Here is a 57,671-nt window from a genome sequence, read left to right as displayed (position 1 = left end):
AGGCGCAATATACTGAAGTGGTGCTGAATCACTTGCTGTAGATGCAACGACTATCGTGTAGTCCATGGCATCATATTTGTTCAGGTTATTTACAACCTTGGCTATTGTTGAAGCCTTCTGGCCTATAGCCACATATACACAGATGACATCCTTGCCCTTCTGATTCAGAATGGTATCTATCGCTATGGATGTCTTACCTGTCTGTCTGTCTCCTATGATCAGCTCTCTCTGTCCTCTTCCGATTGGGAACATGGCATCTATCGAGAGGATTCCTGTCTGAAGCGGCTGGTTGACCGACTTACGATCAACTATGCTTGGAGCCGGATTCTCTATTGGACGATAATCCGTTGACTCTATGCTGCCCTTTCCATCTATAGGTGCTCCAAGGGCATCAACTATACGTCCGATAAATGCATCGCCTACAGGGATGCCTGCACGCTTTCCCGTTCTGCTGACCTTTGTTCCTTCTTTGATTCCTGTATCACGACCGAACAGAATACATCCTATCTCTGTTCTTCTGATATCCTGAACCATACCTTTGACACCATTCTCAAAAACAACGATCTCGCCGTACATGGCATTGTCTATACCGTATACGGTCACGATTCCATCACCTACATAGATGACCTTACCGACTTCTTTGTCCCTGGAGTCAAAATCATAATTCTCTATCTCTTCTTTGAGTATAGAAATAATATCCTCTGAACTAATTGAACTCAATTTATCACCTCATAACCAGTTTCTGTCTAAGGGATTTGTACCTGCCCAGAATGCTTCTGTCGTACTCGCGGTCTCCCGTTCTTATGACAAATCCACCTATCAATTCTTTTTTCTCCACCATAGAAAGCTGTACCGCCTTGCTTCCATACTCTTTCATAAGGAAGTTCTCGATACCTGCCTTCTGCTTATCAGTTGGCGGTGTGACATAATAGAGAGTTGCCGAAAGGATATCCTGCTGCTCTCTGGCATACTTCTCATACTCGTCAAATATGTCATGTATCATGTCAAATCCATCGTTGTCACACAGGGTCTTCATGAAATTTACCAGATCCTTATTGCCAAATCTGTCAAATACCCTGTCAACGACCTTGCGCTTGTCCGCGTGGCTGACCACCGGATCTGCCAGTGCATATACCAGCTCTGGACTACCATCCACAAGCGCCTTTATCTCCTCCACCATGTCCTGACTGATTCCAAGCTGATAGAGGACAATTCCGTAATTAATTGCCTTCTGTGTCACCTGAATCACCTACTTCATTCAAAAACTCGTCATACATGGCAGCTCCTGCTGATTCCGCATCACCTTCACCGCCCACGATCTTGCCGGCTGCTGCCATTGCAAGCTCTGCGATCTGTGACTGCATATCAGAAAGTGCCTTGTTCTGCTTGATCTCTATGGTCTTCTCCGCATCCTTTATCATCTTGACTGACTTTGCATCAGCCTGATCTATGATACGGCTGTACTCATTCTGGGCCTCCACACGGGATTTCTCACGGAGATCCCTGCACTCAGCATCAACCCCTGCAAGGGTATCCTCATACTGAGACTTGAGTTTCATTGCTTCAGCCTTCTGATTGTTGGCATCCGATATGGTGCCAGCGATCATATCTTCTCTCTTCTTGATGACATCGTTGAGCGGTCCTATCAAGAACTTCTTCAAAAGAAGAAACAGAACTATTAAGTTGATAATGGTGAATGCTATTGTAGAAAATTCTATATCAATCATATAGCCACTCCTATCTTTCTGTTTCTATTATCCGCATCTCTTCTGCAATTCCAGATTTCTATTAGATATTTCTATTAAAATATCCATCTGACCAAAAATCTGATTACTTAAGAAGAATGATTGCAAGAAGTCCGATTACGAAACCGTAGATAGCTGTTGCCTCTGCAAGGGTACAACCGATGATAAGAAGCTTTGTGATCTTTCCGTCTGCCTCCGGCTGTCTAGCTACAGCCTCAACTGCCTTTGATGTTGCAAGACCGATTCCAAGTCCTGCGCCAAGTCCTACTAATGCTGCTATACCTGCTCCAATTGCTAATAATCCGTTCATATCATTTTCTCCTTCTTATTTTCATTTTTAAAATCAGATAATCTTTACTCCATCGCTTCCTGCATGTAAAGCGTAGTCAGGAAAGTAAATACAAATGCCTGTAAAAATCCATCAAAGAAATCAAAGTACAGGCTGAGTGGGATAGGGACAATGAGTGGAACTACTGCCTCTATCAGCTTCATGATGACGAATGCTCCGAGAACATTACCAAAAAGTCGCATACACAGCGACAGCGGCTTGATGACAAGCTCAAGTACATTGAGCGGTGCAACTATTGCTACCGGCTCTGCAAAACTCTTGACCCAGCCTTTTGTCCCCTTTCCTCGTATTCCTGCCACCTGTACGAGTATGATACTCATGATGGCCAGTGAGGCTGTCACATTCAGATCCTTTGTCGGTGGTTTAAAGCCAAATACACCCATGATGTTGGCCATGCCGATGTACAGAATAACCGTTATCAGATACGGAACATACTTCATGCCCGCCTCTCCGATAACACCTTTGAACAGGTTGTTAAAAGTAGTTATTATGGTCTCCAGCACAAGCTGTTTCTTACCCGGATTCTCAACTTTGAGATTCCTTACAAGGATAATCGACAACAGCACAAGCACTGCCATAATGATCCATGTTACCACCACAGATTCCGTTACCGGTATTCCACCAAATATTGGTATTGTAAATACTGTTTTGCATTGGAGTTCATTGGATAACTCTTCTGCCAGATCCGTAAGACATCACTTCCTTTCACACTGTTTTATTGTATGTCAAAATGCTATTTCAGTTTATTATTGGTTTATTATAGAAATAGCATTCATGGCATCTGCCTCAGACAGCCCCACAAGTACGTTCTCTGTGTTGATCCAGTGAGAATCGAGTTCATGAGCCTCCCAGTCCATATCCATGTCATCAAATATGACATATCCCTCTACGGAATTCGCAACCACATAATCCTTGACTGCACATGCTCTGGTATAATCCCCATACTTGTTTCTGAGCTCATCCCCTGAAGAAGTTGCCCCATATACTTCCATTCCAGCATCCGCAAGTCTGTCTATCAGTTCCCTTACGTGTGCCTTACTGATATCCTTATCAATCACCTGTTTTCTCCAGTCACTTGTCATGACCAGCTTCGCTCCTGTGGCATCCACAACCATCTTGAGGTTAGCCACATTCTTAGGATTGATAAACTCCCCATGCTTCTCACACAGGAATTTCTCCGAATTCAGTACGCCGTCTACATCAAAAAATACTACATTCATACGGTCATACTCCCCTATCTTTTTTTCTAAAAAGCTGCTCTCGCTCCTTGCTTGCGTATTTTATCACCATTCAAAACAAATTTAAAGTCATATATTTGCCCTTATAGTCAAATTTTAATCATTTTTTATTTTTGTATTATTTTTCGTAACAAAAACAGTTTTTTGTCACAGTTTTCTCAAGAAACCCGCATAAAATCTAACGTATCGCCAGTTTATACTTTTTTTATAATTTTAACATTTCGTTTATAATTAGCTTTTCTTCCAAATCATCAAAGTAAAATTCGCCACTCCCATCACCCTTCCGCCAGAAACAGGCTGGGTATTCTTCCGCGGCTGTATATCATCTGCTATATATGTGGTATCGGTAGCGAATACGACTGAGCTTCGGTGCTTCTTGCCGAGTTGGAAGCCGCATCGCCCTTATCGCGGCCGGAAACGAGTGCATATAGAAGCTAAGCCGAAGCGAAGGAAGTAGAGCGTGATACCACATATATAGCAGATGATATACCCGCCCCGCGGAAGAATACCCAGCCGTCCGTCCTTCGCCCCCCACGAAAAAAGGCTATCTCGTGTTCGACGCCCTAACGCTCGACACGTGATAGCCTTGTTCCCTCTGCCGTAATCCGTCACCCCCATTGTGACAGACTATTGTAGAAAATGACCCCCTTGTCATCTCTCGATGTAACAGATAAATTCATTATATCATATTTAATTTCATATTAAAGAGCAGTTCATACACTTTCCTGCGCATACACAAATCGCAAAAGTGTATATTCTTACACTTTTCAACTGGACAAGCCTGTTTCTTCTATTATATAATGTTACTGAGGTGAATTACATGCAGCAACAATACGATATAGGGAAAAGACTCAGGGAAGTCATGGCTGAACGCGGGGTTACGATCAGTCAGTTAGCTGAGTTGACAGATGTCTCTGAGGATACGATAAAAGCCATCAGGAGCGGCAAGACCAAGAGCCCGGGAATACAGCTTATGATATCCATCGCAGACGCACTTGGATGTACCATGGATGGATTTCTCCATAGGCGCAGCCTTACGGACGAGGAATTGTATCTCCTGCAAAAATACAGAACACTCAACATCCACGGCAAGCGGATGGTCATGCTAATGGCGGACTCTGAAGATCACATGCAGAAGAAGCTTCCTTCAGCGGATGCGTACCGCGCCAAAACGCGCAGGATTCCGTGTATTTCCTCAACTCACACGCTTGCTTCCAATTCAGACTACTCAACACACGCGACAGAATTTATAGAGATACCCGCCGATTATTTTCCAAATGCAGATTATTGTCTGAGGCTCACGACCAATATGCTCCATCCTATCTATATTAAGGATGATATTATAGCCGTGGAACAAAACTTTCCTCATTTCGGAGATATTGCGTTATTCCTGAACGAGAATGGAGTCGAGATGATCAGAAAATATACAGAAAAGGATGGCTCACCATACCTTGAAGCTGTCAGCAGATGTGATAGATCCCTGTATCTCACAAGTGATATCATTTGTCTGGGAACGATCCTCGGAATCGTCCGTCTGGAAGACACAAGAAAACCGCCTATTACATAAAGGCGGTTTTTCTTATATATAAATATTATGATGTCGATTACTCTGCTCCACCGGTGATAAGCCATGGTGACGGCTGGGTAACGAACATGTTGTCCTTGTTGGTTTTGGATACAGATATCTGAATGGCCTCCATATTCTTTATTCCGAGCTTGTCAAATATGAGCTTTGCCTGTGCAAGTATTCCAAGATCAAGTGTGTATATGACAAACTGCATATTCGGATTGATCTTGAGCAGTCTCTCCATATCTGACTCCAGATAATGATTTGCAACTATGAATGCCAGTCTCGGAACAGGTATGGCTGCCAGAGTCTCCTCGCTCATGTCTGGGATTATCTGTACATTATGTACTCCGAACTTGTCAACATTCTCCTCCATGGATCTTCTCGAACCCTCGTCCGGCTCAACGGCTATAATGTTGCCCTCGCTTGCCACGATCGCAGCCTCAATGACTATACTCTCGGCCTGGAGTGCCAAGATGGTGTCATGCGTATCCACATCCAGCAGACTCATGATGACTGCTCTTATCTCCTTGCCGACATAGTGTACTGTTCCAGCCGAGAAGAAATCATTTGCAATTCCGTATCTGACGGATTCCCTTGTCTTCTCATTCATGATGAATATAACTGTTGGCCCTGTTATCTTCCTGTTCAGCACCTTCTCCAGCTTGTCATGATGAACCTCGCCGCCGGGCTCCACACCCTCTGCATACCACATGTCATACTCGCCAAAGCCCTTCTCCCAAAGCGTATACAACAGATCCTCATGACTCTGATCTGCAAATATAAGAACTCTCTTGTGTGTGTCTATAGTCGGAACAACGTTCTTCTGCTTTCCGCATATATTCAGCATCTTTATCTTCTCAGGACTGACCTTCATCATGTCTGCAAAATAGCCAAGCCAACTGAGCATATCCTTGTTCTCGTACATAACCATAACCCTCCTTTAGTTGTCCGTCCAATCTTTTATATAGCACATTTATTATACTATTTTATCGATCTTCTGTACACCCAAAGAGAGGCAAACAGACACTTTTTTGACTGTCATCAACTTACCACGTTCAGCTTGTGATCTCTATACATATTGTATACGGACTCCGGAAGCTTATCGTCGGTTATGATGGTGAATTCCGGCTGGAGATCACTGAGCTTGAAATCTCCCTTTGTCTCGAATTTCGTGCTGTCCGCCAGCAGAAATACCTCGCTAGCATGGCCTATCAGCATGCACTGATTCTCATAGGTCTCCCTTATAAAATCATGTGCGCCATCCTCGACCGAAAGTGCCGAAGGTACTACAAATGCCTTTGAAAAATAAAGTTTCTGCATCGCCTCATGTGTCAGGAAGCCATAAAACAACTTCTCCTTCGGGAGATATTCACCGCCCAGCAGGGTTATCCTGTAATTTCCACATTCCGATAATATGGAGAACACCTCCGAGGAATAGGTTATGACGGATAGTGAGTCAAAATTGTGCGCCTTCAATGCCATGGCGAACAACGACGCCGTGCTGCCTGAATCTATCGCTATGGTGTCTCCATCCTTCACATACTCAAGCGCTTTCCTGGCTATCTGCTCCTTGAGTTCCATATTGGATGTGCCCCTGACATCCATATCCTCAAACCGGTATCTCTTCTTCACAGAAACCGCACCGCCGTGTACCCTCGTGAGCATGTTGTTATTTTCAAGATCCTCAAGATCACGTCTCACCGTCTCGGTCGACACGCCCAGCAGCTCAACCAGTCTGGCAACAGTAACCGAATGATTAAGATTTACCTGATCTAATATTATCTGTTTACGCTGATCTGCTAACATCTGTCCCCTCCCTTACTTCCTTATAAACTGAGCCCTATGTTTTCTGACCTGCAACATGATTGTATCAAAATAAGCGGTGCCGTGTAAACCTTTATTCCGGCATATCCAGTCCATACAGCCTGCAGAGAACCGCAGTATATCCCTCTATACAGTCGAGGATCCTGTCGATCTCCACATGCTCCTGTGCCTGATGCGCCTGACTCATCATCGCACCCGAATATCCTATAGTCGGTATGTTGTATTTGCCGCATATAACGCTTCCGTCGGTTCCAAACTGCCAGTATATCTTCTCAACATCCTGACCAAGCTTCTTAAGCGTCCTGTATGTCAGCTCGACATACTCATTATCCTTGCCGGTCACCCACGCCGGATGCTGCTTTGCCGCCTCCGCCTCATAACCGGTGTAACACGTCCTCTTATTCATTCTCGGATGAACGACAGCTCTGAGCTCAGGATCCTTTTTCTTCTGCTCATCCAGGAATTTCTGAACCCTGCTCACCGTATCCTCTATGGTCATAGGTGGCACATATCTCTGATCCACTGTGATCTCACAATAGTCCGGCACACAGGAATACTTCTGTCCCGGTGTTACCACCACATCAGTGATGACCATGGACGTCTTACCCATCTCATGTACGAGCGGTTCACTGCCAAAGTTATGCATGATCGCATCCATTATAGGGAGCGCTTTCTCAACAGCATTTATGCCCTCCTGCGGAGCGGACGAGTGCGCCACCTTACCGTACACCTCTATGACAAGCTCGATCTTGCCTCGCTGTCCGATGGCAAGATTGCCGTCGGACGGCTCCCCCAGATAGCACAGGTCAACATCAAGGCCGTGCTCCGGAAGAGTGTGCTCCATAAGATAAATCGTTCCGATACTCTCCGCCGGCTCCTCATAGACGACTGCAGCAAATATAAGATTGCCCGATATCTTCGCCCCGGCATCCACCAGCTTTTTGATCTCCATAAATGCAAAGAATTCCGAAGTCAGGCCAGCAAGCATATCGCTTATGCCTCTGCCGTATAACTTTCCATCCTCCACCTTCGGCTCAAATGGCGAATACGGACTCCATGCATCTATGCTTCCCTCAGGCACAACATCCATATGTCCAGTCAGAAGCACGTTTGGACCGTCACCCTCTCCGCGGATGACTCCGACCACGTTGCCGCACTCATCGCGGAAATGCTCAATACCAAGCTCATCCATGGCCTGCATAAACACCTCCGAGGTGGCTTTCTCCTCCCCGGAATATGCCTGTGCGCGTATATTCTTACTGACAAATTCTACCCATGAATCTTCCATATTCTTATAATAATCCTTCATGCTATACATCTCCCTTTCCTGAACCGGTTTCATAATACGATCTGCTGATCATCAACTGATACGGGTACTCTTCTCCCTCGCAACGTCGAGCCAGTAATCCAGCCTTGAATCGAGCCAGAAATGCTGCAGTCTCGCCATCTTCTGTCCATACCAGTTCATGTAATCAAACTCCACGTTGGAGCTGGCCGCCTGATACAGTGCCCAATACGCCCACTTGATATCGCAGGCTATCTTGTTCAGCTTCATTCTAGCAAATGCTCTCTCATCAACCTTGCCTCCGCCGTATATCTTCATCATCTCCACATCCATATCCTCGGTGAAATAGTTCACAGCAGATATCAGACCCAGATCCACATAAGGATCATTCATGGACGCATACTCATAATCTATGATCTTCAGATCATTTGTCTCCTCGTTGTACATCAGGTTGTTTGTCCAGAAATCATTGTGGCACGGACACAGCTCCTCACTGCCCGCCAGCGCCTTCTCAATAGCAGAGAGCAGATACTCCATCTTGTCATTAAACGGTGATATATAGCCGCCCTTCTTCGCCCTTGCGTTCATATCCCACGCCTGTTCAAATATGCTCTGCTTCAGGTTCAGCGGCTTTGTCTCGAGATGGTGGAAGTCCCTGATCCTCTCGAATATTGACTGGAATATATCTTTGTCATACACATCGCCAAATGTCACCTGGCGGTAGCCGTCAAGCCACTGGAATATCTCAACACCTGTATCCTCGAAATAATAATAGACTCTTGGGCCTGCCTTGCTCTCGTCCGCGATCACATTTGCCTCGTGGCATACTTCACGGTTTATGTAATCCGTGCCGGCTCCCGGTATCTTGAGGAAGAAATGCTCTCCCTCCACATCCACTTTGAAATTCGGATTCGTTATTCCTCCTGAAACGGGCTTGTAACTGATCTCCTTGCCCTTCCAGTCATCAACCCTTGCGATCGCCTCATCAATTGTTGTCTTGCGCATAAAAAAGCCTCCTCTCCTACTTGCTCTCATCAATCAATGCTTCTCTTCCAACCTCTCCGGTTCTAACCTTCACAACATTTTTCACATCGTATACGAATATCTTGCCATCGCCATAGTTGCCCGAGTACAGCACCTTCTCCGCAGTTTTCACAACCCTGGACACAGGTACAGTGCTGACTATGACCTCGACCTTCACCTTAGGAAGCAGGTTCAGATCCGCATCCGAGCTGCGGTAATATTTGTCATTATTTCCCTTCTGTATACCATATCCGGTCACATCCGTGATCGTAACTCCAGTTACATTTATGTCATTCATGGCGTGAAGCAGTGCGTCAAGCTTATTCTTTCTCGCTATGATGACCACCTTGGATATGTTAAGATTCTCCGCATTTTCTGGGCTGTCAAATGCCTTGCCATCGATCTTAGGCACATTCATCATAGGCGCGCTTATTCCGTCTGAGGACAGCACCTCTGTGTAAGTATTTGAAAATCCGTGCTCACTGATATCCAGTCCATCCATCTCATCCTCAGCCGATACACGAAGGCCGATGGTCTTCTGAACGATCTTGAACAGTAGTGCCGAAGCTGCAAATACATACAGGAACACAACTATTCCGCCAAGGATCTGGATTCCGCACTGGTAGCCACCACCGCCGAGCAGCAGGCCCTTTGTCCTTGTAGCGGTTCCATCTGAGAACAATCCAACCGCTACAGTTCCCCACAGGCCACCGAATCCGTGTGCCGCGATGGCTCCCACAGGATCATCTATCTTTACCACGTTCTCTATGAAATGCATTCCCCCAACTACTATCGCTCCGGCCACGATTCCGACCAACACCGCAAGTGGTGTACTTATAACGTCGGCTCCCGCAGTGATAGAAACCAGGCCTGCCAGAGCGCCGTTGAGTGTCATGGCGATATCTGGCTTCTTCTTCCACGCCCAGCTTATACACATCGCTGTGACTGCTCCAGCCGCAGCGGATAGATTGGTGTTACAGAACACCTTGCCAACTAGCGACACCGTATCTCCTGTCAGTGGCAGAACCGAGCTTCCGTTGAAGCCGAACCAGCCAAACCACAGGATAAATATTCCAAGCACTGACAGCGGCATGCTGTGTCCCGGTATCTTCTTCGACTTTCCGCTTCTTGAATACTTTCCGATACGCGGGCCGAGCATCCACGCTCCTGCAAATGCAGCGGCACCGCCCACCATATGTACAACTGTGGATCCGGCAAGATCATGGAATCCGAGCTGTGCCAGCCAGCCGTCTCCCCATATCCAGTGTCCCGATATAGGATAGATCACCAGACTTATCATCAGACTGTAGATACAATATGCTGCAAATTTAGTTCTCGCCGCCATGGCACCCGACACGATGGTCGCCGCCGTCGCAGCGAATACTGTCTGAAATATCAGGAATGCCCAGAATGGGATCCCGTCAGGAAGCATGCCGCCTCCATATACCGATTCCATTGCCACACCTTTGATCTTACCCAGTACAGCTCCGTCGCCGCCATACATAATTCCGAATCCTATCAACCAGAACGTCACCGAACCGATACAATAGTCAACCAGATTCTTCATGGCGATATTTCCCGCATTTTTTACCCTCGTCATGCCGGTCTCAAGCATCGCAAAGCCCGCCTGCATGAAGAAAATGAGTACCGTTCCTACCATAATCCATATCGTACTGACTGCACTATATTCCATCACGATTCCTCCTTAATCTCTGTTATATCTGTCCTGCCTTGTGACAGCGAACCGTATGTCCCGGTGATACCTCTGTCTCCTCCGGGCGCTCCTTCATGCAACGTTCATCCGCATATATACAGCGTGTACAGAACGGACATCCCGGCATCGGCTTTGCCGGATCAGGTATATCACCTGGCTTAAGGTCTATGTCAAAGCCCGCATCCTCAAGTCCCTTGCTTATACTCGGAGCCGCCTTGAGCAGAACCTTTGTATATGGGTGCTGCGCATTCTTGTATATCTCGCTGCTCGGTGCACTCTCGACTATCTCTCCGAAATACATGATCTTTATCTGATCCGCGATCTGTCTCACCACAGCCAGATCGTGGGCGATCAGCAGCATGGACAACTTATATTTGTCCTGCAGATCCATCAGCATATTTATGACCTGTGCCTGCAATGACACGTCCAGTGCCGATATAGGCTCATCGGCAAATATGATCTTCGGTGTGACGACCAGACATCGCGCTATGATTATCCTCTGTCTCTGTCCACCGGATAACTGATGCGGATATCTGTCAAGGAACATCGGTGCCATTCCGACCTGTGAAAGTGTGTCCAGAATGATCTTCTCCCTCTCCTCCTTGTCCTTCACTCCATTCAGGATCAATGGCTCCTCAAGTGATTCACGGATACTCATTCTCGGATGCAGCGATCCCAGAGTGTCCTGAAAGATCATCTGTATCTTTGCCTTCATATCGCTCTTTTCCTGGGGCGTCATATCGTCCACGGATTTTCCTTCAAATACTATACTTCCGTCCGTCTTGTCCTCAATTCCCAGCATGACTCTCGTCAGCACCGTCTTGCCACAGCCCGACTCTCCGACGATCGCAAGTGTCTTGCCCTTTTCCAGCTCCAGCGAGACATGGTCGACTACGTTCTTCTGTCCGACAACCTTGTTGAACATTCCCTTTTTCACCGGATACTGCTTCAGCAGATTATCGCAAGATAATACTATATCCTTCATATGATCACCCCAATTCTGTATCTTCGTTAATGTCATAATCCAGTGGGAAATGGCAGGCACACATATGTCCCTCTCCAACCGGTTTCAGTGCCGGCACCTCTTTATGACATATATCTTTCGCATATTCACAACGGGAAGCAAATGGACATCCCTCCGGGACATTTGACATATCCGGCGGGAATCCCGGAATGGATTTCAGTCTCTTCGTCTTACGAGCCTCGAGAAGCGGAACAGAACGGATAAGTCCAACCGTATAAGGATGCTTTGGATTTCTGAGCAGATCCTTCTTGGATGCCGACTCCACGCATCTTCCCGCATACATGACAAATATGTCGTCTGAGAACTGGGACACCACGCCAAAGTCGTGGGTGATTATCATGATGGAGATGCCGGTCTGCTTCTGCACCTCACTGAGGGCTTCGATGATCTCCGCCTGAATGGTGATTCCAAGACTTGTTGTAGGCTCGTCCGCTATGAGCAGATCCGGGTACAATATCATTGACATCGCTATGAATATCCTCTGTCTGAAACCCGCTGAGAACTCACACGGGTATTTCTTTATGACCTCCTCGCCGTTGGTTATTCCGACAAGCTTGAGGACTCTCATTATCTCCTGTTTTGCCTTTTCTGAACCCGATGGGGTATGTGCGTTATAGGCCTCGGCAAGCTGTGCTCCAATTGTCATGTAGGGATTGAACGATGTAGTAGGATCCTGGAATATCATGGAGATCTCATTTCCACGGATGCTCTTCATCTCCTTCTCCGGGAGCTTCAGTATATCCTGACCTTTGAACCTGATCTCGCCGCCTGCTATGTAACCCGGAGATTCCACGATCCTCAGTATCGATCTCGCCGTCACGCTCTTGCCGGAACCACTCTCTCCTATTATTCCAAGCACCTTGCCCTTCCGCAGTGAGAAGTTGACTCCCTCAACTGCTTTCACGACTTTGTGCGGACCGGTCTTGAAATAGGTCTTTAAATCCTTTACCTCAAGGATCACATCTGTATCTTTTTCTGTATTATTATCCATACTGTTATCCTCCTATTTGCGAAGCTTTGGATCGAAATGAACCTGAAGATTGTCACCGATAAAATTCAGTCCGAGAACCATGATGATAAGAACGATGCCGGGGATCATGATATACCATGCATCAGATGCAATATAGCCACGGGCATCGGACATTATGTTTCCAAGGGATATCTTTGGCGGATTTATACCGAGTGACATGTAGCTGAGCAAGCTCTCATTGATGATCATTCCGGCGATATCAAGCGGTATGAGAGGAAGCATGGCAGGGATCAGATTCTTGCCGATATACTTCGTGGATATCCTCCATGAGCTCGCCCCCATGAGCTTTGCCGCTGCGATATAATCTGTGCTCTTCTGGGGTATTACATTTGACCGCACCGTTCTCGCATAGGCCGGCCACAGTGCCAGACTCAGCACTATGGTTACCGACACCTCATTCGGTGCGAACAGTGTGAGTGCGATCATGGCAAGTACGATAAATGGGAATCCCATCTGTACATCGGTGATTCTCATCAGCACTGAATCCAGAGGTCCCGGACTTGTGAGACCGGATATGATTCCGACTATCAGTCCTATGAGGGCGGCCAGCAGAACGCTGCAGAAACCAATTATGACTGAGGTACGGATTCCATACAAAAGTCTCGAGAACAGATCACGTCCTATGGCATCAGTTCCCAGCCAGTGTGCCGGATCCTGAAATGGTTTCAATAATCTGATGGATGGATTTGCCTTGCCCGGGTCCGACGGCGCGATGAGCGGCGCAAAGATTCCGGCAAGGAGATAGATTCCTACAATAATGATTCCAAGTGTAAATAATTTGTTTTTACCAATCCACTGAAGGACTGATCTAAATTTACTTTTTTTCTTCATAATTACAGTCCTCCCTGTGCTTTTCTCATTCGTGGATCAAGACGGATACTTCCAAGATCAATGGCAATATTCAAAACAATAAAGAATACGGAAAACAGAATGATAATTCCCTGGACCAGGTTGTAGTCTCTTCGAAGGATCGCATTTAACACCGTGTATCCGATTCCCGGGAAGTTAAATACATACTCGACAACAACGATACTTCCTACCAGAAAGCCAAGCTGTGTTCCTAGGGATATCAGTACAGGGATAAGTGAATTCCTGAGTGCGTATTTGAAATATATCGCCACTGTCGATATTCCTCTCGCATATGCAACCTTGACAAATTCCTGATTGTAACTGTCGATCAGTGAGGAACGCACCACCTTGGTGAGCACCGCCGTGAGCGGAAGTGCCAGTGCAACTGTCGGGAGCACGCAGGATGCAGGTCCCGAATAATCCATTGACGGCAGCAGTCCAAATCTGACTGAGAAAATAATGATCAACACGGAGGATACCCAGTAGTTAGGCATTGACTGGAACAGTACCGCAATACTCGAGATGAGACGATCCTCCCATTTATTTCCATTTAGTCCTGCGATGGTTCCCAGGATCAGGGATAATATGATCGATATGACCACTGAAGATATCAGCAGTATCAATGATAAAGGTGTGGCCTGCTCCATAACATTCAGGACTGTATCGCTCTTGAAATATGACTCTCCAAGATCTCCGTGGAACAGATTCACCATGTACATTTTAAACTGCTCCGGGATGGACTTTTCCAGTCCCATACTGTCTCTGATCGCCTGCTGCTGTTCTACTGTTGCTGTCGGAGCCATGACCTTCGCCGGATCTCCCGGTATCATTCGAAGTATTACAAAGCTGATAAATATAACGCAAAAGGTAACAAAAATGCCCTGTGCAAGTCTTTTTAAAACGGTTCCCAGCACTTTGATTTCCTCCCTTCTTAAAAAGGGCCACATGCTGTATCCTTACACATGCAGCCCCTTTTTGTGAATCTAATATATTGCTATGCGCTTACTCTTTTGTGACATTTGTGAAGATATAATCTGCACCACTTGTGTACTCAAGACCCTTGACATTTGATCTTACTCCGAAGATAGTCATGGACTTGATGATAGGGATATCAGGCATCTCCTCTGCCAGGGCCGGAAGGTACTCGTCCTGAAGGATCTGCTTTCTCTTATCTGGGTCTGTCTCAGTTGCGAATCTGTCCATGATGTCCTGAAGCTCTGCCGTAGGCTCATAGTGGCTGATTCGACCTGCTGCATACCATGAATTCAGCTTCAGCTCAGGCTCGATACCTGATGGCTGCCATCCACAGTCGATCATGTAGCAAGGAGTTTCTTCATATAACACATCGCCCCATGATGAAGTATCAAGTGGAACGACCTTACAGTTGATACCGACAGCCTGTAAACAAGCTGCAATGTACTCGTAATATTCCTTTGTCTTAGGGTAAAAACCAACGGATGTGTAGATGTTGAGCTCTGGAAGGCCCTCGCCATTCTCATAGCCGGCTTCCTTCAGGCACTCTGCAGCCTTCTCAGGATCGTACTCGCCGACACCACCTACAGCCTTGTAGCCCCATATAGTTGAGGAGATAAAGCTGTCTGCCTTCTCTGCATATCCGCCAAATATATCATTTACGATTCCGTCATAATCAATCGCGTAGGCTATCGCCTTTCTGACGAGCTTCTCATTCATAGGCGGCATCTTGAACTTTGGAATAAGGTGCTTACACTCTGTGGTGAGGAACTTGTCAACCACGATATTGCTGTCTGACTCAAGCACAGACACCGCATCGGAATCAACACGCTCGATGACATCGGCCTCACCTGACTGCAATGCTGACAGACGTGTTGTGGCATCCGCAACGTACTTGTACTCGATCTTCTTTATCTTAGGAAGAGTTCCCCAGTAATCGTCGAACAGCTCATATATCGCTGTATCGTTCTCAAAGCTTACCATCTTGTATGGGCCGGTTCCGTTGTATCTCTTATCCAGAGTGTTCTCAGGATCTGCAAGATCGTCAGCGGACATTATCGGAGTTGAACAAAGCATGTTGACCAGAGAGCCAAGAGGCTTTCCCGATGCCGGAGTTATGGTAAATGTATAATCGTCTATGACCTTACACTTTAACTCATCTGCCCACCATGAACCGGATACGTTCTGTGAGCTTGAATATGCCTCACATGATGCTGCGGCATCCTCTGCGGTAAAGTCTGAACCGTCGTGGAACTTTACGCCCTCACGAAGCTTGACCGTCAAGACTGTCTGACTGTCGTCATATGACCACTCAGTAGCAAGATTAGGCTGTGGCTCCTGTGTCTTCTCATCCATGACCAGTAGATGTTCCAGAGCTATGGCCTCTGCGTGAAGCATCATCGTGGAAGTGTGCTTCAGAGGGCTGAGTGATGCCTGCCAGTTCTCTGCTCCCAGGATCACCAGTGTGTCCTTGTCCGTCTTGGACTCAGAGCTTGTTGTCACTGCCTGTGTGCTCCCATCTGTACTTCCTCCAGAGCTTCCACATGCAGTCACCGTAAGTGCCAGTGCGGCTGCCAAAAGTATTGAGCAAATCTTCTTTTTCATAATTCTTCCTCCTTTTCGTGTGTTATCTATGACTCAAGCTGATGCAGACATTTATCGAGGGTTGATGCTATCCAGTCGATATCGCACTTCTGGAATGCCATAGGCGGACGAAGCTTTAAGACATTTCCATAAGGGCCTGCAACAGAAGTCAGTACATTGTTGTCTCGCAGAAGTTCGATGGCATCCAGTGCCTTCTGCTGATCCGGAGTCTTCTTGCCGTCATTCTTCGCAAGCTCAAATCCAATGAACAGGCCTGCGCCTCTGACGTCTCCCACAGAATCAGGATGTCTGTCCTTTACCTCCTGCAATGCTTTCAGAAGCTTTGCACCGACCACCTTGCAATGATCCTGCAGATTTTCTTCTTTTATGACATTAAGCACAGCCTGTGCGGCTGCGATAGCCACTGGATTTCCTCCAAATGTATTGAAATATGGAAGTTTGTCGCTGAATGCGGCGAGTACCTCATGCTTGGCGGCAAGTCCTGATATCGGGATTCCGTTACCCATAGGCTTTCCTGTTGTCACCATGTCAGGTATGATCCCATGTCTGGCGAATCCCCAGAACGCATCTCCCGTTCTTGCAAATCCCGGCTGCACCTCATCAGCTATGAATACACCGCCATTCTTATGTACCACATCGATGGCCGCCTTCAGGAAACCGACCGGATTCGGATGTACTCCATCTGATGAGAATATAGAATCTGCAAGGAAGCATGAGAACTTATATCCTGCTGCCTCCAGCTCATTGATCTTCTTCTGCATCTCTCCTGAATACCATGCGGTGAACTCCTCAGGTGTACCGCCATGTCTGTAATAGTCAGGTGTCTCAATGAGTCTTACATTCGGAAGCAGTGGCTGCTCGCTTCCAAGGGCTGGTGAACATCCAGATGTCAGAGCACTTGTTCCGTGGTACGCCTCCCTTGAAACTATGATTCCGGTGCCGCCCGTGTATTCCTGTGCCACTCGGAGTGCCAGGTCATTTGCCTCAGAACCGGTACACATGAACATTATCTTGTCTATCTCGTCCGGCATCATCTTCAGCAGATCCTCACTGTAATCAATGATCCTCTCATGCAGATAACGTGTGTGGGTATTTAAAAGCTTCATCTGCTCTGTAACTGCCTTGACCACAGCAGGATGGCAATGACCGATTCCTGCCACATTGTTGTACATGTCCAGATATTTATTCCCCTCTGCATCCCAGAGGTACTGTCCCTGTCCTCTCACAAGGTTGACCGGCTTTCTATAGAAAAGTCTGTATGCGCCACCCATCCATTTCTCACGGCGGTTTATCATATCCCTTGTCGTGTTACTGAGCAGTGAACTGTAGTCATCACTGTAGCTGTTAGTGTCCATAATGCTTGATTTAGTAGCCATATTCCACCTCCAAAAGATTTCCCTGTTAAAACAAAAGGGGCACAGAGATGAAACTTTACAGTTCTATCTCCGTGCCCCTTTGCACTCTAAAATCAGATACGCGCTTCTGTTTTGCTTTGTATCATAGCCACGCCATGTGGGATTGTCAACACATTTTGTGGGTTTTTCTGGTTTTCATTTGTTTTTCATGTTTTTTTGTGTCGTTTTGTGGTTTTATTAGTTTATGTCCCCCAAATATTTATTTTATTAACCTGGGACAGCGCACAAAAAAACATCACCCCTGTGTCTGAAGTGATGTTTTCCTGTTATATGTAATTATCAGTAATCCTGCCTGTATTATGCCTCGAACTTCTTCACAAGTATACTTGCGTTGTGTCCGCCAAATCCCAGTGAGTTGCTGAGCGCATATGTAATATCCTTATGTACACCCTCGCCCATGGTGTAGTTGAGATCCATCTCACCCTCTGTCTCGCGGAGACCAACTGTTGGATGGATGTATGAATCCTCTATGGACTTCACACATGTTATGAACTCAACTGCTCCGGCAGCTCCAAACAGATGTCCTATCATGGACTTTGTGGAATTGATGTTCACGTTGTATGCGTCATCGCCCATAGCATACTTGATGGCTCTTGTCTCAAAGAGGTCATTGTGATGGGTACTTGTTCCATGTGCGTTGATGTAGTCAACGTCAGCAGGTGTGATTCCGGCCTCCTCCATGGCAAGCTTCATGGCACGTCCTGCACCACTTCCATCCTCCTTAGGGGATGTGATGTGATATGCATCACAGGTTGAACCATATCCGACTACCTCAGCCAGGATCTGGGCACCTCTCGCCTGAGCATGCTCAAGTGACTCAAGTACAACAACTCCTGCGCCCTCTGCTATTACAAATCCACATCTGTCCTTGTCAAATGGTATGGACGCTCTCATAGGATCCTCTGCACTTGAAAGCGCTGTCATTGAGATAAATCCTGATACATTTGTCTCACAGATAGGTGACTCTGCACCACCTGCAACCATGACATCGGCCTCTCCTGCCTGTATATATCTGTAAGCCTCTCCTATAGAGTTTGTTCCTGTAGCACATGCTGTTACGATATCTGTACACTTTCCTTCAAGACCGAACTGTATAGCCACATTGCCTGCTGCCATGTTGGATATCATCATAGGCACCATCATAACGCTGACTCTGTTCGCCTTGCCCTCTACGACCTTCTTGTGCTCCTTCTCTATGGTAGCAACACCGCCAAGTCCGTTTCCTATACATGTTCCGATCCTTGTTCTGTCTTCCTTCTCAAGGTCAAGACCTGCATCCTTTATAGCCTCACCTGTAGCTGCAATGGCGTACTGGCAGAATGGCTCCATACGTCTTGCCGCCTTTGGATCCATGTACTGCTTTGGATCAAAGTTCTTCACCTCAGCGGCAAGCTTGCACTTGTAATCGCTGACATCAAACTTTGTGATCTCTCCGATACCAACTGTATTCTTCTTTATATTATCCCAGAATTCTTCTACACTGTTTCCTATAGGTGTCACGGCACCCATGCCTGTTACAACTACTCTTTTCATCTCATACCTCGTATTTTTCATTCTATCTGCTGACAGTGCATTTTTGCACCCCAGATAAAATAATTTTACCACAATGTAATATATATAACAAGGTTAAATAGTTTTGATTACTACATAGTTTGCTATTTGAGCAGTCCGCGGCTCTCCTTCAGGGTGAGTATCCTTCGGACGCTCTCGTCTATCCTGTCCTCTGACAGCTCGCCGTCCGCCACTGCCTGTTCTATGGAATTCACCGCCGATGCCATATCCTTCGGCTGCAATATCATATCCATTCCCGCCTTTACAGACATCACCACCGCATCATCCACACTGTAATTGTCCGCTATGGATTCCATCTCAAATGAATCGGTTATGGCAACTCCTTCAAACTTCAGTTCATCCCTGAGAATACCGGTCGCTATCTTGTATGAGAGAGTGGCTGGAACCTCGTCTATATCCGGGACGATCAGATGTCCGACCATGACAAATTCTGCTCCCGACTCTATACCTGACCTGAACGGCTGCATCTCATCCGCCATGATCTCTTCCTTTGTTCTATGCACATATGCACTGCCGTAATGTGAGTCCTCCGCCGTGTCTCCATGCCCCGGGAAATGCTTCAGGGTGCACATGACTCCTCCGTCGTTGAAGCCCTTCACCGCATTTCCAACGAGCTCTGCCGCCTGGGCGTAGTCATCGCTGTATGCGCGCTCGCCGATAACCGTATTGTCTGGGTTCGACCACACGTCCGCCACCGGCGCAAAGTCGAGATTGAAGCCGAGCGCCGACATATCATTTGCTATGGTGTACGCGTTCTCATATGCCGTATCGTCTCCGTCGTCCTTGTAATAGTACATGGAGCCTATATATGTGGTTCCGACAGTATCCATCAGGCGGTTTACCACGCCGCCCTCCTCGTCAGTCGCCACAAATAATCCTACACTGCTGTACTTCTGGGAGTTGTCGATCATCTCCTTCACCTGATCCTGACTCTCAAGGTTCTTCGCAAAGTACACGATACCGCCAACAGGATAATTCTCCAGAGCCTGTCTGGTCGCATCCCCTGCCACGGTCACGCTGTCCTCTCCCGTAAGCTCCTCAGGAGTCACAAACATCATCTGGCAGACCTTCTCATGAAGCGTCATCCCCGCAAGGGTCTCATCCACCAGACTCGGCTTCTCCTCCTCGGTCACCTCCGTCGTCTCCTGACTATCAGTGGTCGGTTCTTCTGTCGTAGTTACGCTCTCCGTGACATCAGCAGCCACGCCTGTATTTCCATTGTCATTTTCTCTATGGCCTCCGACTTTCCCCGCGCCGTCTCTCAGCATGAAGATCCCCCATATTCCGGCCACCAGACACACCATTACGACCAATAACACAAGTGCTTTTTTCATTCGTTTTCTTCTCTTTCTCTTTATGTTTACACCTACACTTTGAACGGATTGTAACACCCCTATTGTATTTTGTCCATAGCATAAAAATCCCCATCCATATAGCTTTTCAGCCACATGGATGAGGATTCTCATTGTACTCTTATTTATTTTTTCACAGTTGCCTTGGCTGGAAGTCCCTTCTGTTTCAGGAGCTTCTTATAAGCCGCAAGCTTCTTCGCAGGCACTTTAACGGCTGCCTTTGCATTTATTCCTGAAAATGCTTTTGCTCCAACAGTTTTTGCTGTGAGCTGTGTCGTACTTATTGTCACTGTCTTGAGACTGCTGCATCCGCTGAATGCTCCTGCACCTATAGTCGTTACATTTGCGCCAAGTGTAACCTTTCCAAGATACTTGTATCCCTTAAATGCATTTCTTCCTACAGCAGTAACCTTGTATGTAACTCCTCCTATGCTTACCGTTTTCTTTATGTCAAGAGTCTTGAATGACTTGTATCCTGTCTTGTAGGTCGTTCCCGTAACTGTCACTGTTCCCTTGCCGTTTGTAGCTGCATTTGTCACCCTGTACTTCAGTTTTCCTACTGTGTATGTGCTTCCCTTGGATATAGTGATGTTGAAGCTTCTTGTCACTGTACCCTTATAGCTTCCTATACCGGTTATCGTAATCGTGGCTTTTCCAACATTCTTATTGTTCTTGTATGCCACACGGTAATCCTTATCCTTTGTCAGGGTCTTGCCGCCTGCCTTAACCGTGAGCTTCGACTGTGTCACGCCGTTACCGGTGTATTTTCCATCAACTATTCCTGACACCGTTGTTTTCGCTGACTTGGCTGACAGATCCACCGGATCAGGCTTCTGAACCTTTACGGTTACATTCATCGTTGCCTTCTCGTATGATCTTGTCTGTGCTGATGTGACTGTGATAGTCGCTGTTCCTGCTCCCCTTACTGTCACCTTGCCATCTCTATCAACTATGACAACATTTATATTTGACGATTTATAGCTGAGTGCACCATCGCCCTCAAGAAGCTCTGCTCCCAGTGCAAATGTCTTATCTCCGACCTTCTTATTGATCTGTGCAACCTTGTTGAATCTGGCTGTTCTTCTGCGTACTGTCGCCTTGATGCTTGTAGATACGCCACTTCCGTCATTTGCCGTAGCTGTGATAGTTGCTGTTCCTGCGCCAACGCAGAATACCCGGCCATCATCGTCGGCAATGGCAACTCCTTCATCTGAACTGCTCCATGTCACAGATGGATCTGAAGCATTTACAGGCGTAACGCTCTCTCTTACCGTAAATACGTCATTTACCATTCCGTCGATCTCTGACATGTCAAGGGTTATGGCCGTAACCGGCACCACGTCCCCGATCCTTATGGTGTATGACACTGAAATTATATGTTCTTCATCCGCCGTCTGGCATCGTATCCTGACTGTGTATCGTCCATCTGGCAGACTGGTATCTGTTGAACGGTCATTTCCGTTTATGTCTGTAATGGTATAATAGAATCTGTTTCCCTCAACCATTACCTCTCTGCAGTTCTCGCCAAAGCTATACTGCATGCTTCCAGAAGTACCGTCATCGAACTCATAGTAACATTTACCCTGAACATAATCGCCCTTATAACCTGACTCAAATTTTTTGTTCTCTGTAACACTAAAATGATTCACTATCTTGAGTGGCTCAACACTTATCTTTCCAGTGCACATACCTACTGTATAATCTGATGAATACCATACATTCTTTCCAACTCTCACATAATATGTATGGCCTTTCTCCACATCAAACACATACCTTGTGCTCTCTCCATACTCTACGTCGTCCTCGGAGTCCACATCCCAGTAAGCGATCTTTTCGATACCATTCGCAGTCTTTTCGTATACCTCCGCAGCATCTACATATACGCTCTCGCCATTGTTACTAAAGTATGATTCAAGCGCACAACGTCCATCCCTCTCAGCGGTATACGTGTACAGATCTGACCAGTATTCATTTTCATAGTAATAGCCATAAGGGCCATATCCCATATATATGTTCAGTGGATTCTGTCCATTACCTATACTCTGAAGCCCCATATCTGTCACTGACTTCACTGTAAATGTACTGTTTGAGGCCGTGATGGTTCGTCCATCCTTCATATCAAAGTACACTTCATATGTTCCAGCCGGAACGGCGTCATAAAGCCCATATTCTTCATCTGAATCACTTGCTTTTACATATATGTTGTTCCATGTACAATTCGGTGAAAAATACTCACCCATAGTGTATCGCTCTATGCTTCCATTGCTGAGCGTCACATCTATAACAGCTCCATTAAGGAAGTTACTCTCAATGTTCTCGGCAAACACTGTCTTTAATGAGGATGATATCTTTATGCCTGTAACATCAAGTGGCATATAGAAATCTGTCTCCCATCTGTCACTCTCCTGATCCTCCACATCATCATAACAGTTTCCATATATTCCAATATAATATGTACAGCCCTTTTCTCCGATAAATTTTCCTTTACTACTCTCTACAAGTTCCACATCCCCTGCAGTTTCTTTATACACTACCATGCCGTCATAAAACGATGTCATCTTGCTGAATATGTATGTTCCACTCTCTGTGGCATTGAACCTGTACCACACCCTCTGATGCTCGTCCATTGATTCTGTATCTATGATGAGCCTTCCGACCTTCAGCTCAGGAAGCTCCATATCTGAGATATTCTTCAGTGTCACACTATAGGAAACTCCTTCAATGATCTCGCTGTCTGTTTTGAAGATCACATTATACGTTCCCGGCTGATCTATATCTCCATCAACCTCTGCATATATTTTTACATTTCCAACCTCTGTAACACAATATACGTCATCATCATAGTCCCCTTCAAACGTAACATTCTCCGTGCTTCCATCTGTGTATTCTATTACAGCCTTTGTTCCCCGTGTGAGTACGGAATCAAATCCCGCTATAAATGTCGTCCTTGTCGGTACAATATTCTTTATAGTCTTGATCCCTGGGGTCTTTGTCAACTGGCTCTCCCATGTGTCATAAGCGATAAATTCACTGTTTTCCTTATCATACTCAGAAAAATTTCCTGATAATCCAATATAATAAGTCTTTCCTGCGACAGCATTAAACGAATCTTTTCCAGATATATAAGTGACACTTCCATCTGAAGCTGCCTCATATACACATACATCCATACAATTATTAATGGTATACTTTGTCGTCTCAGGCGCCACAAATCTGTGCCATGAATATGCTACTCTGCCTTTATCGCCCTTTACTGAGAAGCTATTTAACCCTACATCAGGAAGAGTTGACGCACTCACTATGGAGATTTCATCACCGTCTACAGAATGTGAACCGTCATTTCCCCACACGGCGTATATCCTGTAATTTCCTTCGTCCAGCTCACAGAATCTATCAACATCTATATCTATATTTGAATTGTCCTCGTCTATGCCCTTTATATGAAGATAGATTTTATTTCCATATATATCCGTATACTCTGTATTTGAATATGTATCCTGATCAAATGTCACCGTTTCTGTGGAATCGTCCTCATATATGATCTGCATCGTGCCCTTATACAAATAGGTATTATCAAGCTGTGCCAGGAACTGTGTTTTTCTAGGAGTAATATATGCTATGTCTTTTATTCCCTGTACACCCCTCAGCGTCAATGTATAATTTCCTTCTTCTTCACCAGACTTCAGTCTTCCTGTCTGAATATAATACTTTTTACCGGCACTCAGAGTCAGTGTCATCCTCGCAGATTTTCTGGTACTGTACTCATCATCATCGTTATATTTTTTTGTGCCGGTACTTGCTATATATAGTCCTTTTGAATCACGCAGAAGCGCCCTGAGTCCTGCATACTCATTGTTGGTAGAAATCTCTATACATACCCTCTCATCCTGTTTTGGGGTATACTCAAACCAGCTTCTGCGTGTCGGCTCGTTGCTTGCCTTAATATTCGACACAAAATAAGATTTTCCACATTCTATCTCTGTCGCCTTATTTGTTGTCCCTGCCATGTATGGCGGATACTGGTCTGGATCATCAAATTCCTCATCCCCCTCATCATAGTAATCCCAGTCACCTGAATACCTGTCATAATCATCATCGCCATCAATGATAATATCCTCGTCACTTTCCTCCGCTGCGCTTACACGATCCTGCGGCTTTACAAAAGCTACAGCCATGATCGCCATAAGCAGCAATAGCAGCCTCCACACTCTTTTCTTTCTCATAAACCTTGTTCCTCCTCACTTTATTTTTATATGTAATGTATAAATACATTTTTAAAAACTTCTATATTCTATCCGACCAATACTCCATATACTTTGTGCGAAGCATCTTCTCAAATGAGATTCCCACAGGTATATTTTCACCGCCAGCCAACTCCACCTCGTCCTTGCGGACCACCCGCACAAAATCGAGATTAACTATGTACGCCTCATGACATCTCACAAACAGACTATTTGCCTGTGAAAGGAATTTCCTAAGTGAACCATACGAGCTATACGAATCCTTCTGTGTATGTATTATCAGTTTTCGCTGGGCACGCTCCACGTATACAATATCGCTCTGCGGAATCAGTACACGTCTTCCATCACTCACGATCTCCATAACCCCGCTATCCTTTTTCTTCATAATTATGTTCTGTGCTTTCTCCACTGCTCTCGGCAGTATCATTTCCATATCTGCCTTCAATACAAAATAACAATGTCTGGTCTCGTAAACCTCCGAAGCAAATTCCAGAATATTTGTCAAATATATTATCTGGCTGGATGGGAGCAGCTTATTGATCTCTGCACTCAGATTGATGCCATTATAAGGTTTTTCTGCAAATTCAATATCCATTATGGCGATGTCACACTGCAATGTTTTATTTTCAATCTCTTCCCTCAAATTATCCGGCAAAAAAATACTGATTTCTTCTCCATCTACCAATTTATTCCTTATAAGAAGTTCTTTTGTCTTCTCTGCCTCATTAATGCAATCATCACAAATAATAGTTTTCATCTTTAGACCTCTCCATTATATAAGTAACAAATATATATTACTCAAACCTAAGTTGTTGCGAAAGAAGCCTTGCATAACTTGGCGATAATCTTGCACAACTTTTATACTGCAATGATGCATATTAATATAAAAAAAGCTCTTCACCATACGAGCTGTATGCTCTGGGGAAAAGCCCTCAATTTCTCATTTATTCTATTTACAACTGGAACACAACCACCAACAGCATCTTGAACTGCTCCTTGCCATATACAGCATGTGGATGCTTTGCAGGCATTACTATTGACTCACCCTCGTGGAGTTCATACTTGACACCATCTATTGTCACCTCGCCCACACCGTCAAGGCATGTCACAAATGCATCTCCACCAGACTCGTGTGTGCTGATCTCCTCATCCTTGCCAAATGCAAATAAGGTTATACTCATACATACATTCTGGGCAAGTGTCTTACTTACGACCTGTCCCTCCTGATATGCCACCTGATCCTTGAGCTTAAGCACCTCTGACTGTGCGATATTCTTCATGATTCCCATGTTCGTTACCTCCTGATATATTCTGATACGTTGTTCGCTTATAGTATTATTACCACTTTTTAGTATTTTAGTATGTTGAAAAGTCAACGTACATATATTTATTTAATCAACCGCTTTATCAGGCTTTTTCCATGCATTAAAATGGTGCAGCGTGCACACATTACTACAAAGGTACAATGCGGCTCCACAACTACTCATATAACTCTTCGATCGATAACAAATGCCCAAAATATGACAAAAAAGCCATTTTTCTATTATAAGTATAGTTTTATCTTTTGTAAACCCAATACCATTCAGCTATTATTAATTAGTGAGGGTCACTACGTTTTTTTGGATTTAAAGGAGCTCTGATTATTATGATAGGTGAACAATTAAGAACACTGCGCACCGCGAACAAGATGACACAGAAAGAGCTTGCAGGGGAGTTATCAGTGGCATTCCAGACTATAAGCAATTGGGAGAACAATTCCATCGACCCGTCTGTGAGCATGATTCTCCGCATCGCTGAATATTTCAACTGCTCCACTGATTATCTTCTCAAAGGGGATGATTCAAGTGCCAAGTATATTGATACAACCCAGTTGACAGAACATCAGCACGCACAGCTTCTTGGGCTTGCAAAGGAATTCTCCAAACTGAACAAGAAATAAAATATAACTTTATAATGTTCATATTACAGATACAGGGTATCACAACATTGTTGCGATACCCTGTTTTCTATTTGTATTATTCCAGATCGTGATCTGTATATCCTACAGGCTCATGCCACCGTCAACCTTGATGACCTGACCTGTTATGTATGATGCCTTATCTGAAGCAAGGAATGCTGCTGTCTCAGCGATGTCTGATACTTCACCAAGTCTCTTGACTGTGATATGGTCAAGCATAGCCTCCTTTGCCTTGTCTGAGAGTGCATCTGTCATGTCTGTCTTGATGAATCCAGGAGCGATGGCGTTCGCTGTGATTCCACGGCTTCCGAGCTCCTTGGCTATAGACTTGGTGATACCTATAACTCCAGCCTTGGATGCTGCGTAGTTCACCTGTCCTGCATTTCCCTCTATACCTACTACGGATGACATGTTGATGATACGTCCGTACTTCTGCTTCATCATGGTTCTGTACACATGCTTGATACAGTTGAATGTACCCTTGAGGTTGATATTGATAACATCGTCGAAATCAGCCTCCTTCATTCCAAGTACAAGATTGTCTCTTGTGATTCCCGCATTGTTCACGAGAATATCTATTCTTCCATATGTAGCAACTGCGAACTTCATGAGTGCCTCTGCCTCAGCGAAATCTGCCACATTTGCCTTGAAAGCCACTGCCTCTCCGCCTGCTGCCTTGATCTCCTCAACCAGGCTGTTTGCACGCTCCTCTGAGCCATTGAAGTTTACTACTACCTTTGCGCCATATCCGGCAAATGTCTTTGCTATCTCACGTCCGATACCTCTTCCGGCACCTGTTACTACTGCTACCTTATCCTTAAGCATTCAGTTCCTCCAATTTCGCTAAATCGTCTACAGTTGCAATATTTATACTCTTTACCTCTCTGTTGATCTTCTTCATGAAGCCTGTGAGAGTCTTGCCTGGGCCAACCTCGATAAATGTATCAACGCCGTCAGCTATCATGTTCTCTATTGTCTGCTGCCATCTTACTGATGAGTACACCTGTCTCTTCAGGAGCTCCTTAACCTTTGCTGCGTCTGTGATCTCCTCTGCGTCTGCATTGCAGTAGTAAGGAGCAAATCCCTCTGCAACATCCACGCCCTGAAGGAAGTCGTAAAGTTTCTCACCTGCAGGTACAAGCATCTGTGAGTGGAATGGACCACTTACGTTAAGTGGGATAACTCTCTTGGCTCCAGCCTCTGCAAGTGCTGCTGATGCTGCCTTAACAGCCTCTGCCTCACCTGATATAACGATCTGTCCAGGACAGTTGTAGTTTGCTATCTGTACCTTGCCAGGTGTGTTCTCACATATCTCTGCGATCTTGTCAGCGTCCATAGCTATGACTGCTGCCATTCCGCCCATTCCGAGAGGTACTTCGTTCTGCATGAGGATACCTCTTCTTCTAACTGTCTTGATGCCGTCAGCGAGAGTCATGGCTCCTGCTGCAACAAGTGCGCTGTACTCACCGAGTGAGAGTCCTGCAAATACATCAGCCTTGAGACCTGCGTTCTTCAGGTGCTCATATATGGCAACCTCTGCAGCAACCATGGCCGGCTGTGTGTACTCTGTCTTGTTGATGTCATCGTTCTCCTCGAAACAGATCTTCTTAAGCTCTATATCCAGAACGTCATCTGCCTCGTCAAATACCTTCTTGCTGTCCTCAAAACTGTCATAAAAATCCTTTGCCATGCCCACATACTGTGCGCCCTGACCTGGGAATATAACTGCTGTCTTACCCATTTCTTTTTTACCGCCTTTATTATATTTTGTAATTGATTTACATTCGCATATCATTGATGTCTGTCTGTACTGGATTTTATCAACCATCTCTCATGCTACATCCAGAAGCCAAGTCAACTATCCCTTATTATAGAACAGGGCTCCGCAAATCGCAAGGTCAAGAATTAATACTGCGTTAATACTTCAGCTTGCTCCGCACTTCGTAATGCCGGATTTTTTCGAGCGAGCTCGAAAATCCGGCATCGCTTGGCGGTGTATTAACGCACAAAAAAAGCACATGCCATCAAGCCCCACGGCTCAAAGCATCTGCTGTAAATCAACTCTCATATAATATATATAACCTTGGATGGTCAGTCAGGACTCATGTCCTGGCTGGCTACCAAAGTTATGTCATGTCCGATACATGACAACTTTGAATAACAAATGTATTCAAAACAGTCCAATCTGTTCAGTTAGCAATATTACTCCTCAACACCCTTGCTCTTAAGGTAGTTAAGTACGTCCTCAAATGTAGCTACGTCATCGAGCTCCTCAGCAGGGATCTCAACATCGAACTCATCCTCAAGCTTCATAACGATCTCGTAAAGATCAAGTGAATCAACACCAAGATCATCCTTGAAGTTTGTGTCAAGCTTCATCTCGTCCTGTGAAACTCCTAACTGCTCCTCGAATATTGCCTTAACCTTATCAAACATGTTCTAATCCTCCTAAACTATAGTAAATGTTACCATTATCCTCACGGACGCTTATACTATAACCTAAGGCTACAGTAAAGTCAACACGAAGATTTTCATTGTTTTTTCGCTTATTTTTCAGCGTCAGACTTGATCGCACCTGTCTCATATATGAACTTAACTGTGCTCTTTGTACCATCGATCGTACCTGTGAAACTTGTGTAAGTTGTATCGTCTGAGAAGAGTGCCTCTATATAATCAATGTCTGCCTGATAGTTGCCTGCAAACAGCTTTGTGATCTTCTTGATACCCTCTTCGTTGAACTGCTTCATTCCATCGCTGAGAGTCTTTGAACCTGTTACAAGCTCCTTTGCTCCGTCATCCAGAGTCTTGCTTCCGCTGTCAAGCTGTGATGCTCCATCACTGAGGGTCTTTGCTCCTGCTGCGATCTGGCCTGCACTTGAATCAAGAGTTCCTGCCGCTGTCTTTAACTGGCTGCTTCCATTTGCCAGTGTTAAGCTTCCCTGATACAGTGTGTTCATATTTGTTGATATTGTAGCTGCTCCATCGCTGAGAGTCTTTGTACCCTTCTTGAGTGCTGCTGCACCTCTTGAGAGATCTCCGGTTCCCTTTGCGATTGCCTTGACACCTGCATATGCGGAATCGATTCCTGTTGAAATGCTTGAAGCACCGTCACTGATGGTCTTGAGTCCTGTTGACAGCTCGCCCATCTTGGTATCCAGTGTCTCAGCACCCTGCTGTAATGCTGTTATCTGTGCTGTTGTCTCCTCTGAAGTCAAAGTAGCTGTGAGGGTCGTTCCTATCTGATCGATCGCATTGAGAGCACCCTTTGCCTTTGCAAGGCCTGTGTACTGTGCAAAATATGCATCGTATGTTCCATCGCCCTTTGCCGCATCCAGAGTAGTCTTACCTAATGCAAGTGCTCCTTCAAGCTGTGACATAGCCGCATCTATTCCGGCCTCGCTTGTTATGGAACCGCCGAGCTGGCTGTATACATTTGACTGAGCCTGGCTTACGATCTGTGATGGCATTCCTGTCAGCATGGTGATTAATGTGTTCACACCATTATTGAGTTCTGTAGCGCCCTTTGCAAGTGCCTGTGAACCTGCATATGCATTGCTTGCTCCTGATGCCAGTGAGCTTGCGCCCTTGGAAAGTCCAGGATTGCTGTCTGTTCCCTCAAAGCCTGCCTGAAGTTCCTTTGCACCACTGTTCAGCTTGTCAGCTCCGCTCTTGAGTGTGCCAACGCTTGTATCAACTGTCTTTGCTCCTGTTGCCAGTGTCTTTGCACCATCGTTGAGAGCTGATGAACCATCCTTTATAGACTTGATTCCATCGTCCAGAGTTCCCATGGCTGTTGATATCTGTGAAGTACCTGCTGCAAGCTGGCTTGTGTAAGTCTCAAGTGAAGCTGCACCGTCTGCCAGTGTGTCAGCGCCCTTCTTCAGTGAGTAAGTACCATCCTTCAGAGTCTCCAAACCATTTGTGATCTTTCCTGAACCCTCCTCGAGCTGATCTGCAGAATCACCGAGCTGACCTACGCTGTCTGTGAGTGAGCTCACATCTGCCTTGTCCTCAACCTCGTCTATGGCATCCTCTGCGCTTGATCCAAGAAGATCACTTGCTGCAACCGTCATGGTCATTGAGAGCTCGAAGTCTGTGACATCCGCTGTAACCTCAACATAATCAGGTACATCTATGTTATCAAGTGCTGTCTCTATCTTGCTGTCATTTATACCATCCTGTAAGCACTGCTTGAATCCAGGAACTGCATATCCGACTACGATCTGGTTGCTTCCCTCTGAGATGACCTTACCATTCTCAACCTGAACGTTTGAGAACTTATCTACAGGAAGGATCATTCCTGAGAGCATTACAAATGGTGAGATGACCTCTGTATTCTTGCTGTCCACTGTGACTGTCTTCTTGGTGTTGTTGGTATAATCAAATCTGATGGTGACCTTACCGCTCTTGCCTGCAAGCTCTGAAGGCTCTATCTCCTCGCCGTCCAGCTTGTATGTTACCTTTACGTCAACAGGGAGCTCCTCATTTGACTTGCCCTGATAGTAGATATCTGATCCATTTGCAGCCCATGTTATAGTGCCATCGCCGTTGTCCTTGTATTCCTCATAGCTCTTCACGTTCTGGATGTCTGTGAGGTTTGTCTTGTCGTTGAGTCCCTCTGCACCGTCTGAGTTCTTCAGCCATGTGCTGACTGTAACGTCATTTGCATTTCCATTTGCATCGGCAAGGACATATACTGTCTCTTCCTTGTCTGCGTCAGATGCGCCATCCTTGGATATCTCAGATGTAAGTGCATCCTGAAGTGTGTCTGACTCGCTCTCGGTTGTAGCCTCGGCCTTGTCTGAGGATGAGCTGTCATTTGTATCTCCGCATCCTGTTGCCAGTGATGCCATCATAACTGCTGATAATGCAACGCATATATATTTCTTCCATTTGATCATATTATTACCTCTTTTCATAGATTACAAAAGTTCCGTAGTTACATCTGTTTATAACTGCTATGCCTGAGTGGCTGCAGTGTCCTCATCGCTAACCTTCGCTGATGGTCCATCCATCAGGTTCTTCCTGTATCTGAACATGATGACCTTATCGAAGAGCATCAGTGCTGATGGAAGCATCAGGATAACTGCACACATACTTATGAGTGCTCCACGAGCCATAAGTGTACACAGCGCGCTGATCATATCTATATCTGAGTAAAGACCTACGCCAAATGTTGCAGCGAAGAATGAAAGTGCGCTGACAACTATGGACTGTACTGACTCCTGGCATGCTGTTGCCACGGCGTCAAACTTTCTGTATCCGTTCAGTCTGTTTCTCTTGTACTTCGTTGTCATCAGTATGGCGTAATCAACCGTCGCGCCGAGCTGGATAGTACCGATAACTATTGAAGCTATGAACGGTATCTCTGTTCCGGTGAAGCATGGGATACCCATGTTGATGAATATCGCAAACTCTATGACTGCCACAAGTACGATTGGCAGTGATATTGAACCGAATACACAGAGGATGATGATGAATATCGCTCCGATGGATACTGTACTTACAGATGCGAAATCCTTATCTGTTATAGTGATAAGATCCTTTGTACAAGGAGCCTCACCAACCAGCATGTTCTTCTCGTTGTATGAATCGATGGTATTATTGATCTCTGTACACTGATTGTTAACCTCATCTGAAGCTACCTCGTACTCTGATCCGACGAGTATCAACTGCCAGTCATCGCTCTTGAGCGCCTCTGTGACATCTGAAGGTATGAAGTCGGTTGGAATACCTGCTCCAATGATGCTGTCAAGTCCGAGACAGAACTTAACTCCATCGATGTTCTCGATATCTGACATCATGTTTCTTGTGTCCTTGTCACTCTGATCATTTGTGACAAGTATCATATGTGTTGAATTCATGTTGAATACCTCAGCCAGCTCTGTGTTGGCCTGAACACTCTCCAGGCTGTCTGGAAGTGATGAATCCAGCTTGTAATAAACCTTTGTATGATTGTATCCGTATATTGCAGGGATCAGGATGATCACGAACAATACAAGGAATACTTTGTAGTGCTTAGCTATGAATTTTCCTACTCCCTTGAACTCTGGAAGTATTACTCTGTGTGTTGTCTTCTCTATCGCCTTGTCAAATACAAGGATGAGTGATGGAAGTATCGTTACACATGCGATAACTCCGAGTACGACACCCTTTGCCATGACGATACCAAGGTCAAGTCCGAGGGTAAAGCTCATGAAGCACAGTGCAACGAATCCGGCAACTGTTGTTATGGAACTTCCCACAACTGATGATATTGTCTCTGCGATGGCGTGTGCCATAGCCTCTTTCTTATCCGTGTATTCCTTCTGCTGTGCCTTGTAGCTGTGCCACAGGAATATGGAGTAATCCATTGTAACTCCGAGCTGAAGTACCGCAGCCAGCGCCTTTGTTATGTATGATACCTGACCCATGAAGATATTTGATCCAAGGTTGTACACGATCGCCATTCCTATACTTGTAAGGAAGAGTACCGGGATCATGATAGAGTCCATTGTGATCGCCAGGATGATACTACTCAGGATAACCGCTATAAGTACGTATATCGGGGTCTCCTTCTCTGACAGCTTCTTGGTATCGACGACAACCGCTGACATACCGGACAGGAAGCACTGCTTGTTTGATATGCTTCTTATCTCCTCGATGGCATCCATTGTGCCGTCCGCCGATGTGGTATCATCAAATATGATGGCCATCATGGTGGCATTCTTTTCGTCATTGTTAAATGCATCATAAAGGCTTTCAGGAAGCATATCCTTTGGTACTGACAGGTCTGCAAAGCTGTCATACCATATAACCTTTGATACATGGTCTACTTTTTCAATCTTTGATTTCAGTGCGGATACATCTTTGTCTTCCATCCCCTCTACCACATACAGTGAGAAGGCTCCTGTACCGAACTGGTCAACCAGTATATCCTGACCTTTCATGGTCTCGATATCCTTCGGAAGATATGACAGAATATCGTAGTTTACCTTGGTCTTGATATAACCGTATGCCGCTGGTATGAGAAGAACTAAGCTGAGAATCAGTATTACGACCCTCGCACTTACTATCTTTTCTCCTAGTTTTAACATAGCCATAACATCTCCTTTTTCTATTCTGTGGTGGATTATACAACCTGATATTTCTTAAATAAACTACCCAAAATACGAAAACGTTTACATTTTGTTACAAATATGCTAATCTGTAACAAACGTTTGAACACATATTCAAAATTGATTATAAACAAATTATAAACTGAGGGAGGTTTGGGAAAGTGCCTAATCCAAGCGAGGAAAAGACTGAAGATAAAATTATCAAAAGCTTCAAAAAGCTTGTAAACGAATATTCCTTTGATAAGATCACTGTCACGATGATCGCTGAAGACGTTGGAATATCAAGACCGATATTCTACAGACATTTTAAAGACAAATATGAGCTGATGGATTACATGCTCTACAATGAGGTGACCAAGGAACTGGAGGTACTGCTTGAGCACAACATGATCCTTGAGGCCATAAAATATCTCTTCACACACATTATTAATGAAGCGAAGCTTTACAGAAAGCTTTTTGAGACAACCGGGCAGAACAGCTTTGAGCAGGTCATGATCGAACAGTTCACCAGTTTCTTCAAGGAACACCTGAAGATATTTGACACGGATCAGATTCCTGACAATCCTATGCTGTCTCCTCTTATTATATGTAAGTATCTGGTAATGGGTCTCACCGTTGCCATCAAGGGATACCTGAACAGCCCGGAGATCACGAGTATCAACGTGGATCAGGCTGTGGAGGCTTATTACTTCCTGGTGTCACACTCCATATTCGAGCTCACCAAGGAGGACTTCAGACCAAAGCTGTTCCAGGCGGTGGATCGAAATTACATTACGCTGCCTTCCAAGAATTAACTGCCGGACGCCCATGGGTGCTGAGACGGACGCCCATAGGTGCTGACGAGGGATTGCGCTTTCCCGGAGGTAATCTCCTTTTTCGTTAACACCTATGGGCTGGTTTTTTATAACATTAAATTACACTATATGTCATTTAATATTTTCATAATTATACAATTCCTCCTTATTCCTTCTTTTCCGTTTACTTCTATGTTTTCGCTACATGATGCATTCTGATTTTACTTCCGGCAGTTATTGGAAGCATGTGGAATTACAAAACTTAAAAATACAGGTTGCCAGTTACATATACATACGTCCTTATACCTCTTATCATTTAGCCTCTGACTGTAATCTGGCTTGATATATCTCGTTATTTCGGATGATCTCGTCAGCGGTGCACGGCATGTAGTTGTTGATCATGCAGCCTACATTGTAAGCACGTCCCTGGCCGGTCATGAAGCTGTACACTTCAGGACTGCTCTTGTGGATATGTCCATAGAAATGGTATGCCCCGCTTTTCTTCTTATTCCACTCAGCTATCGGAAAGTGACACATAACTATCAGCTTACCTCTGTCGCTCACATAGTCCATCTTCTGTATATCGTCGAAGTAGGACTGCAGCTTCTCACTTCCCATTATTACCTGATCGTGATTGCCAAGGATGAGGCGCTTGTGTCCTTTAAGTCTTGCAAGGATCGGCTCCGGATCTTTCAATTTAAAGCAGAAATCCCCGAGAATATACACTGTATCATTCTTTCCTACCCTGCTGTTCCAGTTATGTATCATTCCATCAGCCATATCATCCACATCTGTAAATGGTCTCTCATCAAATTTTATAGCATTTGCATGTCCAAAATGAAGATCTGACGTATAAAATATCATACAATATCACCTCTCATTCCTACTCAGCGTACCATGTAAATATATGCAGCAGCCTGGATAATTTTCTATGTCTGGCTGCTGCCATGATATAACATAACCCGTCAAACATTCACCGTGTTATCTCTTATGATCACCTATATCAGGCTATCGCCTTCCGCCTGCTTCATGTCATTATAAAACCATCTTCTAAGCGTGCATATATCCCTCGGAACATTTGCGGGATCCTCTGTATCGTGAAGCTTTCTCACCCACGCATAGTACTCATTTGCAAGAGGGGTGGTGAGTGCCGATGTCTTCTTGATATATCCGTTTCTGATAGCCTCATAGGATATTGTCCTCATAAACTTCCAGAAATTGTAGTATGCAAGCTTGAGCTTTGTCATATATCCGGCGCTGTCCTCGATGACAAACCCCTCTATGACTCTGCCGTTATACTCGTAATCATCCTCAAGGATATCATAATACCAGTCATAGAACTCCTGCCAGGTTGCAAGCTCGCAAGCCTTCTTCTTTGGTGTCAGGCCGAACCGGTGGGCTGTATCACACATCGCATCGTAATCATACTTTGCATAGTTTATCTGGTTGTAAACTATATCAAGCAGATACAAATTGCTCTCCGGGTATTCTATGATGTGAGGATCATGCTTCATATCAACACACTCAAATACAAATGTCACATTGTTGTCCTTCGCAAACCGCTTCATATTCTCTATATTCTCCGGTGTCACCTTCTCATATATCATATCCTTCAGCCAGCCGGCGAATGGTCCCTCTATGGTGGATTTGCTCGCTATCAACAAATCGTCGTTGTACTCATCGTAGCTCACGAGTCCCGGGAAACCGTTCTCCTTGACATAGGCAGTCACCGGAAACTGCAGCTTATTCTGCAGCATATCAAACTTTGTCTCAGGGCGCTCATTGATATTAAAGAACTTGTCATACGCCCTCGCTGCGACTCTTCCCTTGAATGTGTCAATGTACAAGCCCCTTGCTTTTGTGGTCTGCTCATCCCACACCCTGTCATTGAATGCCTTGCTCGTGAAGTTGAATGACGAAATATTGCCAAATGTCTTCTCCTGTATGTACCTGTTCCCCCGCAAGGAGATGATCACATCTGCAACAGAGCTTGTGGTAACGGTCTGTTCCTCCTGTATCTCAGGTGCCTTGAACACATCATTGTGGATCTCCACCTCATGGATTCCATCAGCATCCACCCGAACGCATCTGAGTTCCCCGCCATACTCGACTCTGCCCTCAAGGTTGAACACTCTGTCATTCACCCGCACCGGGAGCAGCTTGGTGTTCCTGTGTCCATGGATCTGATAGTAATTCGCCGGCATCTTCCCGTAGAATGTCTCTGCGATCTTCTCGAAATCATTGTAAGCTCCGACTCCATGTATCATCTGATCAGTTGCCACAAATGTGAGATTGTCGGGAATCACACTGAGTCCCGCATGGGTCACCAGATATACATTATCACCGTAGCTATAGTAAGCACACTGTCCAAACCTTCTGTAAAGCTTCCGCACCTCCTTCTTGTCGATTCCGGAAGCATCGAGGATTGGTCTTGTCACAAGCTCAAACTCCTTTGACTTGCCGGTGCAGTCATTTGCCCACAGCCACAGCCATCTCTCGTGATTGCCCTCAAGCATGAGAACATTCTTCCTGTCCATGATAGATATCAGGAAATTTACAACCTCCGCATTCTCCACGCCTCTGTCGATATAATCACCTGTAAATATATAGAACTCATCATCCTTTATACCGCCATTGTCATCCAGATACTTCATCAGCGCTGTATAGCATCCGTGAACGTCCCCGATGTGATGGATCCTCTTATACTGGGAGAAATCCCTCTTCTTCATCCAGATGCTGTCAAGCTCGTCCGGCTTTATGACCGTGATTCCCGAAGGGATCTTTTGTGTGGCAAAGCGGGAGTACATCTTGTCAATAACGTCATCTGATACCCTCTTGAACTCCTCCCTCCCGGCATTTCTTCTCTTCACCTCTTCTATAGGTATATCTGTAAAATCTACACAATACATTCTGTATCTGTACGTCTCACACATATTCTTATATCTGTTCATCTCCGAAGTCTTGGAATTCGTGGCATCTATCACCGTAAATTCGCCCTTCTGCATGCGGATCTCAAGAAGGCTGAACAATGTCTTCCACACCGTACCATCATTGTTCTGACTGATTCCTCTCGTACCATCCACCTGCAGCACCGGACTCTGACAAAGCAGTCTGATGTCGTCCGCTGAAAGTGTGTATGGTTTTAATCCATTCTGCTCGATCCATGTAGATTTGCCACAACCGGCAGATCCCCTAAGCAAAAGCAATACTCTCATATTCTATCTGCCTCCTTCTTTACAATACTATTTTGTCCAATATACCCTATCTCCCTATATTTTTCACCAAACCTGTAGTTTAATCTATCTGTTTTCTAAATTGTGTTTCTTGGATGGTGTTTCTTGGATCGTTACAAAGTCATGGACAAACATAGAATTCGGCTCGCCGCAGATTTAGACGATAACACGGGCAAGCAATTCCATTTTCAATCCATTTTCTGTGCAAGCATTACTCTTGCAAATAAAAAAGCTCCCCGGCAAATGATTCTTTCAATAACATCATTCGTCCAAAGGAACTTTTTTATATTTTTATGTCATATATCTTTGTCTTGTATATCTTTGTCTTCCGGCCATCAGGCACGAACAAGCACCATCGCACTCATCTTCGGAGCCTTGATCGTAAGTACGTTGTGCTCCACCATGAAATCCTGTGGCTCCAGTGTATAGCCCTCTTCATTTGTCAGCATGACTCTTCTGAGGATCGAGTGGTTGTACACTCCGATCTGACGGATATGAAGCTTCAGATCCACGTCCTCATAGTTGGTGTTCATGATGACAACCACCTGCTTGTTGTCTGTGAATCTTCCATAGCAGAGTATCTTGTGCCCACCGTGGAGATATAATACAGAGCCAGACTTAAGCGCCTCGTAGGACTTGTGGATTCTTATCATGTCCTTGTGGAACTGTATAAGCTCCTTGTCCTCGTGGCCCCATGGGTAAGTCCTTCTGTTGTCCGGATCTGTCCATCCGCACACACCGGCCTCATCTCCATAGTATATGGTAGGAGCTCCCGGCCATGTCATCTGGAATACGACAGCCTGTCTGAATATACCCTTGTCCACGCCCTGATCGGCAGCATCCGCTCCCATGGTGTGAAGTCGTCCGACCTTTCTGTTGGTTCTCGTGAGGAATCTGGAATGGTCGTGGTTGGACAGCTCATTCATGGACACATCTATCGATGGTCTAAGGAATCTGGACATGTGGTAGTTCATCGCGCCCTTGAACGCATCGTAGTTGCCCAGAAGGTCTCCGCGGAACTCGTCGCTGTGCTTCTCAACACCACAGAGGAACCACGTGATAGGCTCCATGAACGCATCGTAGTTCATGACTGTATCCCACTGATCGCCCTTCAGCCAGCTCTTCGGATCACCGTAGTGCTCCGCCAGAATGATGGCATTTGGGTTGGCCTCTTTTACATTTCTCCTGAACTCACGCCAGAACTGATGGTTGTACTCAGGTGAATGTCCCAGATCCGCCGCCACGTCAAGTCTCCATCCATCCGCATTGTATGGAGGTGACACCCATTTTCTCGCTATCTTCATGATGTACTCAACCAGCTTCGGTGAATCCTCGTAGTTGAGCTTTGGCAGGGTGTCATGACCCCACCAGCCATCATATGTCGTATTATATGGCCATGCGTTGTCATTGTAGAACTTGAAGAAGGTGTTGTAAGGGCTGTCCTTCGATACAAATGCACCCTTCTCATAGCCCTCCTGGTTCTCATATATACACTCTCTGTCCATCCATTTGTTGAATGAACCACAGTGGTTGAACACGCCATCCAGGATGACCTTCATGCCACGCTTGTGTATCTCCTCCACCAGCTCGGCAAAGAGCTGATTGCTGGCCTCAAGATTCTTTTTATTTGTAACTCTGTTGATATATCTCGACGACTGCTTGTTCTCAAGGCATCCGCCCGGAAGACAGTCACCCTCATCATCAACGATCCTTCCAAAATGAGGATCGACATAATCATAATCCTGTATATCATACTTGTGGTTGGACGGCGATACGAATATAGGGTTCAGATATATTACATCCACTCCCAGATCCTGCAGATAATCAAGCTTATCCTTGACACCCTGGAGATCTCCGCCATAGAAACGTCCCACATCCATGATGCTCGGCCTTTGATTCCAGTCCTTTACCTGAACTGAACCGGTACCTATATATGCGTACTCATTATCCAGCACATCATTGGAAGTATCCCCGTTGCAAAACCTGTCCACAAATATCTGATAAAATACCGCACCCTTTGCCCACTCCGGTACCTTGAATCCCGGACATATCTCAAAGTCGTACTCTCTGTCGTTCTGCTTCGTAGGTCCCAGCTTGTCATAAAAGCATGTGACCCTTCCCGAATGTATCTCAAAATGATATCTTATGAATGGCAGACCTCCAGGTATCGTTGCGGTATAAAAGTCAAATATTCTGTTGGAACTCTCCTTTGTCATCTGTATCTTTTCTTCATTATATATAAGGAACACTTCATCCACATTATCGGCTGTAGTCCTGAATCTGACATTCACATCCTGATCCACATCCGGCTCCTGTGGGCTGACATAATATTTGCTTCCGTCCGCAAACAGTCCGCCTTTATTTAGTATGGGCTTTACATTATATACATAATCATGTATCTTCTGCCCATTGGTCTTCTTTTCCACCATACAATAAAATCTCCCTTGCACATACTCTTTTTTATATTAATACTTTTCGGGAGATTAGGCAACAAGATAAAACATATATTAGCTGCAAATATACAGCAGGAATCGCCTCATATCAGACCATCCTGCCCAATTTCTGTTTTCACCAAAAGTAAAAGAGACAGTCACCGAACGACTGTCTCTTTTGGAGAAGGTATTTTGTTACTTTTATGGGGTGTAGCCAAAACTATATAATGTATTGGGGGTTACAAGTATTATTATATACAAATCCCGTCAAAAGTCTGCCCAAACATTTTTTTATTTGGCAAATGTCATTGTGCAATATCACAATACATTTCCTGAATATTACCTGATTTTTACTTTTTATTGTTCACATTAGACAAAACACCGGGCATTTTCTAAAAACCGCGTCTCTTCAGATCACTCACAAGCTCCACATAGAATTCCCTCACATCAAATGTATCTATATTTTCCCTGTTCAGGTCTATCACGTCTCCGTGGGAGATTCCACGCCTGCCCTGAGGCTTCAGATATATGAAGTTTGAGCCCCATTTGAAAGATTCATATCCGACAAGTCCATCGTTCTCACCATCAAACTGCTTTACGAATGCGTTGGTGGTGTTGAGCGGGAAGCGTCCGCCGGAAGGCTTCTTCATACATGAACCCGTGCTCTGTATGTATACCCCCTGCGGATCAGGGAGCTCTCTGTTCAGGTTTTCACACGCTGATGCCGTGAGATCCGTCACCGCAGCTATGAAGTCCGGGTTTGTGTCACCCAGCTTCTTGAGTGCAGAATTGTAGGCATTTGCCACGGTCTGCTGCTGTTTCTCCGGTATCTTGCCCAGAAGATAATCCGCAAATTCGCATCCCCTGTGCGGAGTGTTAATCGTTGTGAGTGATGCTACATAAGGGGCCATGCCGAGCTTCGATATGGCATATCTGCTGTCAAGGCCTCCCTTGGAATGGGCTATGATATTCACCTTCCCGCATCCTGTTTCCTTCAATATCTGCTGTATCCTGTCAGCTATCTCCCGTCCGGAGTCAGCCACAGATGCGGCGGACTGATGGTTTCCGTAGAATATGGTCGCACCATTCGCCTCAAGTGCCGCAGGGATCCTTCCCCAGTAATTCAGATACCTGAAATCCCTGAAGAACACTCCGTGTACCATGAGTATTGGATATCTGGTGGCGCAGACCCGGTCAGCCTGTCTTGCCTTATCCTTTATAATCTTCTCGTTCTCCAGAACCGTCTCACCTGATGCCAGACTTATCAGCTTGCCAAGGACTATCAGATGTACCACCGGAATCCAACCGCACAGTATACCGATCACTCTCCATTTGATACCGAGCTGCCTGGATGACACATATATCCTTATTATTCCAACCCAGAATGTGACCGCCAGTACAGCCACCGCCGTGAGTATGTACAGAACCCAGTTCTTCCATGTCCACGCACCAACATCTATCACATGCACCAACATTAGTATCAGCACAGCCACAGACATGACCGTTGCCGCCAGGAAAGAATACAGATTCTCGCATCCCCTCTGACACCTTCTGATACCCTTAGACTGTATATTCTTCAGACCGAGAAGCGGCATCGCGGTCAGCAGTACATATACTGCTATGAACACCACAACTATAAGCGGCATGAGTGGTATATTCCACTCCGGACACCTTGCCAGCAGATATACATTTGCCAGCAGGAACGGTATCACCGCATTTATCCCTCTCTTTATTATCTTCATCCCTTGTTCTCCCTTCCGTCATATATCCAACATAAGCCAAATGCCCGCAAGAAAACTGCGGGCATCTGTATTGTCTTTATATATTACTGTTTGTCTGTCTGAGTCTCAGCTTTCTGCTCTGCAACAGCATTATCTGCTGCATTTACATTCTCTGCTGTACTCTGCTCTGCACCGTTGCTCTGAACATCTGCATCTGCATCCTTAGCATCGTCTCTATCGAACAGTGCTTCAAACTCAGCTCCTGTTATTCTCTCCTTCTCAAGAAGAAGCTTTGCAGACTTGTGAAGAACATCCACATTCTGCTCCAGAATCTCATAAGCCTCCCTGTAACACTCGTCAACGATCTGCTTAACCTCCTCATCTATGGCGGCGGCTATCTTTTCGCTGTATGGCTTGGTATGTCCAAGATTTTTCCCGAGGAATACCTCCTCCTGATCATCGCTCTCATAGTTGATAAATCCAAGATTTTCGGACATTCCATACTTCGTAACCATGGATCTTGCATAACCGCTGGCCATCTTGATATCCTGTGAAGCACCCGTGGTAAAATTGCCAAATATGATCTTCTCTGCAATTCTTCCGCCCATGCTAACTTTTATCTCGTTGAGCAAATGCGCTTTAGTAATATATTCCTGATCACCCTGTGGAAGCGGCATGGTATATCCTCCGGCTCCGGTACCTGTAGGTATGATAGACACAATATGCACCGGGCCAACATATGGAAGGAGATGGAACAGTATCGCATGTCCCGACTCGTGATATGCCGTGATTTTACGATCCTCCTCGGAGATCACATGGCTCCTCTTCTCACCACCGACTCCAACCTTGATATATGATTTGTCGACATCTTCCTTATTGATATATTCCCTGCCGGCCTTCGCAGCAGAGATCGCAGCCTCATTCATCAGGTTCTCAAGATCAGCTCCCGAAAATCCGGCTGTTGTTCTGGAGATCTCGTTGAGATCAACATCTTCTGCCAGAGGCTTGTTCGCAACATGAAGCTTGAGGATTTCCTCTCTGCCCTTGATATCAGGAGGATTGACAGATATCTTTCTGTCAAAACGTCCCGGACGGAGGATAGCTTTATCCAGTATGTCCACACGGTTGGTAGCTGCAAGAACTATGATTCCCTCATTCGCTCCGAATCCATCCATCTCTACAAGGAGCTGGTTCAGAGTCTGCTCACGCTCGTCATGTCCACCGCCAAGTCCTGTACCTCTCTGTCTGGCAACGGCATCGATCTCATCTATAAATACGATACATGGTGCGTTCTTCTTTGCCTGTGCAAAAAGATCTCTCACTCTCGCTGCACCGACACCGACGAACATCTCCACGAAGTCTGATCCTGAAATACTGAAGAACGGAACCCCCGCCTCTCCTGCTATGGCCTTTGCCATGAGTGTCTTACCTGTTCCAGGAGGGCCGACAAGAAGAACTCCCTTCGGTATACGTGCACCGACCTTGATGAATCTGCCCGGGTTCTTGAGGAAGCACACTATCTCTTCGAGATCCTCTTTCTCCTCACTGAGACCGGCAACATCGTCAAATGTTATTTTCTTCTTATTATTTTTCTTATCTTCCTTCTCTTTCTCATCAGGCTCTGTCATTTTCGCCCTGCTCTTGCCAAAGTTCATCATCTGGCCTCCACCGCCCTGTGATGATCTCACGAACAGCAGCATGACAAAGAACATGACGATCATGACAAGGGCATACGGAATTATCACACTCCATATGCTCGTCTTCTCCACATCGTTCAGGCTGCATCTGGCAACGACCTTCTTATCGTCATCCGAGCTTACGGTCGCATTATACTTGTCCACACTTGCCTGATAGTCGTTATAAATCTTCACGACATCATTGACATCTGTGGAATAAAATGCAAGAGTCTTTCCGTTGGTGAACTGCACCTGAACTACCGCCGTAGGAATCTCTGCATTTGGCTGTATCGACAATGCCAATATCTTGCCATCATCCAAATCCTCTGTCAGATCTGTGTAACTGTAAGTGGTGGTCACTTCAATCTTGTCGCTCTGCATCCATCTGTTTATGAGGATGAAAGCAACTATCAGGATCAACAGATAGATTATCATTCCATTCCTGAATTTTCTCTTATCCATATTTTCCATGTATATGCTCCTTAATCAATATATTACTGCTCTATGACACCTATATATGGAAGGTTTCTGTACTTCTGGGCACAGTCAAGGCCGTATCCCACAACAAATCTGTCAGGGATCTCAAAACCTGTCATATACAGCTCAACCGGGATAACTCTTCTGTCCGGCTTGTCAAGCAGGGTCACAACCTCAAGGCTTGCAGGCTTTCTCTCGCCGAGAAGCTTCACAAGGTATGAAAGGGTTCTTCCCGAATCAAGAATGTCCTCCACGATGATTACATCCTTTCCCTCTATAGACTCATCAAGGTCCTTGTTCAGCTTGACAATACCTGATGACTTTGTTCCATCGCCATAGCTGCTCACAGACATGAAGTCCATGGTGACCGGACTCTTCTTTCTCTTCGCAAGCTCACACATGAAGAACACACTTCCCTTAAGGATTCCGATCAAATGTATCGTCTTTCCCTCATATGCCTTATCTATGGCTGCTGCCATCTCGCTTATTCTGTTTTCCACCTCACTGCTGCTGAGCATAACACCAATCTGTTCTTTCAACTCTGTTTCCTCCTGTTAAAATTCAACTCAATTATCTTTTGTGTATCTTCTGTCACTTTATAATTCTCGCCAATCCTAAGTCCCACGGCCCACACGACCTCCTGCCCGGATGTCACAAGTGGAATATGACGCCGCTTGTCCACCGGTATCTTACAGTCAGTATACAGACGGTTGAGCTTCTTTCTCGAGCCCGCAGAATTAACGACTATATAATCCCCGTTTTCAAATGTCCGCAACTGCAGACACTGTTTTATTTTACCATAATCAAGAAACTTCGTACACTCTTTTTTTGCAAGATCAAGGGCTTCAGGTCTGTCGTAGATCCTGACCGTAAGCCTTCCCTCACACAGCTCATACTCACCATCACAGGTGATGTCTATGTCCACGCAGCCCGGCAGCCCGCCGTCCTGACAGCTCTGGTCACCGGCGCGGTTCTCACCGCCGGCAAATACCAGTCTGCCGTACTCCAGCCACACCCTCGCACCGGCAGGAAGATTGAGCCCCGCCCCGGTGTCAGCCGAGTACAGCTTCGTAACCTCCGACACATGGCTCACGCCGATATCCTTCAGGCCTCCGCACACCATTCCGATGAGCTTTCTTATGACAAGCTCCTGCACGAGCCTGTCCTGCTCCTTGAGAGCCGCCATGTCCAGCTCATATCTCCGGTCAGTGCTGTCTCCGGTCCAGCCACAGCCTTCACTTCTGACATCAATTCCCTGTCCCGTCAGGAAATCATCAACCAGTCCGGCAGCAAGCCGCTCGTAATCAGCCGCCATCATGGCCATCTGGCAAATGTGCTCCGTGGCCTGTCCATTTATCTCATTCATAAGAGGAAGTATCCTGTGTCTTATCTTGTTCCTGGTGTAATCATCCTCATTGTTGGTGGCATCCGTACAGTATCTGATCCCCTGCCGGTCAAGATATTCCTCTATGTGGCTCCTGTCGCTCCCAAGAAGCGGTCTCACTATGTGATTCCTCACCGGGGCTATACCCTTTATGCCGCCCATTCCGGTTCCCCTCGCCATGTTGAACAGAACCGTCTCAGCCACATCGTTGCGGTTGTGGGCGACTGCGATCACACAGCCCTCATCCACATATCTGGCACGCATTCTGTCAAATGCATCATATCTTGCATGGCGTCCGGCCTCCTCCACGGTCTGTCCGGCCTGCTCCGCAAGCTTCCTGACATCGATCCTGTAAGAGTCGCATGTGACACCATATTCACCACTCAAAGTCTCAACGTAGCTCTGGTCACCATCCGCAGCCTCACCGCGTATCATGTGATTTATGTGTACAACGTGTATATCTATTCCCAGCTCCGCCCTGTGCCTTGCCAGCACCGTGAGCAGGCTCACCGAATCCGCGCCGCCGGACACACCGCACACGCAGTGACTTATACCATCAAACATGTGGTATTTTTTTATATACTCAAGAACATCTTTTTCAAATACATCCATACATTTATCCTTCTGTAAATATCATAATTTCATATTATAGCATAGAGTTACTCAGGCTGCGCTACTTTTCTCAGATCCTGATATCACCGCCGCCATGACCGTCACGTCATCCCGAAGCGACACATCCCCCTGTCCTATCATGGCGCCCAGTATATCATCGACCATCCGTCTGCTGTCACCCACTCTTATTCCCTTGAGCACATCCTGCATGTGATCGGACACATCCATATCCGAGAGTCCATCGCTCACCATGACCACGGCATCCCCCGCCGCAAGTTTCACATCCGCCATGTCGCACTCGGCATCGTCCAGCACGCCCACGGGAAGAGTAGTGCTCGTTATCTGACTGACCTCATTTCCATCATCGCCCGGGCGTATCACATAGGTCACCGACGCCCCCTGCTTGAAGCTCCTCATGGTGCCGTCGTACATGTCTATGACCACCATATCAAATGTCGTGAATATTCTGCCCTTATTTCTCCTGGACATACATCGATTGGCAAATGCAATGCTGTACTCCGGGGCAAATCCCGCCTCCAGCAGCTCCTCCATGGTGTCCAGCATCATGCAGCTCTCGCAGGAGGCCAGGCTTCCGCTTCCCATGCCGTCAGACAGCATCATCACCAGCCTGCCATCCTCATACTCCTTCACCGAGAAATTATCCCCCGACACCGGAGAGCCATATTTCTTTATCCTTCTGACATGGTAACGCCCCTTATAACGCGCCGCCTCCTCGTACACGGCAGATCTGTACTCATCGAAGAAAAGACTCGGCGAATCCATGCCCGCCCTTATATTCTTCCTGAAGTACCCACTCAGTACATCAGCCACCTGTCTTGACAGCACCATGCCCTGACCTGACGTTCTTCCCGCCACATAGTATCGGCTCCTGTTGCCACTGTCCATGGATGCCGTGACCCTGACCTCGTCCATCCCCAGCGATCTTATCTGCCCCAGCAGCTTTTCATCTGATATCTCCCTCGCCTCACCTATCAGATCTATCTGTCTCCTGAAGCCATCCACGAGCTCGCCGATCTGTCCCAGGCTTATCGCCGGCTCATCGCTCCCGGCAAATGTATAATCGAGCCGTCTGAACACATTTGCCATATCTTCTATCTTGCAGGCCGTGAGTCTGTTAATCTCCGCAGCGGCCGCCTGAAGACACGCCGGATCTGTCTCCTCGTCCATGGCGCCCAGCAGAGCACCAGGTATACACGCAAACAATACGACCGGAACGGCGATATTTATATAGTAAAATGCGATCTCCCGCCCAGAGCCGTTCCACAGCACTGTTCCATCCGCCACGGAGGCAAGAACGCATCCCAGAACATAGAACAGACTTGCAGACGCCTTTCTTCTCCCGGTGAGTGCCCGGCCTATGAGCATGACCAGCGTCACAAGGAGCATCCACATGAGCCACCTGCTGTCATTCAGCTTGACCGACACAATGCTTCCCGCCACCGCCGCCATTCCGCATCCGTACACCGCTCCAGTTCTATACACCGCGTACAATATCAGAACCAGAGCTAGCATAAATGCCGGATTCACACCGTAGATATCCTCACCCGGAACAACCCACAGAACGACCGCCGCCAGCGCCATGAGGCTCACTATGCCCTGACTTATATTCCAGCTCTCATCCCTCTCCACATCCGAGGCATCCCCGCAGATATATGTATATAGAAGTCCAATCCCCGGTTTCAGTATCACACTGGCACACATGAATATCGCAGCCTCCACCACTCCATAAGCTGCAGCCATAAGCATGTTATCCGCATATACCACTATGTTTCCCATAAGCACGGCAGCCGACATGACGACGATCACCCTGACATACGATCCGGAATTTCTGGAGTACACGATCTTCATAAGACACATCGCAAGTCCCAGCAGCACCAGATATTTCTCCGTCACCATCACACCGGAATACACAGGCCCCGGTATCATATACTCATATGCGTGCAACAGCCCTGCTATGCCCATAGATCCGGCTGCGACTCCCGCCGCACACCCGATGCAGGTTATCATGTATCTCCCACACACCGCACAGGCCGCCACATACACAGCCAGAACCACCGGGGCTATCCCCCAGACCATGCATAAGCCGCTGACCATACACAGAATAGCCACCGCCATCACTCCGACGAACCCATTTACCTTTTCTCTCATCAACATTTTCCCGCCTTCCTGTTCATAGTGACAAGAAGTATATCCGTCAAATGCGCAAAAAAATAGCGAATGCTGAAATCAGCATCCGCTATGTTCTGACTTTATTCCTCAGGCTTTACCACGATCTCGTCAGGATATATGAGACCGAGCTGTGATCTGGCCACATCCTCAACATACTCATCTGTCTGCATATATTTCTCACGCTCTTCAAGCTTCTTATAATCTTCCTTCGCACTGTCAAGCTGTTCCTGAAGCTCCGCCGCCTGAACCTGCAGGCTCTCCTTCTGTGCTTTCAGGCTCTGTGCTTTGTACAGTACAACCACTGCCAGCAATATCAGACAGCTCACAACCAGAACCATTCCAAGCTTCGTTGTGATCTTGTTATTCTTTTTTGACTTTGATCTGCCGACCGTCTTACTCATTAGAAACTCCCCATTCATTACTTTATTACTTGTCTTTTCTTGTAATAATATACAAAAAGTTCGTAGCCAAACGAACATATTGACATAATTTTACTATTTAAGACTAATTATGTCAACGCACTTTTTGCCGTCACATTTTCACATTTTTTGAATCTTGTTTTTTCTTATACAATATATGGTTTGCAATTTTCGAAGCAGCCCAATTTATAGTAAAAAATACAAGTAAAAAACTTGAAAAAAATCCTAAAAAAATATATAGTCTCAGATCTCCGTCACAGCATATGTAACTGACCGCCATAACTACTACACTTAATATCAACCAAAGTGTAATATCGCATATCCACGCCACCGCGCGGCTGTTCCTAAAGAGCTTTGAGATGAACCAGAACAGCGATCCCAGTACACCTGAGCACGCTCCGGCTGCAACACTTATCCCATATCCCCAGAGCTGCCCTGCCGCCATATCGCTCATCACTTGAACAACCCCTTTATAGAAAAAGCACCTTCCTTGTCACCCGAATATATCATGGAGTTGATATTTCCTGTGAGATCCAGTATTCCCTTGTCAAGGTCCAGATTTGTCGCCTGCATATTCTTGCCTATTATCTTGAGTTTCCCCTGCTCGGTCACCAGCAGAACCAGATCAGGATCTATGGATGTGACCTTGCTGATCCCTGTCATGGACAGACTGTTCCTGTTGTCCATGACCACCTTGTGGGTTTTTGCCTTATTAACTTCCCCCATGTTCAGAAACCTTCTCAAGCTATTTAATAAACTATATGAGCCCACAAAAAAAATATGCCGGAATACACTATGTATATTCCGGCATATTTTTACACATACTCAAACATATCCTTGGCATCTTCCTTTTTAGTGGAATCTGCAATCATTGTAACTCTGACCTTCACCGTCTTGTTGCCAAATTCTATCTCGATAACATCTCCAACCTTGACATCGGTTCCGGCCTTAGCCACTTTGTCGTTGACCATGACTCTTCCGGCATCGCATGCCTCATTCGCCACGGTTCTTCTCTTGATGATTCTGGATACCTTAAGGTATTTATCAAGTCTCATATCAAACCCTTAAAGATTAGTTGATTGAATCCTTTAATGCCTTTCCAGCCTTGAACTTAGGTGCCTTTGAAGCAGCGATTGTCATTGTCTCGCCAGTTCTTGGGTTTCTACCCTCTCTAGCTGGTCTCTCTGATACCTCGAATGTACCAAATCCAACTAACTGAATCTTCTCACCTTTCTTTAACTCATCTGCTACAACGTCTGTGAAAGCCTTTAATGCTGCCTCAGCGTCCTTCTTTGATAATTCTGTCTTCTCAGCGATTGCTGCAACTAATTCTGTCTTATTCATTAGATAATTCCTCCTTTAAAAAAATAAATGCTCTCTGTCATCCGCCTGCTACCCGCAAAAGCAGAAAACTCTGAGCTCAACATGTATAGTTATACCTAAAATGGTTATATTTGTCAAGGAAAATAAGGGATTTCGAGGCCGAAACCCCTTGATTTTACTCACTTTTTGCCAAATTCTTGCATTACCGGCTACCCTTCCATCTGTTTGCCCAGAAATGCCGCCGCGATTACCGCTGCTTTTTGCTCTATCTCTCCTATTCTGTGTCCGCTGTCACGCACTATCACGATGACAGAGCCCACTGCATCGCCCTCTGATATAATGGTCTGCACCACCTGTCCATCGAAATCCAGGTCGTCTGTGGTTATGTGTATGAACTTCGCATCGCCTTTGCGGGCAACTATCGCTTTCCTGTCGTTTATCACGCTCTCAAGCTCACTGTGAAGCTCCTTGCCCATCAGCTCCCTCTTAGGCATCCCCGCCACCGCTATGACAGAATCACGATCCGTGATAGCCACGGGAAGCCCAAGGCTCTGGGATATGGCCTCCACATACTGCTGTGCAAATGCAGTCAGATCAGCCATGGGCGAATACTTCTTGAGAACTATCTCGCCCTCCTTGCCGGTAAATATCTCCAACGGGTCCCCCTCTCTTATCCTGAGAACCTTTCTTATCTCCTTCGGAACGACTATCCTTCCGAGATCGTCTATCCTTCTCACTATTCCTGTCGCCTTCATAAACAGTATTAACCCTCCATTGCATGTTAAATAATTGCTTTGGAGTTATTATGTGGAAAATCATCAAAATTATTCTTCCACGATCCCAGCCAGCGTCATCTTTAGATCCTCTGCGCTTATCGGCTTGGCTATGTATCCGTTCATGCCCACCTCAAAGGCTTTCTTACGGTCTTCGTTGAACGCATTTGCAGTCATAGCGATTATAGGTATATCCGCCAGGCGTCTGTCGTCCAGCTTTCGTATGATCATGGTTGCCTTGTAACCATCCATGTTCGGCATCTGTATATCCATGAGGATGAGATCGTAGTATCCCGGCTCCGCTTTCTCCAGCATGTCTATACACTGGATTCCGTCTGCGGCTCTGTCGACCTCCATGCCCGCACCGGCAAGTATCGTCATTGTTATCTCAGCGTTCAGATCGTTATCCTCCGCCAGGATTATCCTTCTGCCCTCAAATGAATAATCCTCGTTGCGCTTCTCTACCGAACCAGCATCCTCAACATTCTGGGATATACGATGCTCAAGTGTAACAGTAAATGTCGTACCCTTTCCCGGTTCACTCTGCACATCTATATCTCCCCCCATAAGGTCGACTATCTTCTTAACTATAGCCATGCCAAGTCCTGTTCCAAACTGTCCGCTCTCCGTGGATGTCTGTTCCCTGCTGAAATCCTCAAATATATGCTCCAGGAAATCCTCCGACATTTCAATTCCCGTGTCACTGACCACTGTGCGTATCCTCACATAACCATCCCTGTCGCATGGAAGCTCATCGATCTTCACCGCAACGCTGTCTCCTGGAAGAGAATACTTATATGCGTTGTTGATGATGTTCATGAGTATCTCTTTTATCTTCACTACATCACATAGAATATTGTTATGCTTCACATTCACATTCCATGTAAAGTCTATGTTCTTCTCCTTCATCTGACTTTCAAACAGCCAGTACACCGAATCAAGACTTTTAAGTGATATACTGCTCTCGTCCAGTTCTGTCTTGCCGCTCTCTATCCTTGCCATCTCCAATACATTGTTGATAAGGGACAGCAGATAATCACTTGATGATCTGATCTTGGCTATATAATCGCGCGCCTTGTCCTGGTCGGACAGGTTGTCATTCAGAAGGTCTGTGAAGCCTATTATCGCGTTCATAGGGGTTCTTATATCATGAGACATGGAGTTGAGGAACACCGTCTTAGCGTTGTTAGCCTTATTCGCCATATCCAGAGCATTCTCCAGCTCGTGGTTGGCCTTCTCGATAACCTCAAGCTTCTCAACCTTTCTAATATCCTCCATGCAGAGCTCTATATACACGAACATCGCCGAAAGCGTCAGTCCAGCCAGAACATAAGAACCACCCGCAACAATCTGCAACACTGAACATATAAGCGCAGGTATGAGTGCTATAGTTATGATGACGGCAGATCTTTTCTCTCTTCTGGTAATGGAATATACTATCGCACTGACGAGTGTCACAAATACATAGGTATATGGAAGTACCACCTGAAGTGCGAACAATGCTCCTCTGCGATACATGCCCGTATCATCCACGTAGAAAAGCCAGCCTGTCCACCACGAGACCACACACAGCACAATCATCAGAACAAGCGGAATACTGCGCAATGCCCGTATTATCTTTTTTTCCACAAATAATGAATTCTGTATGCTCTCGAAAAAATAAAACCATTCATATGTCACAAATGTCTCTGCGATCATGAATCCGCAATTCAACACAAAAACCACCGCGGCCGGCATACGCACCAGTCCTGCGTCAACCATTCTTACAGGTATATTTATTATCTGGAAAGCAATTACTCCGAATACAAAATGAGAAAACGATCTTATGATCTTATTATTTCTTTGATTAAGACATCTCACACCTATATAGAGCATGATTATCAGTATGGTGTATTCACACATCATCGTCTGCAAGTGCTGTGTCATATTTACCCCCCTTAGCGCAATACGCTGAATTCTCTGTTATGACTGCCCCATACCTCGTAGAGCATTTCCTCAAACTTTCCTATGTTCACCGGCTTGGACAGATATCCCTTCATCCTTGCCCTTGGTAGCATTGAACTCATCAACCAGATCGTCAAATATTGCCTGCTAGGGTTCCATTGTAGTAATGCCATATCTTCAGTGATACCGGATGATCTGGATCAAGATTCACCTTCTTCGCTGTATCGCCGTCTGAATCACCACAACCAGCAAGCATACTCACGGCCATAACAGCCGCCATCATTCTGGCAATAGTCCTCTTCTTCATCTCATAAATCTCTTCTATTTTCTCACACTACAATGATCTATTCAACACTCTTAAGAGCATTTACAGTTATCTTATACTGCTCACTGACCTTCTCATACAAAGCCTCATATCCATCAAGCTCTCTCCCCCTGAGCTTCTCTGTCAGATCCGAGCTCACTGTATACAGATTCTTAAGTCCAAGGTTCAGGCATATCCCCTTCAGTGTATGTGCTGCCCTGAATGCCTTCTCGGCATTCTTCTCCGCAAGAGCCTCTGTCAGTTCATTGTAGCTTCCATCATCTATAAACTTAAGTGCGAATCTCTGTATAAGGCTCTCACTGCCAAGTCTGCCAAGTACATCCTCAAAATCTGCTCCTATTGTATCATAACACTCTCTGATGTTCATATCTGGTTCTCCTTCTTCATCTCATATCTGCACACAAGCTCTTCAAATTCCTGTCTGGACTCCTTGAAGCACTCTATAAGTCTCGGTGAAAATGTTCCACACTCTCCATCAAGTATCATCTGATATGCCTTGCCCTTCTCTATAGCCTTCTTGTATACCCTGTCACTCACAAGAGCGTCATACACATCCGCTATGGACACAAGCTGTGCCGATATCGGTATATCCTCACCTGCCAGTCCGTCAGGATAGCCCTTTCCATCATATCTCTCATGATGGTGGCGGCATATCTCATAGCTGATCTTCTCGTATTCCTCACTCCACGTGCCTGCAATCTGTGTAAGTATCTCACAGCCCTTTGTCGTGTGGGTCTTCATATATTCAAACTCTTCATCTGTAAGCCTGCCCGGCTTCAGGAGCACACTGTCCTTAATGGCTATCTTGCCTATGTCATGAAGTGGACTGGCTGCAACTATTACAGCTATCTTCTCCGGTGTAAGGCCGTACTCCGGATATTTCTCCGCAGCCTTCTCTGCAAGTATATTGGTAAATTCCTTTACCCTCTTGATATGCTCACCGCTCTCAAGATTCCTGTATTCAACAACCGTGCCTAAAACGTCCACTATCTTCTCATTGGTCTCACGTATCTGCTCTGCCTGAGCCTGAAACAGTTTGTTCTTCTCCTCCAGCTCTCTTGTCTGCAGTCTGACTTTATCCTCCAGATGATTCTTGTACATGAACAGCTCGGCTGTGTTCTTGACTCTTCTCCTGACCGTAACACTGTCAAATGGCTTTCTTATGAAATCCGTAACACCCATCTCAAGACATTTCACCTCAACATCCCTTGCGGATTCAGCACTTATGACGATAACCGGTATCCTCTCCAGCAGACCATGCTCTCTCATATAATCCAGTACAGCGTATCCATCCACATTCGGCATGATGAGATCCAGCAGCATAGCAGTTATCCCCTCGCTATCCGTTTTCAGGATCTCTATCGTCTGTACACCATCTGATGCCTGCAGTACCTCGTACTCATCGCCAAGCGCAACCGCCAGAATCTCTCTGTTCAGTTCGATGTCATCAACAATCAAAACTTTTTCTCTCATTTGATCCACTCCTCAATGTAGTATTTTCACTTGCAACTGCTTTTGTATTTTTCATATATTGGATCTTTTGTATAATTACGCAAAATCTTTGTAAATACCCGCATTAATTCTATTGTCTTTAACAAATATTGTCTATGGAATTAATTGACATTAATATGGATTTTTTCTCTCAAAATAGGTAAAATTGTCTTAAAAACAGAGCTTTATGTATTAATATATCAAAAATCTACACACCTAAAGGGGGGGTATTTTATGGATAATTTTGTTATACTACAGCAGATGGTTGCCATTGACAGAGCCCAGAACCGTTTTGAACTCCGAGCATCCATACAGACTCTGCTCCGTATCATCGGAAGTTGCACTTCGTCAGAACGAGTTTATATTTTTGACTGGGATGAGACTGACAACGTATTCCGCAACTCATATGAGTGGTGCGGTGACAATGTGCAGCCATGGATTGACAATCTTCAGTCCGTTGATTCCGCCGACATGCCTTACTGGCTGGAAGCATTTGAGCGCGGCGACAGTATGATCATAGATAACGTGGAGGATGTGAAGGATCTCATGCCTTCCGAGTATCAGCTTCTGGTCATGCAGGATATCCACTCTGAAATAGCATTTCCTATCTTCTATAAGGACCAGCTCAAAGGCTTTATCGGTGTGGACAATCCCCACATAGAGAGTTCGGAATCCTTTATAAGTCTGCTTGGGGTTGTGGGCGGTCATCTCGGAAATGTAAGGGAGACTCTCAGAATGACCGAGCTTCTTGAGCAGCGCAATAATTCTCTCGAAAAGAGCCTGTCGGATCTGAACCGTGAAAGGACGTTCATGTCTGTTCTGTGCACGGACTACATATCCGTCTACTGCGTGGATCTTCAGAATGATTCTCTCGAGCCTTTAAAGCTTGACCCAGCGGCAAATGCTGCCCACATACACGACATCAAAGCTGGGAAAACATTCTGCTACTCAGAGCTGATCGGACAGTATTACGAAAAATATGTCATCAAAGAATCTGCCCCGGACTTCACAGAAATCCTCAGCGCAGAGCATATACAGAATCATCTTGCCGCTCACCCTAAGCTTTCTTACAGATACCGGGTGACTCCGAACGCAGTGGGCCAGGAAAACTTTGAGGCTGAGATATTCCCTTTTTCAGCGGCTTCATCTTCAAGGGTGCTGATTGGCTTCAAGCAGATAGACGAGCTTGTGAGCTTTGAACAAAATTCGAGGAGGCAGCTCCAGGAGGCACTTGACGAGGCTAACCTGAACAATGAGATCATATCCGCCATAAGCAAGATCTACTTCTCAATATACAGGATAGATCTTACACAGGACATGTACGAGGAGGTGTCCAGCGATAACAAGGTACACAGACTTACAGGCCGCATGGGAAGAGCTTCCTCCAAGATGAAGGAGCTGTGTCACCGCTTCGTCGTTCCCGAATATCAGGACAAGATACTTGATTTCTTTGATCTGTCGACCATCGCAGAACGTCTCCACACAGACGAGACCATAGCCATGGATTATCTCGCCAACGACGGCAACTGGCACTCGGCAAGATTTATTGTGAAGAAGCGAGATGCTCTTGGCAACGTGACCAACATACTGTATGTAACAAGGCTTATCAGCGAACAAAAGAGACGTGAACAGAGCTGGATGCTCCTGGCAGAGGAGGCCAACAATGCAAACGAGGCAAAGTCCGAGTTTCTGTCCAAGATGGCTCACGACATAAGAACACCTCTGAATGCCGTAATGGGATTTGCCGACATAGCAAAGCGATCACTAGGCGATCCAAGCAAGATAGACGACTGTCTGGGCAAGCTCAGGACGTCCGGGGCTTATATAGAACAGCTCGTCAGCAACATCCTTGACATAACGAATCTGGAAAACGGCAGACAGCAGCTTAAGCCTTGTGAAACATCTGTATCCGAGCTGTGTCATACTCTGAACATGGTTTTCGATCAGGCTCTCATGAACGACGGACTCAATATAACCTTCAACTGTCACGATATATATCACGACTACATCCTGGCCGATGGACTCAAGCTGAAACAGATCTACTCTAACCTGCTGTCTAACTCCATCAAGTTCACACCTGGTCATGGCGACGTTGGGTTTGAATTATATGAGGAGACTATACCGGGCTCCGATAAGATACGTCTCGTCGCCAGAATAAGCGACACGGGAATTGGAATAAAGCCTGAATATCAGGCGAGCATGTTCAACAAATTCTCCCGCGAGACAGACACCAGGATCAGCAAAGTGCGCGGAAGCGGTCTGGGGCTCGCCATAGTAAAGGAGCTTGTGGATCTAATGCAGGGTACCATCACAGTACAGAGCAATCCGGGTGGTGGAACTATCATCGAGGTAAGCATCGACGTCCCTTATATCATAAAGGATGATCTGTGGTCTGGACAATCCGGTGATAGCAGCGACGCAGAATCCCTGTGTGTAGGAATGCACCTTCTGGTGGCAGAGGATAACGAACTCAACTATGAGGTCGTGTCTGAACTTCTGGGTATGAATGGTATTTCCTGTGAGCGCGCTGAGGACGGCTCCGTGTGCGTTGCCATGTTCTCTACATCTGCTGCCGGAACCTACGACGGCATCCTTATGGATCTTCAGATGCCTGTGATGGATGGAATCTCGGCGTCCTACGCCATAAGAAAGCTCGAGCATCCGGATGCACAGAACATTCCTATCATCGCCATCACCGCCAACACATTTACTAAAGATCTCGAAAGATGCCGTCTGGCGGGCATGAACGAACACCTGTCAAAGCCGCTGAACATAAGACAGCTTATAAGCATCCTCTCAAAATTCAAGAAATAAAAAAGTCAAGAAATAAAAAAGTCCCTGTATGATATTTCAATCATACAGGGGCTTTGCCGTTATTACTTATTCATGATCGCATCTATAGACTTAATGCATGCACTCCTGAGGCCTGACTCCTCGAGGGATGCAACACCGCAGATGGTTGTTCCTGCAGGTGAGCACACGTTGTCCTTCAGCACACCCGGATGCTCACCGGTC

Annotated in this window: 51 protein-coding genes (2 of these 51 cut by a window edge); 4 read left to right on the top strand and 47 right to left on the bottom strand. The window is 45.9% G+C overall.

Annotated elements, in window-relative coordinates:
* From atpA to ABUA31_RS10905, 6 genes are all read right to left on the bottom strand, one after another.
* A protein-coding gene (atpA, locus tag ABUA31_RS10930; RefSeq protein ID WP_022216972.1) for a F0F1 ATP synthase subunit alpha crosses the window boundary here: on the bottom strand, window positions 1-720 show its 5' portion. It extends 783 nt beyond the left edge of the window; 720 of the gene's 1,503 nt are visible here — the first part of the coding sequence; its start codon is at window positions 718-720; the stop codon falls past the left edge of the window.
* A 4-nt stretch (window positions 721-724) separates the two neighbouring features.
* A complete protein-coding gene (gene atpH, locus ABUA31_RS10925; RefSeq protein ID WP_055145112.1) occupies window positions 725-1,240 on the bottom strand; it encodes an ATP synthase F1 subunit delta in 516 nt (171 codons plus the stop codon).
* Window positions 1,221-1,727 (bottom strand): F0F1 ATP synthase subunit B, encoded by a 507-nt coding sequence (gene atpF, locus ABUA31_RS10920; protein WP_022216974.1) that lies wholly within the window; start codon window positions 1,725-1,727, stop codon window positions 1,221-1,223. Before atpF ends, atpH begins: the two co-directional genes overlap by 20 nt.
* A 103-nt stretch (window positions 1,728-1,830) precedes the next feature.
* Window positions 1,831-2,055: an ATP synthase F0 subunit C gene (atpE, locus tag ABUA31_RS10915; RefSeq protein WP_349818571.1), complete on the bottom strand. Its 225-nt coding sequence runs from the start codon at window positions 2,053-2,055 to the stop codon at window positions 1,831-1,833.
* 44 nt (window positions 2,056-2,099) lie between these two features.
* A complete protein-coding gene (locus ABUA31_RS10910; protein WP_071849465.1) occupies window positions 2,100-2,777 on the bottom strand; it encodes a F0F1 ATP synthase subunit A in 678 nt (225 codons plus the stop codon).
* Window positions 2,778-2,840: 63 nt separating this feature from the next.
* On the bottom strand, window positions 2,841-3,314 hold the full coding sequence (locus ABUA31_RS10905) for an HAD domain-containing protein (protein ID WP_022216975.1): 474 nt from the start codon (window positions 3,312-3,314) through the stop codon (window positions 2,841-2,843).
* Window positions 3,315-4,152: 838 nt separating this feature from the next.
* Here ABUA31_RS10905 and ABUA31_RS10900 point away from each other — a divergent pair.
* Entirely contained in the window at window positions 4,153-4,899 is a 747-nt protein-coding gene (locus ABUA31_RS10900; protein ID WP_015534638.1) for a helix-turn-helix domain-containing protein, read from the top strand.
* Window positions 4,900-4,936: 37 nt separating this feature from the next.
* Here ABUA31_RS10900 and ABUA31_RS10895 read toward each other — a convergent pair whose 3' ends face one another.
* From ABUA31_RS10895 to ABUA31_RS10820, 16 genes are all read right to left on the bottom strand, one after another.
* Window positions 4,937-5,827, bottom strand: coding sequence for a hypothetical protein (locus ABUA31_RS10895; RefSeq protein ID WP_055145109.1), 891 nt, complete (start codon window positions 5,825-5,827; stop codon window positions 4,937-4,939).
* A gap of 116 nt (window positions 5,828-5,943) precedes the next feature.
* Window positions 5,944-6,708: a DeoR/GlpR family DNA-binding transcription regulator gene (locus ABUA31_RS10890; protein WP_173794964.1), complete on the bottom strand. Its 765-nt coding sequence runs from the start codon at window positions 6,706-6,708 to the stop codon at window positions 5,944-5,946.
* A gap of 91 nt (window positions 6,709-6,799) precedes the next feature.
* Window positions 6,800-8,035: a M20 family metallopeptidase gene (locus ABUA31_RS10885; protein ID WP_158576540.1), complete on the bottom strand. Its 1,236-nt coding sequence runs from the start codon at window positions 8,033-8,035 to the stop codon at window positions 6,800-6,802.
* A 51-nt stretch (window positions 8,036-8,086) separates the two neighbouring features.
* Entirely contained in the window at window positions 8,087-9,016 is a 930-nt protein-coding gene (locus ABUA31_RS10880; RefSeq protein ID WP_055145103.1) for a choline kinase family protein, read from the bottom strand.
* A 16-nt stretch (window positions 9,017-9,032) separates the two neighbouring features.
* Window positions 9,033-10,727, bottom strand: coding sequence for an ammonium transporter (locus ABUA31_RS10875; RefSeq protein WP_349818572.1), 1,695 nt, complete (start codon window positions 10,725-10,727; stop codon window positions 9,033-9,035).
* Between the two features lie 22 nt (window positions 10,728-10,749).
* Window positions 10,750-11,733: an ABC transporter ATP-binding protein gene (locus ABUA31_RS10870; RefSeq protein WP_349818573.1), complete on the bottom strand. Its 984-nt coding sequence runs from the start codon at window positions 11,731-11,733 to the stop codon at window positions 10,750-10,752.
* A gap of 4 nt (window positions 11,734-11,737) precedes the next feature.
* Window positions 11,738-12,763: an ABC transporter ATP-binding protein gene (locus ABUA31_RS10865; protein ID WP_015534631.1), complete on the bottom strand. Its 1,026-nt coding sequence runs from the start codon at window positions 12,761-12,763 to the stop codon at window positions 11,738-11,740.
* Window positions 12,764-12,775: 12 nt separating this feature from the next.
* On the bottom strand, window positions 12,776-13,633 hold the full coding sequence (locus ABUA31_RS10860) for an ABC transporter permease (RefSeq protein WP_015534630.1): 858 nt from the start codon (window positions 13,631-13,633) through the stop codon (window positions 12,776-12,778).
* Between the two features lie 2 nt (window positions 13,634-13,635).
* Window positions 13,636-14,565, bottom strand: a complete 930-nt coding sequence (locus tag ABUA31_RS10855) for an ABC transporter permease (protein ID WP_349818574.1) — start codon at window positions 14,563-14,565, stop codon at window positions 13,636-13,638.
* Window positions 14,566-14,653: 88 nt separating this feature from the next.
* Entirely contained in the window at window positions 14,654-16,228 is a 1,575-nt protein-coding gene (locus ABUA31_RS10850) for an ABC transporter substrate-binding protein (protein WP_349818575.1), read from the bottom strand.
* Window positions 16,229-16,254: 26 nt separating this feature from the next.
* Entirely contained in the window at window positions 16,255-17,604 is a 1,350-nt protein-coding gene (locus ABUA31_RS10845) for an aspartate aminotransferase family protein (protein ID WP_349818576.1), read from the bottom strand.
* A 336-nt stretch (window positions 17,605-17,940) separates the two neighbouring features.
* Window positions 17,941-19,176 carry a beta-ketoacyl-ACP synthase II gene (fabF, locus tag ABUA31_RS10840; RefSeq protein ID WP_022216985.1) on the bottom strand — a complete coding sequence of 412 codons (1,236 nt, stop codon included), beginning with the start codon at window positions 19,174-19,176 and terminating at the stop codon, window positions 17,941-17,943.
* A 122-nt stretch (window positions 19,177-19,298) separates the two neighbouring features.
* Window positions 19,299-20,549, bottom strand: coding sequence for a glycoside hydrolase family 3 protein (locus tag ABUA31_RS10835; RefSeq protein ID WP_349818577.1), 1,251 nt, complete (start codon window positions 20,547-20,549; stop codon window positions 19,299-19,301).
* Between the two features lie 143 nt (window positions 20,550-20,692).
* The gene (locus tag ABUA31_RS10830; protein WP_349818578.1) at window positions 20,693-24,790 is read right to left on the bottom strand and encodes an immunoglobulin-like domain-containing protein; all 4,098 of its coding nucleotides are present in this window, start codon (window positions 24,788-24,790) and stop codon (window positions 20,693-20,695) included.
* 61 nt (window positions 24,791-24,851) lie between these two features.
* A complete protein-coding gene (locus tag ABUA31_RS10825) occupies window positions 24,852-25,565 on the bottom strand; it encodes a LytR/AlgR family response regulator transcription factor (RefSeq protein ID WP_349818579.1) in 714 nt (237 codons plus the stop codon).
* Window positions 25,566-25,761: 196 nt separating this feature from the next.
* Window positions 25,762-26,097, bottom strand: coding sequence for a cupin domain-containing protein (locus ABUA31_RS10820; RefSeq protein WP_349818580.1), 336 nt, complete (start codon window positions 26,095-26,097; stop codon window positions 25,762-25,764).
* Window positions 26,098-26,453: 356 nt separating this feature from the next.
* Here ABUA31_RS10820 and ABUA31_RS10815 point away from each other — a divergent pair, with 356 nt between their 5' ends.
* Window positions 26,454-26,747 carry a helix-turn-helix domain-containing protein gene (locus tag ABUA31_RS10815; RefSeq protein ID WP_015534624.1) on the top strand — a complete coding sequence of 98 codons (294 nt, stop codon included), beginning with the start codon at window positions 26,454-26,456 and terminating at the stop codon, window positions 26,745-26,747.
* Window positions 26,748-26,849: 102 nt separating this feature from the next.
* Here ABUA31_RS10815 and fabG read toward each other — a convergent pair whose 3' ends face one another.
* The 5 genes from fabG to ABUA31_RS10790 form a co-directional block, all read right to left on the bottom strand.
* Window positions 26,850-27,590 carry a 3-oxoacyl-[acyl-carrier-protein] reductase gene (gene fabG / locus ABUA31_RS10810; protein ID WP_022216988.1) on the bottom strand — a complete coding sequence of 247 codons (741 nt, stop codon included), beginning with the start codon at window positions 27,588-27,590 and terminating at the stop codon, window positions 26,850-26,852.
* Window positions 27,583-28,506: an ACP S-malonyltransferase gene (fabD, locus tag ABUA31_RS10805; protein ID WP_015534623.1), complete on the bottom strand. Its 924-nt coding sequence runs from the start codon at window positions 28,504-28,506 to the stop codon at window positions 27,583-27,585. The genes fabG and fabD overlap by 8 nt, the downstream gene beginning before the upstream one ends.
* 461 nt (window positions 28,507-28,967) lie before the next feature.
* Window positions 28,968-29,201 carry an acyl carrier protein gene (acpP, locus tag ABUA31_RS10800; RefSeq protein ID WP_022216990.1) on the bottom strand — a complete coding sequence of 78 codons (234 nt, stop codon included), beginning with the start codon at window positions 29,199-29,201 and terminating at the stop codon, window positions 28,968-28,970.
* A 110-nt stretch (window positions 29,202-29,311) separates the two neighbouring features.
* The gene (locus tag ABUA31_RS10795) at window positions 29,312-31,666 is read right to left on the bottom strand and encodes an autotransporter outer membrane beta-barrel domain-containing protein (protein ID WP_349818581.1); all 2,355 of its coding nucleotides are present in this window, start codon (window positions 31,664-31,666) and stop codon (window positions 29,312-29,314) included.
* Window positions 31,667-31,723: 57 nt separating this feature from the next.
* Window positions 31,724-33,841: an efflux RND transporter permease subunit gene (locus ABUA31_RS10790; RefSeq protein ID WP_117874458.1), complete on the bottom strand. Its 2,118-nt coding sequence runs from the start codon at window positions 33,839-33,841 to the stop codon at window positions 31,724-31,726.
* A 182-nt stretch (window positions 33,842-34,023) separates the two neighbouring features.
* Here ABUA31_RS10790 and ABUA31_RS10785 point away from each other — a divergent pair, with 182 nt between their 5' ends.
* Window positions 34,024-34,656 carry a TetR/AcrR family transcriptional regulator gene (locus ABUA31_RS10785; protein ID WP_055145091.1) on the top strand — a complete coding sequence of 211 codons (633 nt, stop codon included), beginning with the start codon at window positions 34,024-34,026 and terminating at the stop codon, window positions 34,654-34,656.
* 312 nt (window positions 34,657-34,968) lie between these two features.
* On the opposite strand, the gene ABUA31_RS10780 is transcribed toward ABUA31_RS10785, so the two are convergent.
* The 19 genes from ABUA31_RS10780 to ABUA31_RS10690 form a co-directional block, all read right to left on the bottom strand.
* Window positions 34,969-35,520 (bottom strand): Predicted phosphoesterase or phosphohydrolase, encoded by a 552-nt coding sequence (locus ABUA31_RS10780; protein ID WP_015534620.1) that lies wholly within the window; start codon window positions 35,518-35,520, stop codon window positions 34,969-34,971.
* Between the two features lie 134 nt (window positions 35,521-35,654).
* Entirely contained in the window at window positions 35,655-37,871 is a 2,217-nt protein-coding gene (locus ABUA31_RS10775; RefSeq protein ID WP_349818582.1) for an RNA ligase, read from the bottom strand.
* A 353-nt stretch (window positions 37,872-38,224) separates the two neighbouring features.
* Complete coding sequence (locus ABUA31_RS10770) at window positions 38,225-40,318, bottom strand: glycoside hydrolase family 13 protein (protein WP_349818583.1); 2,094 nt, start codon at window positions 40,316-40,318, stop codon at window positions 38,225-38,227.
* 395 nt (window positions 40,319-40,713) lie between these two features.
* Window positions 40,714-42,063 carry an esterase/lipase family protein gene (locus tag ABUA31_RS10765; protein WP_117874420.1) on the bottom strand — a complete coding sequence of 450 codons (1,350 nt, stop codon included), beginning with the start codon at window positions 42,061-42,063 and terminating at the stop codon, window positions 40,714-40,716.
* Window positions 42,064-42,146: 83 nt separating this feature from the next.
* On the bottom strand, window positions 42,147-44,189 hold the full coding sequence (gene ftsH, locus ABUA31_RS10760; RefSeq protein ID WP_349818584.1) for an ATP-dependent zinc metalloprotease FtsH: 2,043 nt from the start codon (window positions 44,187-44,189) through the stop codon (window positions 42,147-42,149).
* A gap of 23 nt (window positions 44,190-44,212) precedes the next feature.
* Complete coding sequence (gene hpt / locus ABUA31_RS10755) at window positions 44,213-44,734, bottom strand: hypoxanthine phosphoribosyltransferase (RefSeq protein ID WP_349818585.1); 522 nt, start codon at window positions 44,732-44,734, stop codon at window positions 44,213-44,215.
* A complete protein-coding gene (gene tilS / locus ABUA31_RS10750) occupies window positions 44,731-46,191 on the bottom strand; it encodes a tRNA lysidine(34) synthetase TilS (RefSeq protein ID WP_349818586.1) in 1,461 nt (486 codons plus the stop codon). Before tilS ends, hpt begins: the two co-directional genes overlap by 4 nt.
* Window positions 46,192-46,242: 51 nt before the next feature.
* Window positions 46,243-48,366 carry a SpoIIE family protein phosphatase gene (locus ABUA31_RS10745; RefSeq protein WP_349818587.1) on the bottom strand — a complete coding sequence of 708 codons (2,124 nt, stop codon included), beginning with the start codon at window positions 48,364-48,366 and terminating at the stop codon, window positions 46,243-46,245.
* 95 nt (window positions 48,367-48,461) lie between these two features.
* A complete protein-coding gene (locus ABUA31_RS10740) occupies window positions 48,462-48,782 on the bottom strand; it encodes an FtsB family cell division protein (RefSeq protein WP_055145071.1) in 321 nt (106 codons plus the stop codon).
* 130 nt (window positions 48,783-48,912) lie between these two features.
* Window positions 48,913-49,245 carry a spore cortex biosynthesis protein YabQ gene (yabQ, locus tag ABUA31_RS10735; protein WP_349819983.1) on the bottom strand — a complete coding sequence of 111 codons (333 nt, stop codon included), beginning with the start codon at window positions 49,243-49,245 and terminating at the stop codon, window positions 48,913-48,915.
* Between the two features lie 8 nt (window positions 49,246-49,253).
* Window positions 49,254-49,526: a YabP/YqfC family sporulation protein gene (locus tag ABUA31_RS10730; RefSeq protein ID WP_055272159.1), complete on the bottom strand. Its 273-nt coding sequence runs from the start codon at window positions 49,524-49,526 to the stop codon at window positions 49,254-49,256.
* 89 nt (window positions 49,527-49,615) lie between these two features.
* Window positions 49,616-49,855 (bottom strand): RNA-binding S4 domain-containing protein, encoded by a 240-nt coding sequence (locus ABUA31_RS10725; protein ID WP_015534610.1) that lies wholly within the window; start codon window positions 49,853-49,855, stop codon window positions 49,616-49,618.
* Between the two features lie 16 nt (window positions 49,856-49,871).
* Window positions 49,872-50,144: a non-specific DNA-binding protein Hbs gene (hbs, locus tag ABUA31_RS10720; RefSeq protein WP_015534609.1), complete on the bottom strand. Its 273-nt coding sequence runs from the start codon at window positions 50,142-50,144 to the stop codon at window positions 49,872-49,874.
* Window positions 50,145-50,332: 188 nt separating this feature from the next.
* Window positions 50,333-50,878, bottom strand: coding sequence for a stage V sporulation protein T (spoVT, locus tag ABUA31_RS10715; protein ID WP_349818589.1), 546 nt, complete (start codon window positions 50,876-50,878; stop codon window positions 50,333-50,335).
* A 69-nt stretch (window positions 50,879-50,947) separates the two neighbouring features.
* Window positions 50,948-52,822: a hybrid sensor histidine kinase/response regulator gene (locus tag ABUA31_RS10710; protein ID WP_349818590.1), complete on the bottom strand. Its 1,875-nt coding sequence runs from the start codon at window positions 52,820-52,822 to the stop codon at window positions 50,948-50,950.
* Between the two features lie 11 nt (window positions 52,823-52,833).
* Window positions 52,834-52,977, bottom strand: coding sequence for a hypothetical protein (locus tag ABUA31_RS10705; protein WP_349818591.1), 144 nt, complete (start codon window positions 52,975-52,977; stop codon window positions 52,834-52,836).
* A complete protein-coding gene (locus ABUA31_RS10700) occupies window positions 52,974-53,147 on the bottom strand; it encodes a hypothetical protein (RefSeq protein ID WP_015534605.1) in 174 nt (57 codons plus the stop codon). The genes ABUA31_RS10705 and ABUA31_RS10700 overlap by 4 nt, the downstream gene beginning before the upstream one ends.
* A 37-nt stretch (window positions 53,148-53,184) precedes the next feature.
* On the bottom strand, window positions 53,185-53,532 hold the full coding sequence (locus tag ABUA31_RS10695) for an Hpt domain-containing protein (RefSeq protein ID WP_022217002.1): 348 nt from the start codon (window positions 53,530-53,532) through the stop codon (window positions 53,185-53,187).
* Window positions 53,529-54,638, bottom strand: coding sequence for an HD domain-containing phosphohydrolase (locus ABUA31_RS10690; RefSeq protein ID WP_022217003.1), 1,110 nt, complete (start codon window positions 54,636-54,638; stop codon window positions 53,529-53,531). Before ABUA31_RS10690 ends, ABUA31_RS10695 begins: the two co-directional genes overlap by 4 nt.
* Window positions 54,639-54,890: 252 nt before the next feature.
* Between ABUA31_RS10690 and ABUA31_RS10685 the strand changes: the two genes are divergently transcribed.
* Window positions 54,891-57,470 (top strand): hybrid sensor histidine kinase/response regulator, encoded by a 2,580-nt coding sequence (locus tag ABUA31_RS10685; protein WP_349818592.1) that lies wholly within the window; start codon window positions 54,891-54,893, stop codon window positions 57,468-57,470.
* A gap of 62 nt (window positions 57,471-57,532) precedes the next feature.
* Here ABUA31_RS10685 and proC read toward each other — a convergent pair whose 3' ends face one another.
* Window positions 57,533-57,671 carry the end of a pyrroline-5-carboxylate reductase gene (gene proC / locus ABUA31_RS10680; protein WP_015534601.1) on the bottom strand. 644 nt of this gene lie beyond the right edge of the window, so only the last 139 of its 783 coding nucleotides appear in the window; the start codon falls outside the window, past its right edge — the gene reads right to left on this strand; the stop codon is at window positions 57,533-57,535.

The organism is Coprococcus sp. RTP31081st1_H1_RTP31081_211007, assembly GCF_040227275.1.
Classification (GTDB): Bacteria; Bacillota; Clostridia; order Lachnospirales; family Lachnospiraceae; genus Coprococcus; species Coprococcus aceti.
Note: the sequence above shows the minus strand (reverse complement) of the source record. Positions and strands in the feature narration are given on the sequence as shown.

Bases quoted from the DNA above. Each gene is read 5' to 3' on its own strand.
- atpF (WP_022216974.1), bottom strand. From the start codon at position 1,727: ATGATTGATATAGAATTTTCTACAATAGCATTCACCATTATCAACTTA.
- atpE (WP_349818571.1), bottom strand. From the start codon at position 2,055: ATGAACGGATTATTAGCAATTGGAGCAGGTATAGCAGCATTAGTAGGA.
- ABUA31_RS10905 (WP_022216975.1), bottom strand. From the start codon at position 3,314: ATGAATGTAGTATTTTTTGATGTAGACGGCGTACTGAATTCGGAGAAA.
- ABUA31_RS10900 (WP_015534638.1), top strand. From the start codon at position 4,153: ATGCAGCAACAATACGATATAGGGAAAAGACTCAGGGAAGTCATGGCT.
- ABUA31_RS10895 (WP_055145109.1), bottom strand. From the start codon at position 5,827: ATGTACGAGAACAAGGATATGCTCAGTTGGCTTGGCTATTTTGCAGAC.
- ABUA31_RS10890 (WP_173794964.1), bottom strand. From the start codon at position 6,708: ATGTTAGCAGATCAGCGTAAACAGATAATATTAGATCAGGTAAATCTT.
- ABUA31_RS10885 (WP_158576540.1), bottom strand. From the start codon at position 8,035: ATGAAGGATTATTATAAGAATATGGAAGATTCATGGGTAGAATTTGTC.
- ABUA31_RS10880 (WP_055145103.1), bottom strand. From the start codon at position 9,016: ATGCGCAAGACAACAATTGATGAGGCGATCGCAAGGGTTGATGACTGG.
- ABUA31_RS10875 (WP_349818572.1), bottom strand. From the start codon at position 10,727: ATGGAATATAGTGCAGTCAGTACGATATGGATTATGGTAGGAACGGTA.
- ABUA31_RS10870 (WP_349818573.1), bottom strand. From the start codon at position 11,733: ATGAAGGATATAGTATTATCTTGCGATAATCTGCTGAAGCAGTATCCG.
- ABUA31_RS10865 (WP_015534631.1), bottom strand. From the start codon at position 12,763: ATGGATAATAATACAGAAAAAGATACAGATGTGATCCTTGAGGTAAAG.
- ABUA31_RS10860 (WP_015534630.1), bottom strand. From the start codon at position 13,633: ATGAAGAAAAAAAGTAAATTTAGATCAGTCCTTCAGTGGATTGGTAAA.
- ABUA31_RS10850 (WP_349818575.1), bottom strand. From the start codon at position 16,228: ATGAAAAAGAAGATTTGCTCAATACTTTTGGCAGCCGCACTGGCACTT.
- ABUA31_RS10845 (WP_349818576.1), bottom strand. From the start codon at position 17,604: ATGGCTACTAAATCAAGCATTATGGACACTAACAGCTACAGTGATGAC.
- fabF (WP_022216985.1), bottom strand. From the start codon at position 19,176: ATGAAAAGAGTAGTTGTAACAGGCATGGGTGCCGTGACACCTATAGGA.
- ABUA31_RS10835 (WP_349818577.1), bottom strand. From the start codon at position 20,549: ATGAAAAAAGCACTTGTGTTATTGGTCGTAATGGTGTGTCTGGTGGCC.
- ABUA31_RS10830 (WP_349818578.1), bottom strand. From the start codon at position 24,790: ATGAGAAAGAAAAGAGTGTGGAGGCTGCTATTGCTGCTTATGGCGATC.
- ABUA31_RS10825 (WP_349818579.1), bottom strand. From the start codon at position 25,565: ATGAAAACTATTATTTGTGATGATTGCATTAATGAGGCAGAGAAGACA.
- ABUA31_RS10820 (WP_349818580.1), bottom strand. From the start codon at position 26,097: ATGGGAATCATGAAGAATATCGCACAGTCAGAGGTGCTTAAGCTCAAG.
- ABUA31_RS10815 (WP_015534624.1), top strand. From the start codon at position 26,454: ATGATAGGTGAACAATTAAGAACACTGCGCACCGCGAACAAGATGACA.
- fabG (WP_022216988.1), bottom strand. From the start codon at position 27,590: ATGCTTAAGGATAAGGTAGCAGTAGTAACAGGTGCCGGAAGAGGTATC.
- fabD (WP_015534623.1), bottom strand. From the start codon at position 28,506: ATGGGTAAGACAGCAGTTATATTCCCAGGTCAGGGCGCACAGTATGTG.
- acpP (WP_022216990.1), bottom strand. From the start codon at position 29,201: ATGTTTGATAAGGTTAAGGCAATATTCGAGGAGCAGTTAGGAGTTTCA.
- ABUA31_RS10795 (WP_349818581.1), bottom strand. From the start codon at position 31,666: ATGATCAAATGGAAGAAATATATATGCGTTGCATTATCAGCAGTTATG.
- ABUA31_RS10790 (WP_117874458.1), bottom strand. From the start codon at position 33,841: ATGTTAAAACTAGGAGAAAAGATAGTAAGTGCGAGGGTCGTAATACTG.
- ABUA31_RS10780 (WP_015534620.1), bottom strand. From the start codon at position 35,520: ATGATATTTTATACGTCAGATCTTCATTTTGGACATGCAAATGCTATA.
- ABUA31_RS10775 (WP_349818582.1), bottom strand. From the start codon at position 37,871: ATGAGAGTATTGCTTTTGCTTAGGGGATCTGCCGGTTGTGGCAAATCT.
- ABUA31_RS10770 (WP_349818583.1), bottom strand. From the start codon at position 40,318: ATGGTGGAAAAGAAGACCAATGGGCAGAAGATACATGATTATGTATAT.
- ABUA31_RS10765 (WP_117874420.1), bottom strand. From the start codon at position 42,063: ATGAAGATAATAAAGAGAGGGATAAATGCGGTGATACCGTTCCTGCTG.
- ftsH (WP_349818584.1), bottom strand. From the start codon at position 44,189: ATGGAAAATATGGATAAGAGAAAATTCAGGAATGGAATGATAATCTAT.
- tilS (WP_349818586.1), bottom strand. From the start codon at position 46,191: ATGGATGTATTTGAAAAAGATGTTCTTGAGTATATAAAAAAATACCAC.
- ABUA31_RS10745 (WP_349818587.1), bottom strand. From the start codon at position 48,366: ATGTTGATGAGAGAAAAGGTAAATGGGTTCGTCGGAGTGATGGCGGTG.
- ABUA31_RS10740 (WP_055145071.1), bottom strand. From the start codon at position 48,782: ATGAGTAAGACGGTCGGCAGATCAAAGTCAAAAAAGAATAACAAGATC.
- yabQ (WP_349819983.1), bottom strand. From the start codon at position 49,245: ATGGCGGCAGGGCAGCTCTGGGGATATGGGATAAGTGTTGCAGCCGGA.
- ABUA31_RS10730 (WP_055272159.1), bottom strand. From the start codon at position 49,526: ATGGGGGAAGTTAATAAGGCAAAAACCCACAAGGTGGTCATGGACAAC.
- ABUA31_RS10725 (WP_015534610.1), bottom strand. From the start codon at position 49,855: ATGAGACTTGATAAATACCTTAAGGTATCCAGAATCATCAAGAGAAGA.
- hbs (WP_015534609.1), bottom strand. From the start codon at position 50,144: ATGAATAAGACAGAATTAGTTGCAGCAATCGCTGAGAAGACAGAATTA.
- spoVT (WP_349818589.1), bottom strand. From the start codon at position 50,878: ATGAAGGCGACAGGAATAGTGAGAAGGATAGACGATCTCGGAAGGATA.
- ABUA31_RS10710 (WP_349818590.1), bottom strand. From the start codon at position 52,822: ATGACACAGCACTTGCAGACGATGATGTGTGAATACACCATACTGATA.
- ABUA31_RS10700 (WP_015534605.1), bottom strand. From the start codon at position 53,147: ATGAAGAAGAGGACTATTGCCAGAATGATGGCGGCTGTTATGGCCGTG.
- ABUA31_RS10695 (WP_022217002.1), bottom strand. From the start codon at position 53,532: ATGAACATCAGAGAGTGTTATGATACAATAGGAGCAGATTTTGAGGAT.
- ABUA31_RS10690 (WP_022217003.1), bottom strand. From the start codon at position 54,638: ATGAGAGAAAAAGTTTTGATTGTTGATGACATCGAACTGAACAGAGAG.
- ABUA31_RS10685 (WP_349818592.1), top strand. From the start codon at position 54,891: ATGGATAATTTTGTTATACTACAGCAGATGGTTGCCATTGACAGAGCC.